The sequence below is a fragment of the Mesorhizobium sp. C395A genome, assembly GCF_030323205.1.
In the GTDB taxonomy this organism is placed as follows: domain Bacteria; phylum Pseudomonadota; class Alphaproteobacteria; order Rhizobiales; family Rhizobiaceae; genus Mesorhizobium.
The window spans coordinates 5379352-5437022 of sequence record NZ_CP100473.1; the positions used below are offsets into that span (position 1 = coordinate 5379352).

Consider the following 57671-nt stretch of genomic DNA (forward strand, 5'->3'; position numbering starts at 1 on the left):
CTGGTGGGCTGATCGAAGGAAACAGGGTAGGCCGCATTCCTTCGCGCCCCCCTCAACCGAACCGGTCAGCGCAATTACGATCAAGCGTTCCCTGTCCTAGAAATGCTGAACTCACTTCAAGCCGCGCCTGCCATTTGGCGAAGGCGCCGACTGCCGGAGCATTCGCCATGGACCTAGTCTTCTCCTCGACCGTCGACCTCGCCGCCACGATTGCGGCGCGAAAAATCTCCGCCGTTGAGGCGCTAGACGCGCAACTGGCGCAGATTGACCTGCATAACGAGGCGGTCAACGCGGTCGTCAATCTCGATCGGGAAGGCGCCCGCGAGCGCGCGAAACAAGCCGACGCGGTGCAGGCGCGCGGCGATGCGCTCGGACCGCTGCATGGCGTGCCTTTCACGTTGAAGGACATGCACCAAACCGCTGATATGAAGACCACGGTTGGTTTCGCACCATTCGCCGACTATGTGGCAAAGGCAGACAGTCCGGTCGTCGCCCGATTGAAAGCCGCAGGCGGCATCCTGATTGGAAAGACCAATGTCGCGACGATGCTGGGCGACTGGCAATCGGACAATCCGCTGTTCGGTCGCACCAGCAATCCGTGGAACCGCTCGCGCACGTCAGGCGGGTCCAGCGGTGGCGCCGCGGCAGCGGTGGCGACCGGCATGACGCCGTTCGATGTGGGAACCGACATGCAGGATTCGATCCGCCTGCCGTCGGCTTTTTGCGGTGTCTACGGGTTGAAACCGACCGAGCATCGCGTGTCGCTGGCCGGCGCCTTCCCCGATCCGAACGGCGCGGCGCGAAGCGTGCGGTTGATGTCCTGCCTCGGCCCGCTGGCGCGCAGCGTGGATGATCTTGCGCTGATCTACAAAATCATCGCCGGCCCGGACGGAGCAGACACCGACCTCGCGCCGGTGCCCGTAGAGGCCATGCCCAGGCTCGACCTCAAGACATTGCGCATCACCGTCGCGCCGTCCTTCCCCGGCTTTCCGGTGGCTGGTAAAATCGCTGCCGCGGTCGAAAGCCTGGCCAAGCGCTTGCAATCAGCAGGGGTGATTGTGGAAGAAGCGAACTTGCCTGAGATCGATCTGCATGACGATCTGGAGCAGGGCGGCGATCTGATCGGCATGATGCTGGAGGCAGCGCAGCCCGAACCGCCGGAGCAGCCAACGCCGATCACCAATTGGTTCGAGGCGCTCGCTCGCCGCGACCGCTCGATCCTGGCCTGGGACAGGTTCTTCGAAACCTGCGATGCCTTGCTGTGCCCGGTCGCCATGACCACGGCCTTCGCGCATTGTGAGCCCGGCACGCCGATCGAAGTCGACGGCAAGGAGCAAAGCTATTGGATGCTACCGGCCTATGGCGCGGTCTTCAATTATTCCGGCCATCCGGCACTCTCGCTGCCCTGCGGGCAAGACCGCGACGGCCTGCCTATCGGCCTGCAACTGGTCGGCAAGCGCTGGTCGGAATCGCGGCTGCTCGGCATCGCCAAGGCGATCGAAGCGCTGACCGGCGGCTTCAAGCGTCCGCCGGGCTACTGAGCAAACCGACCCAACCCATAAGGCGTCAGCAGCGGATCACGCTCGCCGTCGAGAATTTCGCGCGTGGCGAACAGCCCGACCGCCGGCGCCAGCGTGATGCCGGAATGCATGACGGCGACATAGAGGCCGTCGGCGCCCTCGGCGCGGCCGATGATCGGAAAGCCGTCGATCGGCGTCGGCCGGTAGCCAACCGTGTGGAAATCGAATTCCAGTTCGTCGGCGCCGCGCAAGGCCGCCTTCATTGCTGCGAACAAATCGCGCGCCGTGGCGTCGGGGTTCTCACCTGGATCGCCGCCGGCGAAATCCGAGCCGGCAATGATGCGGCCCTCCGCCGTCTGGCGCATATGCAGCTTTTCGGCATGCACCAGCCCGTTGAGCAGCTTCTTGTAGGGCCGCGAGTGGACGATCAGGCCGGGCGGGGTCTCGATAGGTAGCTTGATGCCGGCGGTAGCGGCAATATCGGGCGCCCCGACGCCGGCTGCGATCACCACCTCTTCGGCTGCCATCAGCCCATGCGATGTATCGACACCGGTAATCCTGCCATCGGTCTGGACAAGTGCGGTTACAGAACTGGAGAGAACGCGCGCACCTTGCCGTTCTGCGTCGGCCAGCAGCGCCTTGGCCGCTGCGACCGGTTCGGCCACGCCTTCTTCCGCGACATAGACAGCCAATTCCGGTGGCTCGACGAGACTGGGCTCGATTTGCGCTGCCCGCCCGGCGTCGACGCGTTCGATGCCGTAACCCCAGGAAGCGTGCTCAGCCGCGTAGGCTTCGAGCCTGCCTGCCGGCAGATCCCAGCACAGCCCGCCGCACCAGGCGAGCGGCAGGCCGGGCAGCTCGTTTGCCAGCCGCTTCCATTCGGCCATCGCACGGATGCGCAGCCGGAAATAGATTTCGGGATTGCCCCAGCTGGCGTTGATCCAGGCAAAGGAGTTTGGCGTGGCGACGCCGCCGGCACCACTATCGGAAATCACAGTCACCCGCGCCCCGGCCTTGGTCAGGTGCCAGGCGATGGACGCCCCGATAATGCCGGCGCCGATGACGATGACTTCTTTAGCGCTGCTCATACCGGACCTCTCAAATTGGGCTCCTCTGATGCCACCGCAGCGGGTTAAGCTCAAGGGCGGTCGAGGCCTGCCGGCCCGAAACGGTCGACAGGCTGGCAATGCGCTGCTAGAAGCCCGCGCCACAGACAGGATTCCAGAAATTGGCTGAAGACATCGAACAGGCGGTATCGCGCCGCCGCACTTTCGCGATCATCGCCCACCCAGACGCCGGCAAGACGACGCTCACCGAAAAGCTGCTGCTGTTCGGCGGCGCCATCCAGCTTGCGGGCGAGGTCAAGGCCAAGAAGGACCGCATCCAGACGCGGTCCGACTGGATGAAGATCGAGCGCGAGCGCGGCATTTCGGTCGTCACCTCGGTGATGACCTTCGAATACGAGGACAATGTCTTCAACCTGCTCGACACGCCAGGTCACGAGGATTTCGCCGACGACACCTATCGTACGCTCTCGGCGGTCGACTCGGCCGTCATGGTCATCGACGCCGCCAAGGGCATCGAGCCGCGCACGCTGAAACTGTTCGAAGTCTGCCGGCTGCGCGACATCCCGATCATCACCTTCATCAACAAGATGGACCGCGAAAGCCGCGACCCGTTCGAAATTCTCGACGAGATCGAGCAGAAGTTGGCGCTGGACACCGCCCCCGTCACCTGGCCGATCGGCCGCGGCAAGACTTTTGCCGGCACCTATCACCTGGCGCTGAATGCGGTGCGCAAGGGCGATGCAGAGAAAGACCGCACGCCGGTCAATGGCCCCGATTCCAACCGCGTCGCCGGCCTGTTGCCGGAAAACGAGCGCGAGGCCTTCATCGAGGAGCTGGAGCTCGCGCGCGAAGCTTGCCGCCCGCTCGACATCGACGCCTTCCGCGAAGGTCATCTGACACCGGTCTATTTCGGCTCGGCGCTGCGCAATTACGGCGTGCGCGACCTGATCGAGGCGCTCGGCGCCTTCGGCCCGCCGCCGCGTGCGCAGGACGCAGACACCCGCAAGGTCGAGGCGACGGAGGAGAAGATGACGTCCTTCGTGTTCAAGATCCAGGCCAATATGGACCCCAACCATCGCGACCGCATCGCCTTCGTGCGCGTCTGTTCGGGCAAGCTCGAGCGCGGCATGAAGGCCAAGCTGGTGCGCACCGGCAAGCCGATGAGCCTGTCGGCGCCGCAGTTCTTCTTTGCCCGCACCCGCGTCACCGCCGACGAAGCGTTTGCCGGCGATGTCGTCGGCATTCCCAACCACGGCACGCTGCGTATCGGCGATACGCTGACCGAAGGCGAGGAGATACTGTTCCGCGGCGTACCCAACTTCGCGCCGGAAATCCTGCGCCGTGTGCGCCTCGGCGACGCGATGAAGGCGAAAAAACTCAAGGAAGCGCTGCACCAGATGGCCGAGGAAGGCGTCGTGCAGCTGTTTTCGCCGGAAGACGGCTCGCCGGCCATCGTCGGCGTTGTCGGCGCGCTGCAGCTCGACGTCTTGAAGGAAAGGCTGAATTTCGAATACACGCTGCCGGTCGAATTCGAAATGTCGCGCTTCTCGGTCTGCCGCTGGATTTCGGCCGACGACAAGGCCGAAACGCTTCGCTTCATTGAGGCGCATCGCGGCGACATCGCCCGCGATCTCGACAACGACCCTGTGTTTCTGGCCCAGCACGCCTTCTCGCTGAACTACGAAGCCGAACGCTGGAAGGCGATCCGCTTCGCAACCGTCAAAGACTACCAGGTCCGCGACAAGGCGGCGTAAGGCGCCCCTTTTCCTTCTGCCCGTTTACGCGGAGAGGGTGCCCGAAGGGCGGATGAGGGGCAGCGCCGACGTTGAAGGGTCAATTGGCTCCCACGCGCGCCGGCCCTTCGCATGGCTCAGGGCGTTCGAAGCTCGAAAAGCCAAGCAATTGGCTTTTCGTCCGCTACGCGGACTCCTTCTCACCCCTCCGCAGCTTCCTCGATCTTGGCAATATCGATCTTGCTCATCTGCATCATCGCCGACATCACCCGCCCGGCCTTGGCCCGGTCCGGATCCAGAAGCAGGCGCGGCAGTTGCTCCGGCACGACTTGCCAGGAGACGCCGAACTTGTCCTTCAGCCAGCTGCATTGCGACGGTTCGCCGCCGCCTTCGATGAGCTTGTCCCAGAAATAATCGACCTCTTCCTGGGTCTTGCAGTCGATCGACTGTGACATCGCCTCGTTGAACTTGAATTGCGGTCCGCCGTTGAGCGCCTGGAACTGCACGCCGTCGAGTTCGAACGTGGTTACCAGCGCCTTGCCGGCATCGGTATGGCCTTCGGGCCAACGCAGCACGCTCAGTACCTTCGAGTTCTTGAAGATGGAAACGTAGAAATTCATCGCCTCTTCGGCCTGGCCGTCGAACCACAGGCAGGTGGTGATCTTTTGCATGTCATGCTCCTCGGGTGTTTGGTTGCGATTACAGGTGAAGCGGCTGACTTATAGAAATGGTGCCATTCCCTTGCCGTCGTCCCAAGGACGGATGCCGGGCTAGCGATCCGACACTGGCCGGCAATCTTTTTCGAAACCCTGATTTCAGCGAGACTCTGGCGCATTGCAAAAATGTGGCCAGACCATACTTGCCGGTCTATAAACCCTGCGATCCAAATCCAGCGCCGCCACGCTCCGCGTTGAGCGCAGCCAGCCAGCCAAGGAAAATTCATGCCTGCCTATCGCTCCCGCACTACCACCCACGGCCGCAACATGGCCGGCGCCCGCGGCCTGTGGCGCGCCACCGGCATGAAGGATTCGGATTTCGGCAAGCCGATCATCGCGGTGGTCAATTCCTTCACCCAGTTCGTGCCGGGTCATGTCCATCTGAAAGACCTTGGCCAGCTGGTGGCGCGCGAGATCGAGAAGGCCGGCGGTGTCGCCAAGGAATTCAACACCATCGCCGTCGATGACGGCATCGCCATGGGCCATGACGGCATGCTCTATTCGCTGCCGTCGCGCGAGCTGATCGCGGACTCGGTCGAATACATGGTCAACGCGCATTGCGCCGATGCCATGGTCTGCATCTCCAATTGCGACAAGATCACGCCCGGCATGCTGATGGCCTCCTTGCGCCTCAATATCCCAAGCGTCTTCGTCTCCGGGGGGCCGATGGAAGCCGGCAAGGTGGTGCTCGCCGGCAAGACACAAGCGCTCGACCTGGTCGACGCCATGGTTGCCGCCGCCGACGACAAGATCTCCGACGAGGACGTCAAGGTCATCGAGCGCTCGGCTTGCCCGACCTGCGGCTCGTGCTCGGGCATGTTCACCGCCAATTCGATGAACTGCCTGACCGAAGCACTGGGGCTCTCGCTGCCGGGCAACGGCTCGACGCTGGCAACCCACGCCGACCGCAAGCGGCTGTTCGTCGAGGCGGGTCACCTTATCGTCGATCTCGCCCAGCGCTACTACGAGCAGGATGATGAGACGGCGCTGCCGCGCAGCATCGCCTCGAAGGGCGCCTTCGAGAACGCCATGACGCTCGACATCGCCATGGGCGGCTCGACCAATACGGTGCTGCATATCCTGGCCGCCGCCCACGAGGGCGAAGTCGATTTCACCATGGAAGACATCGACCGGCTGTCACGGCGGGTTCCGGTGCTATGCAAGGTCGCACCGGCCAAGTCCGACGTGCATATGGAAGACGTCCACCGCGCCGGCGGCATCATGGCGATCCTCGGCCAGCTCGACAATGCCGGGCTGCTCAACCGCGACCTGCCCACGGTGCACACGGCGAGCCTCGGCGAAGCGCTCGACCATTGGGACATTTCCCGCACCTCCAGCCAAAGCGTCCGCGATTTCTTCCTCGCCGCTCCGGGTGGCGTGCCGACACAGGTCGCCTTCAGCCAGGACCGCCGCTGGGACGAGCTCGACCTCGACCGCGAGAAGGGCGTCATCCGTTCGGCCGAAACGCCGTTCTCGAAAGACGGCGGCCTTGCCGTGCTGAAAGGCAATCTGGCGCTCGACGGCTGCATCGTGAAGACGGCCGGCGTTGACGAGTCGATCCTGAAGTTCACCGGCCCGGCCCGCGTGTTCGAAAGCCAGGACGCTTCGGTGAAGGCGATCCTGTCCAACGAAATCAAGGCCGGCGATGTCGTCGTCATCCGCTATGAAGGGCCGCGTGGCGGCCCCGGCATGCAGGAAATGCTCTACCCCACCAGCTATCTGAAGTCGAAAGGCCTCGGCAAAGCCTGCGCGCTGGTCACCGACGGCCGCTTCTCCGGCGGCACATCAGGCCTGTCGATCGGCCATGCCTCGCCCGAAGCAGCGGAAGGCGGCACGATCGGACTGGTGCAGGAAGGCGATACGATCGAGATCGACATCCCCAACCGCACGATCCGGCTTGCTGTCAGCGACGCTGAACTCGACGCGCGCCGCGCGGCCATGGAGGCGAAGGGCGCCATGGCCTGGAAGCCCGAGGAAAAGCGCAAGCGCAAGGTGACGACCGCGCTGCGCGCTTACGCCGCCTTCGCCACCAGCGCCGACAAGGGCGCGGTGCGGCACGTGCCGGAGTGATCCAGCCCGGCTAGTGGTACTGGCCGTACCAAGGCGATTTCGGATCGGGAAGATAGGGCCAATCCGTGCGGGTTGGCAGCGATCGCTTTGCGTCTTCCGCCTGTGATGGTGTCAAGAAGATGCCGAACAGGTCGTTTCCACCGTTGAGCGCGTAGTATCGCACGCCCGAATGGGTGAGCTGGTCATTGATGATTTTGAAGAAGACATAAGTGGCCGTGCCCCAGCTTTTGTCTTCGCTGCCCACACTATCCGGGGCGTATATCACGAACTCCTGGCCAGCCGAGCGCACGGCATATCGTGAAGCGTACATGTCTACGCTTTCCTCGATTGCGATTGGGTCTTTCACATATTGCCGAAGCTCGGGCAAAACTTCTTGGTAGGTCTTTGCGATTCCTTGTTCGGCGAGGTTCTCCGCGTCGAGGTGATGCGCCTTGTCGTAGTCGAGAGCCATGGCAGGAGATTGCGCGGCAAAGGTGCCCAACAAGACGGATCGTAGAAAGGACATGAACCGAGCAGCGCGCATACTCGCACTCCGTTATGGCATCAGCTGATATTCGTAAAGCTTCTGATACAGCCCGCCCTGGTTGAGCAGCGTGCGATGCGCGCCGCTTTCCACCACCTTGCCGGCCTCCAGCACCACGATCGTGTCGGCCTGGTGCACGGTCGACAGGCGGTGGGCAATGACGATGGTGGTGCGCCCGACCGTCAGCTGCTGCAGCGCGTCGCGGAAAAGCGCCTCGGATTCGGCGTCGAGCGCGCTGGTCGCCTCGTCCAGCAGCAGGATTTCGGCATTGCGCAGCATGGCGCGCGCGATCGAGATGCGCTGGCGCTGGCCGCCTGACAGCAGCGCGCCATTCTCGCCGACATCCGTGTCGTACCCTTTCGCCTGGGCGCTGATGAAGTCATGTGCATTGGCGGCCCTTGCGGCGGCCATTACTTCCTCGTCCGTGGCGCCCTCGCGCCCGAGCCTGATGTTGTGCATGATCGTGCCGGCAAACAGGAACGTGTCCTGGCTGACATAGGCGATCTTTTCCCTGACCGAGGTGAGCGTGGCACAAGAAATGTCCTGCCCGTCGAACATCACCCTGCCGACCTGCGGGTCGTACATGCGCATGATCAGGTTGAGGATGGTCGACTTGCCGCTGCCCGAGGGTCCGACCAGCGCCGTCATCTTGCCTGCGGCAAGCGTCAGGTCCAGTCCCTCGAACACCGGCGCGCTTTCGGGGTAGGCGAAGCTGACATTGTCGAAATGGATCTCGCCCGGCCCGGCCCGCAGCGGCTTTGCATCCGGCTTTTCGGCCAGCGTCAGCGGCCGGTCGGCGAGCTGGAACATCATGCGCACGCCGACAATGCCGGTTTCAAGCGAGATGCGTACGCGGGCCAGGCGCTTGGCCGGCTCATAGGCCAACAGCAGCGCCGCGATGAACGCCATGATGTTGCCCGGCATCTGACCGCCGCCGCCCAGAACCAGGAAGCCGCTGACAAAAACGGCGCCAGCGATGGCCAGCCCCGCAAGTGTTTCCATCACCGGGCTGGTGGCGGCCTCCAGCGTGGCGATGTTGTTGGCGCGGCTCTCCACGTCCGACACGGCCTTGTACATGCGCTTGCGCATGGCGCCTTCGAGGCCGAAGGATTTGACGACGCGCACGCCGATCGCCGTTTCCTGCATCACCTGCACGATCTGGCCGAGCGAACGGAATTCTTGCGAGGCAATTTTTCGGACGCGCTTCAGGATACGATTGACGCCGTAAATGGCGATCGGCCCGATCACCAGACAGATCAGGGACAGCGCCGGCTGCTGCCAGACCATCACACCCACCAGCGCAGCCAGCGTCACCAGGTCGCGAACATAGGACGTGACGATTTGGTCGAGCACGCTGCGCGCGGCCTGGGCATTGTTCGTCATGCGCGAAATCAGTTCGGACGAAGAGGTCGAATGATAGAATTCGATGCCTTGCGCAAGAATGCTGTCATAGATCTTGCGCTGCCGGTCGGCGATGATGGCATTGCCGACCCTGCTCATGAAGTAGGCCTGGATGAAGTTTGCGAAGCCCTTGAGAATGAAAATCGCTCCGGTCGCCGCCGCGATCAGATTGACCTGCCCAATCCGCTTGTAAACCACGAATTCATTGGTGATTTCGCGCAGCATATAGGCGCTGGCTGCTGTCGTTGCCGCCACCACCAGCATCGACAGAATGGCCGCAGCGTAGCCAAATCTATGCGCGTGAAAGGATTCCCGCAAAAGCCTTGCGATAAGGCGCTGGTTTTCCGTCGAACGGAAGAAGCGAAACAAATGGCCGATCCCATGCCTGACTGACGAATTTCGGATTCGCCACCAGGGCGAAAGGCGGCTTATAGAGCGAGTTGTGGCCGGATGGAACCTTTCGCTGTCGCGGAGACAATCGGCTGCGGCACGGTGTCTTTTGCGCCACGATTGCGGCGATTGATCTGCGGGGAGATGACGACAGATGGATTTCGACCTTGTTGTGCGCGGCGGAACGCTGCCCGACGGCACCGTCGCCGACCTCGGCATCATCGGCGAGACGATCGTCGCCATCGAGCCCGAACTGCATGTCAGCGCCGGCACGTCGATCGACGCCCGTGGCAATCTGATCTCGCCGCCCTTCGTCGATCCGCATTTCCATATGGATGCCACGCTGTCCTACGGCATTCCACGCATCAACGCTTCGGGTACGCTGCTGGAGGGCATTTCGCTATGGGGCGAGCTGAAGCCGCTCCTGACGCATGACGCGGTTCGCGAGCGGGCGCTCGCCTATTGCGACTGGGCGGTCTCGATGGGCCTGCTCGCCATCCGTACCCATGTCGATGTCTGCGATGACAGGTTGCTCGCGGTCGAGGCGCTGCTCGACGTCAAGAAGATTGTCGCGCCCTATATCGACCTGCAATTGGTCGCCTTCCCGCAGGACGGGTTTTATCGCTCGCCGACGGCGCGCCACAACACCATCCGCGCGCTCGACATGGGCGTCGACATCGTCGGCGGCATCCCGCATTTCGAACGCACCATGGCCGACGGCACGCGCTCGGTGACCGAATTGTGCGAAATCGCGTCGAAGCGCGGGCTGATGGTCGACCTGCATTGCGACGAGACCGACGATCCGCTGTCGCGCCACATCGAGCAGCTTGCCTATGAGACCCACCGCCTTGGCCTTCAGGGCAAGGTGGCCGGCTCGCACCTGACTTCCATGCACTCGATGGACAATTATTACGTCTCCAAGCTCCTGCCGCTGATTGCCGAGGCCGGTGTGTCGGCGATCCCCAATCCGTTGATCAACATCATGCTGCAGGGCCGCCATGACACGTTTCCCAAACGCCGCGGCATGACCCGGGTGAAGGAGATGCAGGCGCTCGGCATCCGCGTCGGCTGGGGCCAGGATTGCGTTCTCGACCCCTGGTATTCGCTCGGCACCGCCGACATGCTCGACGTCGCCTTCATGGGCCTCCACGTCGCTCAGATGTCGAGCCCTGCCGACATGGCGCGCTGCTTCGACATGGTCACCAATGTCAACGCCGCCATCATGGGCCTCGATCATCTCGGCCTTGCCGTGGGCAAGCGCGCCAGCTTCGTTATCCTCGATGCCGGCAACCCGATCGAGGCCTTGAGGTTACGTGCCGAACGGCTGTGCGTCGTCGCCAGGGGCAAGGTGGTGGCCGAGCGCACGAAGCAGGAGACACGGCTGTCGATCGCCGGCCGTCCCGGACAGGTGAACCGGCGGCACAAAACTGCGTAGAAACAGCCGATTTCCGCCGCTGGTCTTACCGATTTGCCTCGTCAAAGCGGCCGCTTGCAGCTAGGGAGCCGCATGGCCCAGTCGCTCGTCCGCACCTTTACCATCAGGAACGTGCTTTTGGCCGGCATCCTTTTGATGCTGGCCGGCGACTTCATGTTCGCGCTGAACGACGCGATGGGCAAATGGCTGGTCGCCAGCTTCTCGGTGGGGCAGGTGGTGCTGATCCGATCGATCGGGGCCTTCATCGTGCTCGGCCCGATGATCGCCAACCAGGGCGCCGGCAGACTGTTCCAGATGGAGCGGCCGGTCCTCCAGATTCTGCGCGTGCTGGCGACCACGGTGGATACAGCCTTGTTTTACGCGGCCGTCGTCTATCTGCCGCTGGCCGATGTGATGAGCTTCTACATGGCCGGGCCGATCTATGTGGCGGCGCTGTCGCATTTCCTGCTCGGTGAAAAGGTCGGCTGGCGCCGCTGGGCCGCCATCCTGGTCGGCTTCTGCGGCGTGCTGATCATCTTGAAGCCGTCTTCGGCGGCGTTCTCGCAGTCCTCGCTGTTCGCACTGGTCGGCAGCATTGCCTTCGCCTTCGCCATCATCCTCAGCCGCCGCCTGCGCGGCACCAGCGACACAACGCTGGTCACCTGGCAGACTATCGGCACGCTGCTGGTCGGCGGCGTGATGACCATCGGCGCCTGGCAGACGCCCTCGGCACTCGATTTCGGCGCCATGCTCCTGCTCGGCATCGTCTCCTGCAGCGCGCATCTGATGATTACCAGGGCGCTGAAACTGGCCCCTGCCTCGACGCTGGCGCCGCTGCACTACAGCCTGCTTCTATGGGCGGTGATCTTCGGCCTGGCCTTCTTCGGCGACGTGCCGGGACCGCGCATCCTGATCGGCGCGGCCATCGTCGTGCTCGCCGGCCTGTTCATCTTCCACCGCCAGAAGGTGGTCGAAATAGTCGTGCCGCCGGAGAACGTGCCGAAAGGCGTGAATTGACCTAACCTTGGCGCACCGCCGCCAGATGCCGTGAAAACTCAGGCGTTTCCATCAGCGCCTTGCAACGGGCGAAGCGGCCGTCGGCATAGGCGCGGAAATCCTCGACCGGGTTGTTGTTGGCAAGCTGGATAAGGCCCCAGAGCGTCCACAACAGGTCGCACATCGCCTTGTAGGTGACGACGCGGCCGCGCTCGGCCGGTTTTGCCTCGCCGCCGAAATAGGCGCGCATCATCTCTTCCTCCTGCGCGGTGTCGAACCGGCCTTCGACCGAGAGGTCGCCGAGGTCCCAGAGCGGGTCGTTCATCCCCGAATATTCCCAGTCGACGATCCACATCCGCTCGCCCGTATCGAGAAAATTCTCGCACAGTGGATCGCAATGGCAGGCGGCAATCGGCAGTCTATGCGCGGCAAGGGACGCACGCACGGTGTCGGATTCGCGCACCACGTCGTGGTAGCCCGGCGGCAAGGCGACTTCCTTGGTCGATAAGACCTTGAGATAGTCGTCGATCATCGCAAACAGCTCGAAGCGGAACGGAAATACCGCACCGGACGTGTGCAGCTTGCGGAAGGCTTCGCCGGCGCGGGCCGGGCTGCCGGCGCGCAGCTTGAACTTTTCCGGCGACATCGTCACGGCGCCGGCAACGAAGCGGCTCGCCAGCACGCCTGTCGCGGGGTCGACATGCAGCACTTCGGGGCTGACGCCCGCTTTGGCCGCCTCACGCGCCGCCACCGCTTCATTGGCGCGGTTGATATACTCCTCGGTGCCTTTGCCGGGGATACGCAGGCAGATATCGCCGGCCCGAAAGACGAGATTGGTCATCCCGCCCAGCCGCTCAAGCGGTCCGTCATAGCCCGCCAATGCCGGAATTGCCGCAAGTGTTGCGCGTGCCTCGTCCGTCCCCATGCCTGTTGCCCTTGGCCGTGTATTTCTTGCGACAACGGTTCCACAGTTTTCGCCGTTTGGCTATCATCCGATCGAGGGTGAGCAGCGAGCTGGCGGAGAAACAGCCATGGCGGGCAACAAGGATCATGGCGGGCTTGGCGCCGCCTATGCGGCGCAACGGCCCGAGGACGTCGCCGCGATCTATGACAGTTGGTCGGAAACCTACGATGCCGATATGTCGGCCGCCGGCTACCGCCATCCGACGATCTGCCTGGCCCTGCTGGCCCGCCATCTGCCGCGCGGCGCCGCACCGCTTCTCGACGCCGGCGCCGGCACCGGGCTGATCGGCGAGTGGCTGGCCATCACCGGCTATCCCCAGGTCGAAGCGCTCGATATTTCGCAAGGCATGCTGTCTAAAGCCGCGGCAAAGGGCGTCTATTCGGCGCTGCATTGCCTGGCGCTCGGCGGGCCACTGCCCTTTGCCGACAATGCCTATGCAGGCATCGTCTCGGCCGGCGTTTTCACCTCCGGCCATGTCGGCGCCGAGGGGCTGGACGAACTGATCCGCGTCTGCCGTCCCGGTGGCGTCATCGTGCTGACCATCAAGAACACGCTGTGGAACGCCGGCTTTGCCGATCGCATCGCTGCGCTCGAGGCTGAGGTCAGGGTCGTTCGTGCCGAGGAGACTGCGCCTTATGTTTCGATGCCGGGCGAGGCTGACACCGTGCCCAGCCGCGGCCTTGTGCTCCGTGTGAGCTAATCCAGGTTTCGTCTACGCCTTGATCCTGCTCATCGAAGCATCGTACATCGGTTCGAGATGGATCTTGGCCGGCGTCCGCTCCATGGCGACCACCAGCTCATAGTCGCCCGAGCCGAGGAAATCGTCGCCGACGCCATCGGCATTGCGGACATAACCGTAACCGATGTTCTTGGCCAGCGTGTAGCCATAGCCGCCGCTGGTGAGATAGCCGACCGGTTCGCCATTGCGCAAAATCGTCTCGCGCCCGACCAGCACGATATCGGGATCGTCGACCGTGAAGCCGGCAAAGCGTTTCTTCAGGTCGGCGCCGCTGATCTTTTCGAGCGCCCGCCGGCCGACGAAATCGGTGTTCTTCCTCAGCTTCACCGCCCAGCCGAGGCCGGCCTCCTGAGGCGTGTCGTTGGGGGTGATGTCGGAGCCCCAGGCGCGGTAGCCTTTCTCCAGCCGAAGTGATTCCAGCGCCCGATAGCCTATCGGCCGGATGCCGTGCGGCTTGCCGGCGGCCATCAATGCGTCGAAGATTTCGCCGGTGGCGGCGATCGGCACATGCAATTCCCAGCCGAGCTCGCCGACATAGGTGACGCGCAGCGCCCGAACCGTATGACCGGCAATGGCGATCTCGCTGACATGGCCGAACGGGAAGGCGGCATTCGAGACATCCGCGTCGGTGACGGCCGAAAGCACATCGCGGGCGCGCGGCCCCATCAGCGACAGCGTGCCGAAATCCTCGGTGACATCTTTCAACGTCACGTCGAGGCCCTTACCGACATGGTCGCCGATCCAGGAGAGATCATGCGTGCGGAAGCCGGTGCCGGTCACGATGTAGAATTTCTCCTCGGCGAGCCTGCCCACAGTCAGGTCGGCCTCGATGCCGCCGCGCGTGTTGAGCAACTGCGTGTACGTCAGCCGTCCCACCGGCTTGGCGACATCGTTGGCGCAGATCCAGTCCAGCGCCTTGGCTGCATCCGCACCTGTCATTTCGTATTTGGCGAAGGAGGACTGGTCGAAGATGCCGACTTTCTCGCGCACATGCCGGTGCTCCTCGCCGACCTGGCCAAACCAGTTCTGCCGGCCCATGGAATAAATGTCTTCGGATGTGGCGCCCTGCGGCGCGAACCAGTTCGGCCGCTCCCAGCCGAGCTTGGAGCCGAACACCGCGCGGTGCGCTTTCAGCCGCTCGTAGAGCGGCGAGACGATGCGCGGCCGGCCCGAGACGTACTCCTCATGCGGAAAGCCGATCGTGTAATGCTTGCCATAGGCTTCCAGCGTGCGATCGCTGACCCATTGCCGGTCGCGGTGCAAATTGGAAAAGCGCCTGATGTCGACCACCCAAAGGTCGAGCGGCGCTTCACCATCGACAACCCATTGCGCCAGCACCCAGCCGGCGCCGCCGCCCGAAGCGATGCCGAAGGCGTTGAAGCCAGCGCCGACGAACATGTTGGCGCATTCGGGCGCGACACCGAGGATGAAATTGCCGTCCGGCGTAAAACTCTCCGGCCCGTTGATCATCTGCTTGACGCCGACCGTCTCCAGCGCCGGCACGCGCGCGATCGCCTGGCTCATATGCTGTTCGAAATGATCGTAGTCGTCGTCGAACAGGCGGAACTCCCAGTCATCGGGGACATCGCCGCCGGGCAGGCCGGTCGCCCAGGCCTGCGGGTTCGGCTCATAGCCGCCCATCACCAGCCCGCCGACCTCTTCCTTGAAATAGGTGCGGCGGTCGGGATCGCGGATTGTCGGCGCGTCGGTCGCCAGCCCGTCGATCTTCTCGGTGATGATGTACTGGTGCTTGACCGGTTGCAGCGGCACGCAAATGCCGGCCATCGCGCCGACCTGGCGTGACCATTGCCCGGCGCAGTTCACCACCTTGTCGCAAGCAATGTCGCCCTTGTTGGTCTTCACCGCGGTGATGTGCCCGTCCGTCATGTCAAAGCCGGTAACGCGGACGTCCTCGAACAGCTTGGCGCCATGCATGCGCGCGCCCTTGGCCAGCGACTGCGTGATGTCGGAGGGGCTGGCCTGCCCATCGGTCGGCAGCCAGGAGGCGCCGACGAGGTCGCCGGTCTCCAGCAGCGGCCACATCTTTTTGACCTCCCCCGGCGACAGCAACTGCATGTCCATGCCGAAGCTCCTGGCCGTCGTCGCCAGACGTTTATATTCGGTCCAGCGGTCGGCATTGGTCGCAAGCCTGAGGCACCCGGTCATCTTCCAGCCGGTAGCGAGCCCGGTTTCGGCTTCCAGCCCCTTGTAGAGCTCGACCGAATATTTGAGCACGCGGGTGATCGAGGCGGACGAGCGCAGCTGGCCGACCAGCCCGGCCGCGTGCCAGGTCGAACCCGAGGTCAGCTTCCCCTGTTCCAGCAGCACGACATCGGCCTTGTGGTCGCGCGCCAGGTGATAGGCCGTCGAACAGCCGATAATGCCGCCGCCGATGACGACGATGCCGGCACGTGTAGGCAATGTCATGACTGTGTCCCGTACTTCGTGCGGTAATTGTCCAGCGCCGCGTCGAGCCGCGTCAGGTTCTCCGCGGTGTAGGCGACGTAGTCGATGCCGGGCGCGTCGAGGTAAAGTTCGGAAACCATGCTCCACATCGCCTCGCGCAGCAGCGAGGCGCATTGCATGGCCGCGTGCGAGCGGCGGATCGCCTCATCCGGCTCGCGCATGAAATACGCCGTGAGGAAAGTGAAGGACTCCGCGTCGCTCATCTCGGCGTTGGAGGCAACGCCGGCAAGATCGAACATCGCGGTGTTGAAACCGGCATATTCGAAATCGATGAGCCACAACCTGTCGCCATCGTCGAGGATATTTGCCGGCAGAAGATCGTTGTGGCCGAATACGATCGGCAGCAGCTTCTGCGCCCGCTCCAACTCGTCGGCCAGAGCCAGCAGCCTGGGCAGTTCGTCGCGCTTGCGGCTGCCGCCTTCGCTCAGCGTTCGCGCATAGTCGCGGATGACATGGAAGACCCAGAACATGAAGCCGGCGCCGGAGATGTGATTGGGCATCTCGCGATGGAACCCGCGCATAAGCGCTGCGACGCGGCCGATATTGGCGCGCACATCCTCGGCGACATAGGTTTTCGCGCCGAGGAATTCCGTGACCATGATGCCGGGTTCGGAATGGCGGACCGCCGGCGCGAAGCCTGCGGCGTGCGCCGCCCGGGCCGTCATCACCTCGCGGTCGCGAAAGACGTGGTGAAATGGATAGTCCTGGCCGAAGCGCACGACATGCCGCCCGGCTGCGTCCTTGACCAGATAATTGGCGTTGCTGAGGCCGCCCGGCAGCGGCGCAATGTCGATGTTGCCGTTCCAGCAGGGCAAGGCCCGGATGCGGTCTTCAGCAGTCACGGGACCATCCCTGACTTTTGCGGAGCTTTCCCAGGCGCCATGGGCCGCGCAACGAGCGTTGGGAAACGCAAAAAATCTCGTCGGTGCGGGACGCAGGAACTCCTATCCCGCGCCGCACCGACGAGCCCCTCTGGCCAGGTTTTGATACCCGGTCTCCGCCCCCGCGGATTTGAGAAACTTTTGTGCCAGTTCAAACCCAGACGGTCTGGCCAGACGGTCCGGTCCGTGAATTGCGGCTCTGCCATCACCCTCCCGTGGCAGTTCCGAAGCTGTCACGCCGTCAATGTCACGCCAGTGCTGCCTAACTGTCAATGAAATGTTGCGACTTTTTTTGGGTGTTTTGCCCGAAACCACGAGCAATTCCTTTAAAAACGGCGGCATTGCCCTAAAACCGGGCAGGCCGCAAATTGAGGAAGCCAGATGATCCATTCGAAACGGCATGGCGAAATCCTCCGCCTCCTCAAGGAAGAGGGCACCGTCACCATTGCCAGCCTCGCCGACCGGCTGGGGGTTTCGCTTGAAACGGTGCGCCGGGATGTCAAGCCACTGACCGGCAATGGCTCGGTGCTCAAGATGCATGGCGCCATCGGCCTGCCGTCGATGGCCGGCGAAGCGCCCTTCGAGCGGCGCATGCGCGACAATGCCGAGGCCAAGCGGCTGATCGCCCGCATGGTCGCTGCCACCATTCGCGACGGTGAATCGGTCATGCTGGACACCGGCACCACGACCTCGTTCCTGGCCCGCGAACTGCTCGGCCACCGGCGGCTGACGGTCGTCACCAACTCGTCCGATATCGCCCGCACGCTGGCCACCGTCAACGGCAACAAGGTCTATATGGCCGGGGGCGAATTGCGCAGCGATTCCGGGGCCGCCTTCGGCGCCTCGGCGATCGATTTCGTCAGCCGCTTCTCGGTCAGCCACGCGGTGATTTCGATCGGCGCCGTCGATGCCGCCGCAGGCCTTGCCGACTACGATCTGGAAGAGGCGGAGTTCGCCCGCATGGTGCTGTCGCGCGGCCAGCGCTCGCTGGTCATCACCGACCACACCAAGTTCGGTTGCCAGGGTCTGGTCCAGGTCTGCGGCTTCGACGGTTTTTCCGAACTCGCCACCGACCAGCCGCCGCCGCGCGACATTGCCTCGGCACTTGCCGAGGCTGGAGCGCGCCTCAGCATCGCTGCGGCCTAGCCAAACACCAGCGACTGGCGCGCCGCGATCCCGGCCCATGCCGCCACCCGATACCACGAAGGCGATGTTGTGCATCATGCGCGCCGCGTCGCCGGCCGCATAAGATGTCGTTCTGGTGAAAAATTGTTTTTCAATCATCCCGCTCTTCGCAATGTCCATGCAACTTGGCAGCCGCAAACAGCGCCTCGTCGAAATGCGGGCCGGGCGAATCGCCCGCATCAGCAATGAGGCCACCATGCTGCAAACGATGCCTTGTCTTTCCTGGACGCTTGCGCGCTCCGACCTGGAAGCGGACCCGGCTTGGCCGGACATTCCGCAACTTTCCGCCGGCGACGGTGTATGACGGTGTATAAGGTGTCCAGGATCAAGAACCTCAAAACCTATGACTGGCGCTTCGCATGACTGATCCACTGTCGGCGATCCTGGGCTTCGGCCTGCTTGGTGTCGGCTGTCTCGCCTTCACTGAAAAGATCCTGCCGCTGCCGCCCTCGCATGTGCTGCTGCTGTTCCTCGGCATGACGGCAGCCTCCGATCTCCTGGCGCTGGCGATCCTGCTTATGGTGACGACGCTGTCCGCCATCACAGGCTGCCTTGTCTGGTATAGTGTGGGCCGTAGGATTGGATTGGATCGTGCCGACAGGCTGGTCGAGCGTTTCGGCAAATATGTCTGCTTGCGCTATGCGACCTACAGCAAGCTTGGTCAGGCCTACCGCCGCCATCATGTCCGGGTCTCCTTGCTGGCGCAGTTCATCCCGACGGTTCGCAACTATCTGCCGATCGCGGCCGGCGCGCTCCGTCTTCCACTCTTGCCCTTCGCGGCGGCGACGCTGCTCGGCGCCACGCTATGGAACACCGGCTTCCTCGTCACCGGCTACCTTATGCGCGGCAGCGGCCGGGATTCCTATGCCATCGGCTTTCGCATCATCGTCATCGTCCTGGCGCTGGAGACGGCGTTCATGCTCGCGCTTCGCTACGGTCCTGCCTGCCGGCGGCGCCTCGGGTTCGGCTGACCAGGAGGCGCCTCAAGCCGTATGGGTATAAGCTCCGCCTTCGGCTTTCCTTCCCCGGCGCGCCGGTGTTTAGTCCGGCCATGGCTTTCACCATCCGCCAGCTGCAGTTCTTCATTGCCGTCGCCGAGCAAGGCACGGTGTCGGGCGCCGCACAAAACCTCTCCATCTCGCAATCCTCGGTCACCGAGGCGATCAAGGAGCTGGAGAGCGATCTCGGCGTCGAATTGTTCGAGCGCCATCCGCGTGGCCTCAACATTACCCACAAAGGCCACCAGTTCCTGCGCCATGCGACCAAGATCCTGGCCGACGTCTCCGACGCGCGCCGCGCTTTTTCCGACGACCAGGTGGTGGCCGGCGGGCGGCTGCAGCTCGGCGTCACCTCGCTGGTCGCGGGCTATGTGCTGTCCGATCTGCTGGCGCGCTACCGCCGCGCCTATCCCGGCGTCGATGTCTCGGCCATCGAGGACAATGGCGACTATCTCGAACATCTGCTGATCGGCGGCAAGCTCGACATTGCCGTCATGGTCACCTCCAATTTGCGCGACCGCACCGCTCTGCAGTCGGAAATCCTCGAAGTCTCGGCCTACCGGCTGTGGGTCCCGCTCGGCCACAAGCTGGCCAGCGCCGACATTATCGGCATAGGCGACATTGCCGGCGAGCCGCTGATCATGCTGACCGTCGACGAGATCGAGGAGAACACCGGCAAGCTTCTGGCGGCGATCGGCGCCAGGCCGCATGTCGCCTTTCGCACCCGCTCGGTCGAAGCCGTTCGCAGCCTCGTCGCCACAGGTGCGGGCGTGGCGTTGCTGCCCGACCTAGTCTACCGGCCGTGGTCGCTGGAAGGCGACCGCATCGAATCGCGCGACATTTCGGGTTCCCTGCCGGTCGTCCAGGTCGGCATGGTCTGGCGCCGCGGCTCCGGTCTGCCGCAGGCGTCGCGCGACTTCATCGGCCTTGCCCAGTCGCAGCGTATGGTACGCCAGCAGCGTTGATAGGGTGCGTGGTTATCTATCGGAAAAACCGATATCGCGTTTCTGATAAATGAATTTGCGAAACCGGAATTTTCCGAGCACTTTTCATGTCAGGGACGAAAGCCGCCATCAGAGCGGCAACGTGCCATCGGATGAACTGACGCTTTTCAGCCTGCGGCTGACCGCGGCGGCGACTCGCTTCGCAGTCAGGCGCCAAAATGGGAGATTGACGATGAATTCATTCCTGAAGACGTGCACCGCCTTGACGGTCGCGCTGACCTTTTCCGGTCAGGCCGTCGCCCAGGTCAAGGAACTTGGCAAGGGCGAAGGGGAGGTCAGCATCGTTGCCTGGCCGGGGTACATCGAGCGCGGCGAAACCGACAAGGGCTATGACTGGGTGACCTCCTTCGAGAAGGAGAGCGGCTGCAAGGTCAACGTCAAGACCGCGAACACCTCCGACGAGATGGTCTCGCTGATGAATGAGGGTGGGTTCGATCTAGTCACCGCTTCGGGTGACGCATCGCTGCGCCTCGTTGCCGGCAAGCGCGTGCAGCCGATCAACACCGATCTCATCCCGAGCTGGAAGGCGGTAGACGACCGTCTGAAGGATGCGCCCTGGTTCACCGTCGACAAGGTGCATTACGGCGTTCCCTATCAGTGGGGCCCGAACATCCTGATGTACAACACCGATGTCTTCAAGGAAGCGCCCAAGAGCTGGAACGTCGTCTTCGAGGAAATGAACCTGCCGGACGGCAAGTCCAACAAGGGCCGCGTCCAGGCCTATGACGGCCCGATCCACATCGCCGACGCCGCCAACTATTTGATGTTCCACAAGCCGGAACTCGGCATTAAGGACCCGTACGAATTGAACGAAGACCAGTACAAGGCAGCGCTCGAGCTGCTGCGTGTTCAGCGGACGCTGGTCGGCCGCTACTGGCATGACGCCGCCATCCAGGTCGACGATTTCCAGAACGAAGGCGTCGTCGCTTCCGGTTCGTGGCCTTACCAGGTCAACACGCTGGTTGCCGCCAAGAAGCCGGTCGCCTCGACCGTGCCGGAAGAAGGCGTCACCGGCTGGGCCGACACCACCATGATGGAGGCCGACGCCGCGCATCCCAACTGCGCCTATATGTGGCTTGAGCATTCGCTGTCGCCCAAGGTCCAGGGCGATGTCTCGGCCTGGTTCGGCTCGCTCCCCGTGGTGCCCGCTGCCTGCAAGGGCAACGAGCTGCTCGGCGAGGAAGGCTGCAAGACCAACGGCTACGAGAACTTCGACAAGATCAAGTTCTGGAAGACCCCGGTCTCCAAGTGCGCAACCCAGAACGACCAGTGCGTGCCTTACTACCGCTGGGTGTCCGACTATATCGGCGTCATCGGCGGGCGTTGAGCTCCCTTTAACCCACCCCCTTGTGGGGAGGGTCGACGCGCAGCGTCGGGGTGGGGGCAGCGCTGACGTCCGGTGCTAGTCACCCCCACCCGCGGCTTCGCCGCGACCTCCCCATCGAGGGGGAGGTGAAGTGCCGTGCCCGCTGGCCTGATTGGTGGCGGCAAGAGCTATTTCGACGAACCACAAACCGGCAACAGATCAGGACAGCCCATGACCTCGGCCGTTTCCTTCCAGAAAGTCTCTCGCCATTTCGGCAGCGTGCGCGCCGTCGATGCGGTCGATCTCGACATCGTGCCGGGCGAGTTCTTCGCCATGCTTGGTCCGTCGGGGTCCGGCAAGACTACCTGCCTGCGCCTCATCGCCGGCTTCGAGCAGCCGACATCGGGCTCGATCTCGATCTTCGGCGACCGCGCCGAGGGCGTGCCGCCCTATCGCCGCAACGTCAACACGGTGTTCCAGGACTACGCGCTGTTCCCGCATTTGAACGTGCTGGACAATGTCGCCTACGGGCTGATGGTCAAGGGCATCGCCAAGCCGCAGCGGCAGAAGGCGGCGGAAGAGGCATTGTCACTGGTGCGGCTTCCCGGCTATGGCGCCCGCCGTCCCGGCCAGCTCTCCGGCGGCCAACGCCAGCGCGTCGCGCTGGCCCGTGCGCTGGTCAACCAGCCCAAGGTGCTTTTGCTCGACGAGCCGCTCGGCGCGCTCGACCTCAAGCTGCGCGAGAACATGCAGGAAGAGCTGAAGTCGCTGCAGAAGGCGCTCGGCATCACCTTCGTCTTCGTCACCCATGATCAGGGCGAAGCGCTGTCGATGGCCGACCGCGTTGCCGTCTTCAATGACGGCAAGATCATGCAGATCGGCACGCCGGAAGACATCTACCAGCGGCCCAGGACACGCTTCGTCGCCGATTTCGTCGGCTCCTCCAATGTGTTGCCGCCGGATTTCGTCCAGCGTTATTCCGGCCAGGACCGCTGGGGCAGCCTGCGCCCCGAATCGATCCGCATCGGCAGCATTGCGAAAGGCGAAGGGGTTGCCGCGCGCCTGGTCGGAACCAACTATCTCGGCGCCACGACCAGGCTGGCGCTCGACGCCGACGGCTTGAGGCTGCACGCCATCGTGCCGGCCGGGACAAAGCTGCCGGCGGAAGGCGAAGCGGTGGTGCTGACGTTCAACCGCGAGCATTTGCATTTGATGGACGAGCCGGCATGATTGAGGTTTGCGCCAAGCACCCCCCTCTGTCCTGCCGGACATCTCCCCCTCAAGCGGGGAGATTGGCTATTCCTCCCGGTTTCGCCAATCTTCAACGTTGGGGATTTGGCGAGGCAGCGAAACTGCTGATCTCCCCCCTTGAGGGGGAGATGTCCGGCAGGACAGAGGGGGGTGTGAAGGAACCCGGCTTCTCAGGGTTCCTTCAGCACGCGGTCTCCCCATGACCATCGCCGCGCTCAACTCAACCTCCGCCCCCGCCATCCTGCCCGGCAGCGGCGGCGTGCGCGGTGCGCTGTCCGACCTGTTCTGGCGCAAGCCGCAACTGCTGCTGTTCCTCATGTTGGCGCCGCCGGTGCTGTGGCTCGGCGTCGTCTATATCGGTTCGCTGTTCGCGCTCTTGGCACAGAGTTTCTTCTCGATCGACGAATTTTCCGGCCTCATCAACCATGAGTTCACGCTGAAGACCTATGGCGACCTGTTCCAGCCCGCCAATCTCGACATCATCCTGCGCACGGTGACGATGGCGGTGCTGGTCACGCTGGCCTCCGCCGCCATGGCCTTCCCGATCGCCTATTATGCGGCGCGCTATGCCCGGGGCCGCTGGAAGGCGCTGTTTTATCTCGGAATCATGCTGCCGCTGTGGTCGAGTTATCTGGTGAAAATCTACGCCTGGAAGTTGATCCTCGCCAAGGAAGGCATTCTGACCTGGCTGCTGGCCAAATTGCATCTGCTCTGGGTGCTCGACGGCTGGCTGTCGCTGCCGGTCGTCGGCGGCAACTCGCTGTCGGTCTCCGCCACCGGCACCTTCATCGCCTTCGTCTATGTCTGGCTGCCGTTCATGATCCTGCCGGTGCAGGCGGCATTGGAGCGCGTGCCCGGCAATCTGGTCGAGGCGTCCTCCGATCTCGGCGCATCGCCGGGCCAGACCTTCCGCAACGTGCTGTTCCCGCTGGCGCTGCCCGGCATCGTCGCCGGCTCGATCTTCACCTTCTCGCTGACGCTGGGCGACTACATCATCCCGCAGATCATCGGCACGTCGCGGCTGTTTATCGGCCAGGCCGTCTATTCGCAGCAGGGCACCGCCGGCAACATCCCGCTCGCCGCCGCCTTCACCGTCGTGCCCATCGTCATCATGGGTTTCTATCTCTGGGGCGCCAAGCGCATGGGGGCCTTCGATGCGCTCTGACGGTTCGCAATCCGCCCCGCTCGGCCTCAAGATCGCAGCCGCTTGCGGCCTGCTCTTCCTGCACCTGCCGATCCTGCTGATCTTCGTCTATGCCTTCACCACGGAAGAGAAGAGCTTCGTCTGGCCGCCGCCGGGGCTGACCACACAATGGTTCGCCGTCACCTGGAACCGGCCGGATGTCTGGCAGGCGCTGTCGCTTTCGGTCCGCGTCGCCGCAATCTCGACCGCGATTGCCTTGATACTGGGCACGCTGTGCGCCGCCGCCGTGTCACGGACGAAATTCTTCGGCCGCGAGACGATCTCGCTGCTCGTCATCCTGCCGATCGCGCTGCCCGGCATCATCACCGGCATCGCGTTGCGCTCGGCCTTCTCGCTAGCCGACATCCCGTTCTCGTTCTGGACGATCGTGCTCGGCCACGCCACCTTCTGCGTTGTCGTCGTCTACAACAATGCGGTCGCCCGTTTCCGCCGCACTTCCGGCTCAATGATCGAGGCCTCGATGGATCTCGGCGCCGACGGCTTCCAGACCTTCCGGCACGTCGTGCTGCCCAACATCGCCACCGCTCTGCTTGCCGGGGGGATGCTCGCCTTCGCGCTGTCCTTCGACGAGGTCATCGTCACCACCTTCACCGCCGGCCAGCAGCAGACCGTGCCGATCTGGATGCTGGAAGAGCTGATCCGCCCACGCCAGCGTCCGGTCACCAATGTCGTCGCCATGGTCGTGGTGCTGGTGACGCTGCTGCCCATCCTTGCCGCCTATTACCTGACCCGCGACGGCGACCAGATCGCCGGTTCGGGCAAATGAAGAACAGCGAATAGGGAGTAGCGAATAGCGAATAGGGGAGATTGCACGACCAGCCCTATTCGCTACTCGCTATTCGCTACTCGCTCCTGACCGAGGAGAACCTGCATGGACACCCAGATGCTGATCGGCTCGAGCTTCGAGAACGGCACCGAGACCGAGGAGCCGATTCTGAATCCAAAGACCGGGGCGACCATTCTCAACCTGCCTGAAGCCAGCCAGGCGCAGATCGAGGCGGCTGTTACTGCCGCCGAGCGAGCGTTCGTCTTGTGGTCACGCACAACGCCGGCGCAGCGCTCCGGCTATCTCCTCAAGATCGCCGACCGCATCGAGGCCAACGCGCGGGAGTTCGCGGCGCTCGAGGCGCTGAATTGCGGCAAGCCGATCAACGCCGTGCTCAATGACGAAATCCCGGCGATCGTCGACTGCTATCGCTTCTTTGCCGGCGCGGTACGTTCGATGCCGGGCGTGGTCGCCGGCGAATATCTGCCCGGCCACACCTCGATGGTGCGGCGCGACCCGATCGGCATCGTCGCTTCCATCGCGCCGTGGAACTATCCACTGATGATGATGGCCTGGAAGCTGGCGCCGGCCATTGCCGGCGGCAACACCGTCGTCTTCAAGCCGTCGGAGCAGACGCCGCTGACGGCGCTGAAGCTGGCCAGGATCCTGGCCGAGGTGCTGCCCGAGGGCGTCGTCAATGTCGTGCTCGGCCGCGGCGACAGCGTCGGCAACACGCTGATCAATCACGCCAAGGTCAACATGATTTCGATCACCGGCGACGTCGCCACGGGCAAGAAGGTGCTGCAGGCCGCCGCCAAGTCGGTCAAGCGCACGCATCTGGAGCTCGGCGGCAAGGCGCCGGTCATCGTTTTCGACGATGCCGACCTCGGCGCCGTGGTCAACGGCCTGCGCGCTTTCGGCTACTACAATGCCGGGCAGGATTGTACAGCCGCTTGCCGCATCTATGCCGGCAAGAAGATCTACGACAAGCTCGTCGCCGATCTCTCTTCTGCCGTCTCGACCATCAAATACAACCAGCCCGACGACACCGAAAATGAGATCGGGCCGCTGATCTCGCGCCGCCAGCGCGATCGCGTCTCGAGCTTCGTCGAGCGCGCTTCGGAACTGAAGCACATCGAGATCACCACCGGCGGCAAGCCGGGCGAAGGCTCCGGCTTCTATTACCAGCCGACGGTGGTTGCCGGCGCGCTGCAGGAAGACGAGATCGTGCGCCGCGAAGTGTTCGGTCCGGTCGTCTCCATCACCCGCTTCTCCGAAGTCGATGAAGCCGTGAACTGGGCCAATGACAGCGACTACGGCCTGGCATCCTCGGTGTGGACCAAGAACGTCTCGCGCGCCATGGCGACGGCCGCCCGTCTGCAATATGGCTGCACCTGGATCAACACCCATTTCATGCTGACCAACGAGATGCCGCATGGCGGGCTGAAGCAGTCTGGCTACGGCAAGGACATGTCTCTCTATGCGCTGGAGGATTATACCGCCGTTCGTCATGTGATGGTGGCGCATGGGTAGAGGCCGCCACTATCTCTAAAATATTCGCCAACCCGTTTTCTGTACATTAAGCGAGAGTTACTTTTGCGGTACGGCGGGAGTTCACGATTTACTGAATATTCAACCTGAACGAGCAGCCTCTTGCCGGGAAACCGCGCGGCGAGGGGTTTGCGCATGAACACGACCAAGATCAAGCTGGTACTCATTGGCGGCTTCTGTCTGCTGATCGCTGTGTTCGGCGGCAAGGACATGATCAAGAAGAGCGGCTGGCCCGAGGCGCCTGCTGAAATCCTCGCGGTCAATGTCGAATGCGACATGGAATCGACCGCCCACAAGATTGTCTACAAGACCGTCAGCACCGCCACGATCCCGTGCGAACTGGTGGATGCGTTCAAGACGGTTCATGCTGACAAAGAGTGGAAGGTGACCCAGAAATTCACCGGCACCTTGCGCGTCGGCACCGGCGCCGACGCCGTCGAGGCCACGATGGAGCTGAACAAGAACGGTGCCCGCGAACCGCAGGTCGGCGACAAGCTCACCGTCGTCCAGAACCCCGCCAACCCCACCCAGATCGAACGCACCGGCATGACCGGCACGCGTTTGACGATCGTCATTGGCGCTGGACTGCTCGGCGCGTTGCTTCTCTATCTTGCTTTCAAACCCCGCCGGCGGATGTCGACCTCCGCCGTGGCGGGCAACCCTGCCGGAGATGCCGGCGCGGACCAGCGCGCGCGCCAGGCCGACGCCTTGATAGCGGCGGCCCTGGCCAAGCAGGCCACATTGCCCAATCAGCCGGCACGTGTCGCGGCTGCCGGATCGGCCAGGGAAGGGCGGTTTTCCGGGCAGCGGACGAGTTTCGGCCGCCGCAACTGATGGCCGAAAACTGCTGCACCTGCACGGCTACTCCACGATGCGGTAGATGTTCCAAAGGCTGGTGCCTGAAACGACGTAGGGCTCCATCTCCTTGCCCCATTTGGCGTGCGCGTCGATCTTGCCGATCCTGGCGAAGAATCCCTCCAGCTGGGCAAGGCTTTCGACCTGATGATGCGATTCGACCGTCGCTTCCCGAGCTCCGACCGAACCGGTCATGATCTGGAACTCGAGATCGGCAATGCCGACCTGAGAGCCGATCTCGCGTTCCCATTTCTTCAACAGGTCGAGCACGGTCTGCTTGTGCCCGAACTTGGCGTCGATCTGCCATCTGGCGCTGAACATTTTTGTCTCCTCCAGTTTTGCGGCCCAAACCGCGGTTGATCTTTCCGCGGTGGAACTACTCGTCCCAGGCCTGCACGACGGTCTGTCGTGCGATCCGCCCATTCTTCAGCTCCAGCATCGCCGCGCAGAACACTTTCGTTCCGTCCGGATAGGCGCAGGCCTGGGTGAAGGCGAGATTGTCGCCATCGGCGATGGTGGTGTCGACCTTGTGGGTCATCGCCCGGCTGCAGATGTCGTCCCAGAAGGTGCTGATCGCCGCCCGGCCGCGGATCTCGCGCGGCTTGCTCGGCGGATTGTTGCGGTCGATCACCCGCACCAGTGCGTCGTCGGCATAGAAGCTAGCGAGCATCCTGCCGTCCCGTCCTTCGATCGCTTTCTTGATCGCCGCGCCGTCCACGCTCTGCGTCTTGGTCAGCATCTTCTCCTCCATGGCCCGTTGATCGGGCGGTTGAATGATCACAAGCAATGCCCGGCGCACCGCCCGGCAGTTTCTTTCACTGCGACTTGGCTTTGACGGCTGCGAACACGCCGTCGGTCTGTTGTTTGAAGGTCGCGAAATCGACCTGGCTGCCGTTGAGCATCGTCGACCAGTGGCGCACGATGGCCGCCATCGCGATCGCCTCCTTGATCTCCTCATCGGTCGCGCCATTGAGCTTGGCGGCCTCGGTGTGGAAATAGATGCAGTACTGGCAGGGGATCTGCGAGGCGACGGCCAGCCCCAGCAGTTCCTTGGTCTTGCCGTCGAGCGCGGTCTTGGGGTTGAGCTGCACACCCTTGATCTCGGCCCAGGCGCCGGCAACCGCGACATCGGGCAGCGTCTTGAACATGTCCGGCACTGAGCCGAGCGTCGCCTCGATGTCCTTGTAGGCGGCGGCCGCCGAGGCATCCTCGGCTCTGGCGGGAGCGATCGTGAACAACGCGCCAACGCCTGCCGCTATCACCAGCGATTTGATCGACCTGTTTGACTTCAGCATTGCATCCTCCATCCGCAGTGCCTTTCCCGGCGACATCCGCCTGGCCTGCATGGAGAGAATTGGTACGCCTCGACCCCACCTGGCCGCTTCGCCCGAAAGCGCCATGGTCCCTATGGCCCGTCCGGGCCAGCCTGCCTGGCGGAAAATGCCGCTGCCGCCGCCCGTGACGGCAAATCGAGCTTCAGCAATATGTTGGCGACATGACGCTTGACCGTATGCTCGCTGAGCCTCAGCTCGGCGGCGATCGCGGCATTGCTCTTGCCGTCGGCGATCAGGATCACCACCTCGCTTTCGCGCGCCGTCAGTTGAGCCGGCTCGGCGGGTTTCGCCTTGGGGCGGCAGGCCGGCTCCAGGTGCTGTTCCGACGTTGCCTGGACCAGCGCCAGCGGCTCGTCCAGCTCATCCACCGTGACACGCCCGGCATCGATGAAATGCAGGCCGGACCCCGCCGCCAGATCGGCGGCCAGCCGCGACGCCAGAATATCGCCGCGCCCGGCATGGGCGGCGATCTGCATCGTCACCCGTGCCATCAGCCCCACCGGCGGCCCGCGCATTTCGACCTCACCGACATGGGCGCCCTGGGCGCTTGCAATGCCCATATGTTGCGCCGCATCGCGCAGTGCCGCCGCGCAGCGTATGGCCCGCGCCGGCCCGTCGAAGCGCGAGATCATCAATTCGCCATGGATGCCGGCGACGCGTCCGCCATGACGGCCGACCAGCTGCTGCCAGCTCTCCTGGAAGCGCTCGCTACGTTCGCTCCACATGCGGTCGCCAACCCGCGCCGTGTCGTAGATGCGTGTCGCCAGAAGAGCGGCAAGCACGCGCTCCGCTTCGGCCACGGCACGCTCGCCGGTCAGGAATTCCTCGATCAGGTCGGCCACCCGGTCGACATCGCCGGTCCAGATCGGGTGGTCGCGCCCGGGGACCTCGACCAATCGCGCATTGGCGATCTCTTTCGCCAGGAAGCGGCTGGCGTCCGGGTCGACCCGCGCGTCGTTGCGGCGATGAATGAGCAGTGTCGGTGCGCCGATCGCCGAAAGCACGCCGCGCACATCGATTCCGGCATTCATCCGGGCAAGGGCTGCCGCTGCCGTCGGACTGGCCGACAGCCGCTCGAAGCGGGCCCACCACTGGGTGAAATGCGCATCATCTACCCGGCCGGGAGCGAAGTTGGGCAGTGTGGCGCCCGTGCCCCATTCCGTGCCGGCCGTCGCGATGAAGGCCTCGAGGCGCTCCGGCGACATCACCCATTTGTGGAAATGCGCATAACCGCCATAGAGCGCCAGCGCTCGTGTCCGTTCCGGATAGGTGGCGGCAAACAACATTGCCATCGGCGCGCCTTCCGAAGCGCCGAGCAAGGCCGCGCGGCCGCTGCCGGTGGCATCCATCACCGCGCGCACATCGTCCATGCGGGTTTCGAGGCTGGGCAGGTGGCGTGGGTCGACGCGGTCGGACAGGCCGGTGCCGCGCTTGTCGAACAGGATCAGCCGCGAGAACGCCGAGAGCCGTTTCAAGAGCCTGGCGTAGCCCTCGTCTTCCCAATGCAGGTCGAGATTGGAGATGAAGCCGGGCACGAAAACCAGGTCGAACGATCCCTGGCCGACCACCTGATAGGCGATCCGCACGTCGCCGCTAAGGGCATATCGCGTCTCGATCGGCCTCACGTTGCTATCCCGCCCGGCCAGACGATTTCTGATCGCCGACCATAGCAGACGCCCGGCGGATGCGGCAGCCAAACTTTAGAAGACAGGAATATAGCCCGCGGCGAGCCGTGTTCGCCCGCCATTTCTGGGGGAGGCTATTTCTGGGGAGCGGCGCTCTCTGCACCCGTGGGTTGGACGTAGCCGATGCTCACATCGGCCTGCTCCTCGGTCTTCGGCCGCTTGATCCTGGCCGAGGCCACGACGACGAGTTCGTCAAAACCTTCGCCGCCGCTGTCCAGCATCTCGAAGAACTGCCGGCGCATCCTGGGCTCCCAGAACTTGTTGATGTGCTCGGCCACGCCCGCCACACCTTCCTCGCGGGGCCTTGAATGGAAGAAGGCGGCGATCTGGTTGGCCATGCGCACCAGCTTTTCCCCGGTGCTCGTGATGTGTTCTTCGTTATGCGACATGCTGGGCAACTCCCAAGACCACCCGTTCCGGGTGGGTGAAAACATCGAAATCATCGCCGCGCACCAGCGCTACCAGTGTCATGCCGGCCTCATCAGCGGTGCGGATGGCGAGCGCTGTCGGCGCCGACACGGCGATGATGAAGGCGGAGCCGATCGCCGCCGTTTTCTGCACCATCTCCACCGAGACGCGTGATGTCACCACCACCGCGCCCGATGCACCGTCAATGCCGGCCTTGGCCAGCGCGCCGGCCAGTTTGTCCAGCGCATTGTGCCGGCCGACATCCTCGCGCGCCATGACGATGCCTTTGCCGGGAATGTAGAAGCCCGCTGCATGCACGGCGCCGGTTTCTGAATGCAGAGGCTGCACCTTGGACAAAAGCTTTACCGAACGGGTGATATCGTCGGCTTCAAGCGTAAGCTTGGACGCACCAACCTTGTCGACCGAGCGCATCGCTTCCTCGATCGATTCGATGCCGCATAGCCCACAGCCGACCGGACCGGCCAATCGCCTGCGTCGCGCCTCGAAGCGCGTATTGGCCTGGTCCTTCAACCGGATCTGGATATCGATCCCGGCGCCATGGTCCTCGACCTCGATCGCCTCTATCTCGTCAGGCAACGCGATGATGCCTTCGGTCAGCGAGAAGCCGAGCGCGAAATCCTCGAAATCGGCCGGGCTCGCCATCATCACCGCATGGGTGGTACCGGCAAAGGAGAACGCCACCGGCGTCTCCTCCGGCACCATGCGGTTGGCCGATGTCGTGCCGCTGGCGCGGTGGGCAAGGCGAGAGATTTGGGTGGTGGCTTGGCGTTTGCGGGTCACGAGGCGCGCCCCTCTGCCCTGTTCGTCCTTAGCAGTAGCTGTGGAGGCTCGCGCCTTTCCTCTCCCCCGTCGACCGGGGGAGAGGTGTCAAGCGAAGCTTGACGGAGTGGGGGTCGACTGCTCGCCAGATAGGCCGGTTTGCCTGCTCTTTGGGTTGTGCGCGACTTTCGACGGCTGCGTGTTGCGGGGCCAGCTTCCCCCACTCCGTCGCCGCTTCGCGGCGCCACCTCTCCCCCCTCCGGAGGGAGAAGAAAGGCGCCAGGCGGCATAAGCTCGCGTCCTTCCTGACGGAGTAGGGGTCGACCAACCGTCAAGATTGAAGCTCTTATTGTCGAACGCCGTGGCAAGACTACTCCGCCGCTTCCAGCTTTGCGATGCGGCGGCTCTGCTCGGCCTGCTCGTTATAATCGCGCTGCCAGTCCGAAGGCCCGTTGGAGGCGCCGACCTGCACCGCGGTCACCTTGTACTCCGGGCAGTTGGTCGCCCAGTCCGAGAAGTCGGTGGTGATGACGTTGGCCTGCGTGTCGGGATGGTGGAACGTTGTGTAGACCACACCTGGCGACACCCGGTCGGTGATCAGCGCACGCAGCGTCGTCTCACCCGAACGGCTGGTCAGCCGCACCCAGTCGCCATCGCGCAGGCCGCGGTTCTCGGCATCGTGCGGATGGATCTCCAGCCGGTCCTCCGAGTGCCACATGACGTTTTCGGTGCGCCTTGTCTGTGCACCGACATTGTACTGGCTGAGGATGCGACCGGTGGTCAGCAGCAACGGGAAACGCGGCCCGGTCCGCTCGTCGGTCGCCACATATTCTGTGCGGATGAACTTGCCCTTGCCGCGCACGAAGCCGTCGATATGCATGATCGGCGTGCCGAGCGGCGCCTTCTCGTTGCAGGGCCATTGCACCGATCCGACACGGTCGAGCAGATCGAAAGAGACGCCGGCGAAGCTTGGCGTCGTTTTGGCGATCTCGTCCATGATTTCGGAGGGATGCTGGTAGTTCCAATCCAGCCCGATCGCGCGGGCAAGCTCCTGTGTCGCTTCCCAGTCGGCATAGCGCGCCTTCGGCTCCAGCACCTTGCGCACCATGTTGATGCGGCGCTCGGCATTGGTGAAGGTGCCGTCCTTTTCCAGGAAGGTCGAGCCCGGCAGGAAGACATGCGCGTAGTTAGCTGTCTCGTTGAGGAACAGGTCGTGCACGACGACGCATTCCATCGCCGCCAGGCCGGCCGCGACATGCTTGGTATCAGGGTCGGATTGCAGGATGTCCTCGCCCTGGATGTAGATGCCCTTGAAGGATCCGTCGACGGCGGCATCCAGCATGTTGGGGATGCGCAGGCCCGGTTCGTCGTCGAGCTTCACCCCCCACAACGTCTCATAGATGTCGCGCACCGCCTCGCCGGAGATGTGGCGGTAGCCCGGCAGTTCATGCGGGAACGAGCCCATGTCGCAGGAACCCTGCACGTTGTTCTGGCCGCGCAGCGGATTCACCCCGACGCCCGGGCGGCCGATATTGCCGGTCGCCATGGCAAGGTTGGCGATCGCCATAACCGTGGTCGAACCCTGGCTGTGTTCGGTCACGCCGAGGCCGTAATAAATCGCGCCATTGCCGCCCTTGGCATAGAGCCGTGCAGCACCTCGGATCAGTTCGGGATCGACGCCGGACAGCTTGCCCACGATTTCGGGGCTGTTTTCCGGCAAGGCGACGAAAGAAGCCCAATCCTGGAACTCCGCCCAGTCGCAGCGATCGCGGATGAAGGCTTCGTCGAAAAGCCCTTCGGTAACGATGACATGCGCCAGCGCCGTCAGCACCGCCACGTTGGTGCCGGGCTTCAGCGGCAGGTGATAGTCGGCCTCGATATGCGCCGACTTGACCATTTCGGTGCGGCGCGGATCGAGCACGATCAGCTTGGCGCCCTGGCGCAGCCGCTTTTTCAGCCGCGAGGCGAACACCGGGTGCGCGGAAGCCGGATTGGCGCCGATGATGACGGCGACATCGGTGAAATCGACGGAATCGAAATCCTGCGTGCCGGCCGAGGTGCCATAGGTCTGGCCGAGGCCGTAGCCGGTCGGCGAGTGGCAGACGCGCGCGCAAGTGTCGACATTGTTGTTGCGGAAGCCTTGGCGCACCAGCTTCTGGACGAGATAGGTCTCTTCATTCGTGCAGCGCGAGGACGTGATACCGCCGATCGAGGTGCGGCCGTATTGATACTGGATACGGCGGAATTCCTTGGCCGTATGGGCGATGGCCTCTTCCCAACTCACCTCGCGCCAGGGATCGCTGACCTTTTCCCGGATCATAGGCGACAGGATGCGGTCCTTGTGGGTGGCATAGCCATAGGCGAAACGGCCCTTCACGCAGGAGTGGCCGTGGTTCGCCTTGCCGTCCTTGTAGGGCATCATGCGAATGACTTCGTCGTCCTTCACTTCGGCCTTGAACGAGCAGCCGACGCCGCAATAGGCGCAGGTGGTGACAGCGGAACGCTCGGGCATGCCTTTCTCAAGCACGGTCTTTTCACGCAGCGCATCGGTCGGACAGGCCTGCACGCAGGCGCCGCAGGACACGCATTCGGAGGCGATGAAATCCTCGTGCATGCCGGCGACCATGCGCGATTCGAAACCGCGGCCCTCGATCGTCAGCGCGAAGGTGCCCTGCACCTCCTCGCAGGCCCGCACGCAGCGCGAGCAGACGATACATTGCGCCGGATCATAGGTGAAATAGGGGTTGGACTCGTCGCGGGCGATGTAGTCGACCGCCAGCGAGCCATGGCCGGGCGCGACGCCGTTTTCCTGCTTGACGTGGTTGCGGCCCTCAATGCCGAAGCGGTTCTCGGTCAGGCCGACCGATTTCGCCACAACGTCGAACTCGCTGGCGCCGGTGCCGGCCTTCTCGTTCCAGCCGGTCGGGTGGTCGGAGACGTAAAGCTCCATGACACCGCGGCGGATGGCGTCGAGCCGCTCGGATTGCGTGCGCACCACCATGCCTTCGCCGACGGGGGTCGTGCAGGATGCCGGCGTGCCGCCGCGCCCGTCGATCTCGACCAGGCAGACGCGGCAGGAGCCGAACGAGTCCAGCATGTCCGTGGCGCAGAGTTTTGGGATCTCGACCCCGCCTTCCATCGCCGCGCGCATGATCGACGTACCCTCCGGCACGCTGATGCTGCGGCCGTCGACGATCAGCGTAACCTGCTTTTGCGCCTTCGATTCCGGGGTTCCGTAATCGAGTTCTTCGATGAGTGTCGGGAAGTCGGCCTTGATATTCATCTGCCAGCTCCTATTCAGCAGCCACGCGCGCCGGCGCGGGCTTGAAATCTTCGGGGAAATGGGTGATCGAGCTCATCACCGGATAGGGCGTGAAGCCGCCCAGCGCGCAGAGCGATCCGAACTTCATCGTGTTGCAGAGATCGGTGACCAGTGCCAGGTTCTTCTCCGGCTCGATGCCGGCGGCAAGCCGGTCGATGGTCTCCACCCCGCGTATCGAGCCGATGCGGCAGGGCGTGCACTTGCCGCAGCTTTCGATGGCGCAGAACTCCATGGCAAAGCGCGCCTGCTTCAGCATGTCGGCCGTGTCGTCGAACACGGTGATGCCGGCATGGCCGATCAGCCCGTCGCGCTTCGCGAACTCTTCGTAGTCGAACGGCGTGTCGAACAGGCCGCGCGGGAAATAGGCGCCGAGCGGGCCGCCGACCTGCACCGCCTTCACCGGGCGACCTGTGGCCGTACCGCCGCCGATATCGTCGACGATCTCGCCCAGCGTCATGCCGAACGCCGCCTCGAACAGGCCGCCGAACTTGACGTTGCCGGCGATCTGTATCGGGATCGTGCCGCGCGAGCGGCCCATGCCGAAATCCTTGTAGAAGGCAGCACCCTTGTCCATGATGATGGGCACGGAGGCTAGGCTGATGACGTTGTTGATCACCGTCGGCTTGCCGAACAGACCCTGGATTGCCGGCAGCGGTGGCTTGGCGCGCACCACGCCGCGCTTGCCTTCAAGGCTGTTCAGCAGCGACGTTTCCTCGCCGCAGACATAGGCGCCGGCGCCGACGCGGATTTCCATGTCGAAGGCGTTGGGCGAACCCAGCACGCTGACGCCGAGCACGCCTGCCTTGCGGGCGACCTCGACAGCCTTGTTCATGACAGCCACCGCATGCGGATATTCCGAGCGGATATAGACGAACCCCTTGGTCGCGCCGGTGGCGATGCCGGCAATCGTCATGCCTTCGATGAGCACGAAGGGGTCGCCCTCCATAATCATGCGGTCGGCAAAGGTGGCGCTGTCGCCCTCGTCGGCATTGCAGACGATGTATTTGCGGTCAGATGTCGTATCGAGCACCGTCTTCCACTTGATGCCGGTCGGGAAGCCGGCGCCGCCTCGGCCGCGCAAGCCCGATTCCGTGACCTGTTTGACGATGTCGAGCGGCGCCATGGCCACCGCGTTCTGCAGGCCCTTGAGCCCGCCCAGTGACTTGTAGGCATCGAGCGATAGCGGGTCGTTGATGCCGCAACGCGCAAAGGTCAGGCGCGTCTGCTTGGCCAGGAACGGGATTTTGTCGGGCGCGCCCAGCCAGCGCTTGTGATGCCCGCCGGTGAGAAAGCCGCTGTCGAACAGGCTCTTGACGTCCGATGGCTTGACCGGCCCGTAAGCGACGCGGCCCTTTTCGGTCGCGACCTCGACCATCGGTTCGAGGAAATAGGCGCCGCGCGAGCCGTTGCGGACGATCTTGGCCTCGACGCCCCGTTCAGCCAGTTCCGCACGAACAGCCTTGGCGACCTTTTCGGCGCCGAGCGCCAGCGCGCCGGAGTCACCTGGAATGTAGATGCGCGGGATCATGAGCGTACCTCCCCGACGATCTCTTCGATCTTCTCGTCATCGAGCCGCCCGATCACCTCACCATCCAGCATCGCCGACGGTGAACAGGCGCACAGCCCGAGGCAATAGACAGGCTCAAGTGTAACCGATCCGTCGCGGGTGGTCTCATGGAAATCGATGCCCAACAACTGCTTGACCTTTGCGGCGATCGCATCCGAACCCATCGACTGGCAGGCTTCCGCCTGGCAGAGCTTGAGCACATGCCGGCCGGCCGGCCGGGCACGGAAATCATGATAGAAGGTCACAACGCCATGCACTTCGGCCCTCGACAGGTTCAGCCCATCGGCGATGACGGGCACGGCGTCCTGCGGCACGTGGCCAAATTCGTCCTGGATCTCGTGCAGGATCGGCAGCAGCGGGCCTTCGAGGCCCTTCAACTCCTGGATGATCGCCGCCGTGCGCGACTGTATCTCGGTACTTGCTGGCTGCATCGTCACGCAGCGCCCTCCCTATCCTAGCGATCGATGCATATATCGTCCAAAAGCATGACGCGGTTTTGGAACAACGACATGCCTACGCCGCTTAATCGCTAAGTGCTTAAGAAATCAGAGAAAACCCCTGAAATCAATAAAGCGGTTTCGTTGCACGATAGAAAATTTCTATCGCGCCGATTGATCAGTTATGACTAGCTCAGCGATTGGCGCGGAAATCGTCTGCCAGCGCCATCGCCTCGTCCAGCAGCGCCTGCACCAGCGGCGTGTGCGGTTCGCGCGGCGCGGCGACCAGCCCGACCGTGTGGCTGGCATCCGGTTCGACGATCGGAATGGCCCGGATCGGCTCGGAAAAACCGAATGTTTCCGCCAGGTTGAGCGGCATGATCGACGACCATTTGCCTGTCCGTATGTGGGAGAACAGCACGATCATCGAGTTGGATTCCAGTGTCGGCCGCACCTGCACGCCGGCCTCGGCCAGATGCTGGTCGATGATGCGGCGGTTCTGCATGTCCGGCGTCAACAAGCAGAGCGGCAGCTGGCTGATTTCGGCCCATGTCACTTTGTCGCGATCCGAATAGGGATTTCCGACCGCCGTGATCAGCTGGTAGCGCTCGTCATAGAGCGGCACGCTGGTCACCCGTCCGAGAGGCTCGTTGTCGAGATAGGTGATGCCGGCATCGACGTCGAAATTGCCGAGCAGCGACAACACCTCGATCGAGGTGCGCGACAGGATAGAGAAGGTGACGCCCGGATGCTTCTCGCGAAATGGCGTCGTCAGCCGCGCCACCATGGCGAGGGCGGTTGGGATGGCGGCAATACGGATACGCCCGGACAGGCCATGTCGCGCCGCCCGCATCTCTTCGCGCATGGTCCTGGAATCGCCGACGATGCGACGCGCCCACACCAGCACCTGCTTGCCTTCCGGCGTCAGCCCCTGAAAGCGCGAACCGCGATTGACCAGCATGACGCCGAGCTGGCCCTCCAGCTGCTTGATCCCGGCCGACAAGGTCGGCTGCGTGACGCCGCACGCTTCCGCCGCCCGGCCGAAATGCTCCTCCTTGGCCAGCGCGATGAAGAATTCGAGCTTGTCGATCATCCCATCCGTCCGTTCGTTGCGCGCAAGGTCGGGGAAATTGCCTTTCGCCGCAAGCTCTACCCGCAATTGGCCATGCATCCACATCTTTGGGCCGGCTGGCTGTTTCCCCCAGCCGAACACGGCGCTATGTGGTTGGATGGAATACGAGGAGATCGGACATGCTGGGCTGGTTCCGCAAGCTTTTGCCGCGCGAAGATCGCTTCTTCGACCTCTTTGAACGGCATTCCCGCACCGTGGTCGGCGGCGCCGAGGCGCTGGAGCAGCTTCTGCAGGGCAAGGACATCGATCGCTGGTGCCAGAAGATCATCGATCTCGAGGACGAGGCCGATCATATCACGGCCGAAGTCCTGCTGGCGGTGCGGCGTTCCTTCATCACGCCTTTCGATCGCGGCGACATCAAGGACCTGATCCAGTCAATGGATGACGCCATCGACATGATGCACAAGACCGTCAAGACGGTGAAGCTGTTCGAAAAGAAGGAATTCGACCCGCTGATGCAGGAGATGGGCGGCGTCATCGTTGCCGCCTCCAGGCTGGTTGCCGAAGCGATCCCGCTGCTCAGCAAGGTCGGCACGCACACGGTACGCCTCAACGCCATCGCCGAAGAGGTCATGCGCGTCGAAAGCCGCGCCGACGATCTGCATGAGCAGGGATTGAAGGACCTGTTCAAGCGGCATGGCCGCAGCGATCCGATGGCCTACCTGATCGGCTCGGAGATCTACGGCCAGCTGGAGAAGGTGGTCGACCGCTTTGAGGACGTCGCCAACGAGATCAGCGGCATCGTCATCGAGAACGTTTAGGCAATGGAAGCCACCATCGCCTTTCCCGTGCTGATCGGCCTTGTCGCCGTCGCGCTGTTTTTCGATTTTCTCAACGGCCTGCACGATGCGGCGAACTCCATCGCCACCATCGTCTCCACCCGCGTGCTGAGACCACAATATGCGGTCCTGTGGGCGGCTTTCTTCAATTTCATCGCCTTCATGTTCTTCGGCCTTCACGTGGCTGAAACCGTGGGAAAAGGTATCGTCGACGTCAGCATCGTCACGCCGGCGGTGATCTTCTCGGCGCTCGTCGGCGCCATCGTCTGGAACATCGTCACCTGGATTGCCGGCATCCCGTCCAGCAGTTCGCATGCCCTGATCGGCGGGCTCGTCGGCGCCGGCGTTGCAAAGGCTGGGCCCGGCGCCATCGTCTGGACCGGGCTTGGCAAGACGGTCGCCGCAATCGTCGTGTCGCCGGCGACAGGGTTTGTTCTGGCGCTGGTCCTGATCCTGGCCGTTTCCTGGCTGTTCGTGCGCCAGACACCGTTCGCCGTCGACAGCACTTTCCGCGTCATGCAGTTCTTTTCGGCCTCGCTTTATTCGCTAGGGCACGGCGGCAACGACGCCCAGAAAACCATGGGCATCATCGCCGTGCTGCTCTATTCGCAAGGTATGCTCGGCGGGACGTTCTACGTGCCGCTGTGGGTCGTCCTCACCTGTCAGACAGCACTGGCGCTCGGCACTTTGTTCGGCGGCTGGCGCATTGTCCACACGATGGGCTCGAAGATCACCCGGTTGAACCCGATGCAGGGCTTCTGCGCCGAGACCGGCGGCGCCATCACCCTGTTTGCCGCCACCTGGCTTGGCGTTCCCGTGTCGACCACCCATACGATCACCGGGGCCATCATCGGTGTCGGCGCTGCCCGTCGCGTCTCGGCCGTGCGCTGGGGCATTGCCGGCAACATCGTCATCGCCTGGATCGTCACCTTGCCGGCCACGGCTGCAATTTCGGCGCTCACCTACCTTGCGGTTGGCCTGGCAAGGTGAGGCGGACACTGTGGTGCTTGGAGTCGCTGCCAATCTGCACTATCTGAGCCGCAGCCAAACGCCTTAGGGAACAATGCATGTCCGTCACCAAGGAAATCGTCACCGAGCGTCTGAAGACGGTCAACGGGCCGGACTTCACCGGCAACATCGTCGACCTCGGCATGGTTTCGGAGATTTTCATCGCCGATTCGAAAGTGTTTTTCTCGATCACCGTTCCCGCCGCCCGTGCACAGGAGATGGAGCCGCTGCGCGCCGCAGCCGAGCGTGTCGTCAAGGCGATCCCTGGTGTCGCCGGCGCCGTCGTCGCGCTGACGGCGGAGAAGAAGGGCGGCGGCATGGAGGCTCCGGTTGCGTCGCGTCCCGCGCCCAGGCCGGCACCCCCGGCTGCGCCAGCCGCGCCGCGCCCAGCTCCACACTCTCCAGCCCCGCACGCCCCGGCCTCGGAAAGGTCGGGCAAGCGCGGCGTGCCCGGCATCGAGGCGATCATCGCGGTGGCGTCCGGCAAGGGCGGCGTCGGCAAGTCGACCACCGCCGTCAACATCGCGCTTGGCCTCGCCGCCAACGGTTTGCGTGTCGGCGTGCTCGATGCCGATATTTATGGCCCGTCCATGCCCAGGCTGCTCAACATCCATGGCCGGCCGCAGACCGTCGACGGCAAGATCCTGAAACCGATGGAGAATTACGGCCTTAAGGTGATGTCGATGGGCTTCCTCGTCGACGAGGAGACGCCGATGATCTGGCGCGGTCCGATGGTGATGTCGGCGCTGACGCAGATGCTGCGCGAGGTCGAATGGGGCCGCCTCGACGTGCTCGTCGTCGACATGCCGCCCGGCACCGGCGACGCCCAGCTGACCATGGCCCAGCAGGTGCCGCTGGCCGGCGCCGTCATCGTCTCGACGCCGCAGGATCTGGCGCTGATCGACGCCCGCAAAGGATTGAATATGTTCAAGAAGGTCGACGTGCCGCTGCTCGGCATCGTGGAGAACATGAGCTATTTCATAGCCCCCGATACCGGCAAGCGCTACGACATCTTTGGCCATGGCGGGGCGCGGCGCGAGGCCGAGCGACTCGGCGTGACCTTCCTCGGCGAAGTGCCGCTGGAAATGGGCATTCGCGAAAGTTCTGATGAAGGTGCTCCGGTGGTGGCGTCGAAGCCAGACAGCGCCGAGGCGAAGATCTATCGCGGCATTGCTTCGAAGGTCTGGGACCGGGTCAACGAAGAACGCGGCGCGGCCGAAGCGGCGGTGCCGAACATCGTGTTCGAGTAGCTCGGATGGTCCCTCCCCCTTGAGGGGAGGGTGGCCCGAAGGGCCGGGTGGGGTCCGCGGTGACACGCTCGACGCTATTTCTTTACAAGTCGAGGCAGCTCAACTCACGTTGAGGCAGTTGAGGCGACCCCACCCGCCTCGCTTCACGAGGCACCCTCCCCTCAAGGGGGAGGGGAACCCACCTTCTCGCCAAAGCTTGAAAAGAACTGCCCGGCCAGCTTCTTCGAAGTCGATTCGATCAGCCGGCTGCCGAGTTGGGCGATCTTGCCGCCGACTTCGGCCTTGGCCGCGTATTTGAGGACCGTCGCATCCGGCCCGTCCGCCGTCAGCGTCACGTCGGCGCCACCCTTCGCGAAGCCGGCAATACCGCCCTTGCCCTCGCCCTGGATGGTGTAGGAGTGCGGCGGCTTCAGGTTCTTCAACGTCACCTCGCCGTTGAATGTCGCCTTGATCGGTCCGATCTTCAACACCACCGTCGCCGCCATTTCGGTCGGCGATTTCATCTCCAGGTGCTGGCAGCCGGGAATGGTCGCCTGCAAAACCTTCGGATCGTTCAGCGCGTCCCACACTTTCTGCAGGGGGGCGGCAATGCGTTCCTCGCCTTCGATCACCAAAGCCATCGACACCTCCCGGACAGACTTCGAAGGCCTAACGCACGGTCTGGTCTGTGTCTATCGCACCAAAGTCCGGTTGCGACGGTGCGCCCTCTTGCCTGCTTCCGCGCGTTGCCATATCGATTTGTCTTACAAATACGGAGACCATGATGGCAGGCGCCCCCACCGGAAAGAAGAAATTTCGCTCGCAGGAGTGGTTCGACAATCCCGACAATCCAGGCATGACCGCGCTCTACCTCGAGCGCTACCTGAACTACGGCCTGACGCGGGCCGAGTTGATGTCGGGCAAGCCGCTGATCGGCATCGCCCAGACCGGCTCGGATCTGTCGCCGTGCAACCGCCACCATATCGAACTGGCCAAGCGCGTGCGCGAAGGCATCGTCTCGATGGGCGGCATCCCCTTCGAATTCCCGTGCCATCCGATCCAGGAGACCGGCAAGCGCCCGACCGCGGCACTCGACCGCAACCTTGCCTATCTCGGTCTGGTCGAAGTGCTCTACGGCTATCCGCTCGACGGCGTCGTGCTGACCATCGGCTGCGACAAAACCACGCCGGCGCTGCTGATGGCGGCGGCCACCGTCAATATTCCGGCCATAGCACTTTCGGTCGGACCGATGCTCAATGGCTGGCACAAAGGCAAGCGCACGGGATCCGGCACCATCGTCTGGGAATCGCGCCAGCGGCTCTCCGCCGGCGAGATCGACTATGACGAGTTCATGGACATCGTCGCCTCATCGGCGCCGTCGACCGGCTATTGCAACACCATGGGCACCGCCACCACGATGAACTCGCTGGCAGAGGCGCTCGGCATGCAATTGCCGGGCTCGGCTGCCATTCCGGCACCCTACCGCGAGCGCGGCCAGATCTCCTATGAGACGGGCAAGCGCATCGTCGAGATGGTGCATGAGGATCTGAAGCCATCCGACATCATGACGCGCAAGGCGTTCGAGAACGCCATTGTCGTCAATTCGGCGATTGGCGGCTCGACCAATGCGCCGATCCACCTCAACGCGATTGCCCGCCATCTCGGCGTGCCGCTCACCAATGACGACTGGCAGACGGTCGGCCTCCATGTGCCGCTCATCGTCAATCTGCAGCCATCTGGCGAATATCTCGGCGAGGACTATCATCATGCCGGCGGTGTGCCGGCTGTGGTTGCCGAACTGATGAAGGCCAAGCTGCTGCCCTATCCCGAAGCCATGACCGTCAACGGGAAATCGATCGGCGACAATTGCAAGGGGGTCGCCAACGAGAATACCGATGTCATCCGCACTGTTGCCGAGCCGCTGAAGGCCAATGCCGGCTTCATCAATCTCAGCGGCAATCTGTTCGATTCCGCCATCATGAAGATGAGCGGCATCTCGCCGGAATTCCGCGAACGCTATCTCTCCAACCCGAACGACCCGGAAGCCTTCGAAGGCAACGCCATGGTCTTTGACGGGCCGGAGGACTACCACGCCCGCATCGACGATCCGGCGCAAGGCATCGACGAGCACACCATCCTGTTCATGCGCGGCGCCGGCCCAATCGGCTATCCCGGCGGCGCCGAGGTCGTCAACATGCAGCCGCCGGCCTATCTCATCAAGAAGGGCATTCACGCGCTGGCCTGCATCGGCGATGGCCGCCAGTCGGGCACATCCGGCTCGCCGTCTATCCTCAACGCTTCGCCGGAGGCCGCCATTGGCGGCGGCCTGGCGCTGCTCAAGACCGGCGACCGTGTGCGCATCGACTTACGCAAAGGCACTGCCAACATCCTCGTCTCCGACGAGGAAATCACGCGGCGCCGTGCCGAACTGCAGGACGATGGCGGCTACCACTATCCCAAGCACCAGACGCCATGGCAGGAAATCCAGCGCTCCATGGTCGACCAGTTCTCGGAGGGCATGGTGCTGAAGCCGGCGGTGAAATATCAGGACGTCGCGCACACCAGCGGCGTGCCAAGGGACAACCACTAGGCGTTGCAAGTTTGGTGAAATCGAAGGCGGCTTGCCATCGGGTTTGGTGAAATCGAAGGCGGCTTGCCATCGGGCAGGCCGCCTTTTCTCATGGCAGCGCTCTTGTATCGATTGGGCCAAGTCTACAGATACGTCTTCTCGATAGGTCCTGCACGAGGGATAACACCCATCAATAACGAAGCGGCTTCCCTCGGTTTCCTCGGCATGTTCGGCCGCTCGGGTGACTTGCGGGAACTGGACAACGCGCTGCGCGGCGCCGATCTTCATCCGGCGCTTGTTCCCGAGGGGGTAAAGCTCACCATCGTCAATTTGATGAAGGATCATTGGCCGGACGAGCCGCCGCCCGACGCCTACCAGTCCGTGGCGCAGCTGTTCGGCTTTTGCATCGCGGGCCCACAAACCTTCGAGCAGGCCAATGGGCCGGAGCGGCGGCTGGAGGCTGAGCGCCGCATCGAGGCTGCGCTTGAAACCGGCGACAGCCTGGATGCCCAGATCGTGTTGATGGCGCTGCATGGCAAGCTGATCAGCGCCGAAGTCGTCGAGCGCTTTGGGCTAAGTGCGGACTGACCTTCGTAAGGTGAAGCTTACCCGCCCATGCCGCTGCGTGGCAGCTTGATCATCTCGCCGAAGCGGGCGCGCAATTTGTCGTCTAGCAGCTTCGGCACATGGCGCGGGAAGCGCTCGGCAAGCACGCGCTTCTTTTCGATGATCGCCCGCTGCAAGATGTCGGGCCGGCCCTTCTCGTTCCATTCCTTGGGCGAAAAGCGGTCGCCGACGGCCGGATAAAAATACTCGGTCTGCATCAGGCGCAGCGTCTGCTCATTGCCGAGATAGTGGCCTGGGCCATTCATGCAGACTTCGGTGATGGTGTCGATCGACAGCGCTTCGTCGGTCACTTCGATGCCCCGCACGCAGCGCAGGCAGTGGCCCAGCATGTCATTGTCTATGATCAGGCTCTCCAGGCAAAAGCCGAGCAGCGAGGCGTGCATGCCCGCCGATTCATAGACCAGATTGAGGCCGGCAAGGCCGGCCATCACATCGGTGATCCCCTTTTCATAGCCGGACTGGATGTCGGGCAGTTTCGAATCCGTCATGCCGGCGGCCGAACCGCCCGGCAGATCGTAGAACTGCGCCATCTGCGCACAGGCCGAAGTCAGTACTGCCTGCTCGGCCGAGCCGCCCGACATCGCACCGGTCCTGAGGTCGGAGACGAACGGCCATGTGCCGAAGATCGCCGGATGCCCCGGCTTGATGGCGTTTACATAGATGAGGCCGACCAGCACTTCCGCCACCGCTTGCACCACAGCGCCGGCAATCGCCGCCGGAGCGGTGGCGCCGGCCTGGCCGGCCGATAAAAGCAGGATCGGAATGCCGCCTTCGACACAGGCTTCGAGCACGCCGCAGGCGTCCTCGGCAAACTTCATCGGCGGTACGACGAAGCAGTTGGAGTTCGACACGAACGGCCGGGCGCGGAAATTCTCCTCGCCGCCGGCGATCGCATAAAGCATTTCCAGCGCCGGCTGCACGTTCTCGCGCACCGTGAACGAGGTGCCGACATGCTTCGACGTCCCCATCACGCAGGCGTAGAGCGTGTTGAAGTCCATTTCGAGCGGATCGGGAATGTCGCGCGGCACCATGGGCCGCTGGAAGAAATGGATGTTGTCGAGCCCTTCGACGAGGCGGGCGGCGTCGTAAATGTCCTGCACCAGCGACTCTCGGTATTCGCGCTTTTCGACATCGACCAGATGCACCGCCGCACCCGCCGTGCCGTAATGCACGCGCTTGCCCTGGATCAGCATGTCATGCCTGGGGTCCTGGCCGTGCAGCGTAAAATTTCGCGCGGCTCGTCTGATCGTGTCCATCACAAGCCCACGTGGGAAACGGACGCGGCCGTCATCGCCATAGACGGCGCCGACCCCGGTCAGAGCCTCGATGCAGGAGGGAATGGCATTGGCGAAGCCGACGGTCTCCAGTAGCGTCAGCACCGCTTCATGGATGCGTTCCTGGTCGTTCTGGTTGAGCGGCCCGTAGCTGCCGCCTTCGAGGCCGGCGCGCACCGGCCGGATATCGTCGGCCAAAGGTGCTGCCCGCATGGCGCGGCGCGCTTCGCGCCCGCCGGAACGTCGCGAACGCTGGTCGGCTGATGTATCTTTAGGAGCCGCATCCTGCTTCTCAACAGCCACTGACATGGGGGGCACTCCACCTTTAGCTTGCGAAACACGACGCGATGATTGGTCCACCGTCGGCTTGCTTCGTCCCTCTGTCAGCCGACTATGCCGCTGCCATTGGCCCAGCCTATGAGCCAGTCAACGCAGCCGAGTATGCCAAGAGGCTAATGCAGAATGTTGGTGATCATGCCAAGCGCCGGGGCTGTTCAAAGCCCCGGCACAGGCAAATCAGGCTGCAGCGGGCCTGCGTCCGGCTGCGGTCGCGAGCTCGCGAATACCCGGCTCGATGTGCTGCAGTGCGATCGAGGAAATGCCCAAGCGCATGAAACGCGACGGCTTTTCGGTGCGATCGAAGAAGCGGTCGCCCGGCTCGATGATGACGCTGCGCGAGGCCGCGGCCTCGGCCAGTCCACGTGAATCGGTGCCGCGCGGGCCTTCCAGCCAGAGCGATGTGCCGCCGGCCGAATCGGTCGAGCGCCATTCCGGCAGGAATGCGGAAATCGCATGGACCAGACGCTTGCGCCGCTCGTCGAAGGCCGACGACAGCCGCCGCACCAGGGCTTCGTGATGGCCGAGCGACAGGAACAGCGCAACCGCGCGCTGGTTGTTGGCCGGCGGGTGCCTGAGCATGAAGCGGCGCAGCGCCCTGAGCTCGGAGATTAGTCCAGCCGAAGCGACGATGTAGCCAAGCCGTAGGCCCGGAGCCAGCGTCTTCGACATCGAGCCGACATAGACGACGCGACCCGAGCGATCGAGGCTCTTCAGCGCCTGCTGCGGCGCCTCGTCGAGAAGCTGGCTGTCATAGCCGTCCTCGATGATGATCTGGTTGTGGCGGTTGGCACGCGCCAGAAGGTCCTGTCGCCGCTCCGCCGACAGCGGCACCATGGTCGGGCAGTGGTGGCTGGGGGTGACGAAGACAAAGCCGGAATCGTTGGGAATGGACGAGGTGACGATGCCGGACTGATCGACCGGAACCGGCTGGATTTCGGCGCCTGCCAAGCGGAAGATCGAGCGCGCGTCGGGGTATCCCGGGTCTTCCATCGCGACCTTGGAGCCCTTTGTCATCAGCAGTGTCGCCAGCATATAGAGCGCGTTCTGGGCGCCGAGCGTGACGATGATCTCGTCCGGATTGGCGAAGATGCCGCGCCGCGGCAACAGCCGCGCCTGGATCTGCTCGATCAAGAGCGGATCGTCGCGATCGACCATGTCGGAGGCCCAGTTGCGGATTTCGAGCACGGCCAGCGCCATGCGGTTGCACTCACGCCATTCGGCGGTCGGGAACAGCGCCGGGTCGAACTGGCCGTAGACGAAGGGGTAGGACGACTTGATCCAGTTGTCGTGCTTGGCCGGCGGCGGCATGTCGCTGGCGGCGATCTGCCGGCGTGCCTTCCAGTCGATCTCGTTCTGCTGGTCGGGCGCCTTCTGGTGCGGCTTGGCGGGGGTGGCCAGCACATCCGGATTGACGAAATGGCCGCGCCGTTCGCGCGCCACCAGGAAACCTTGGTCGACCAATTGCTGGAACGCCAGCACCACAGTGCCGCGCGCGACGCCGAGTTTTTCAGCCAGGATGCGGCAGGACGGAAGCGGCATCGAAGCGGCGATCTGCCGGTCGAGAATGGCGGCGACGATCGCCTGACGGATCTGCGCCTGCAGGGTCTGGCCCGATTCCGCCGAAATCCGGAACAGGCCGGACCATATGGCCGTGTCGTTACGCTGTGGCATGGTAGGTGTTCCTCGATGGCCAGTCTTTTTTGCTTGGCTGGACCAGCGGAAGGTAACCGTGGCACAAGGGGTTGCGCCAATCAATTTTTCTGATCGCTGGGATTTATGCCAGTGATCTATGCGCGACGCGCAGCGTCGTCGCATCCCCGGGTGACGCTTGCGTCATCCCGCAGCGCGGACGCCCGCGCGATGCGAAGCGTCGTCGCGCCTCATTATCCCCAGCGCGACGCGTAGCGTCGTCGCTACTCCCATCACATCATCCAGCGCGACGCGCAGCGTCGTAGCTCCATCAGATCGCACTATGCTGCACTGCGTCATCCCCACGCATTGAAACATGGGGAATTCGGCTCGATAACATCACCCCGACGACACGCGCCGGAAACATCCGGTCTGATAAGATGTCGTGAAAAACGATCAGGAGCCGGCATTGGATCATTCCTCCTTCGACAAACAGCTTGTCGCCTTGCGTGCTGCGCGCGCGGCAGCATCGGGCACGATGCGCGAGGCTTTTGCCGCTGACCCCAAGCGCTTCGAGACGTTTTCGGCCAGCGACGGCGACCTTTTGCTCGACTGGTCGAAATGCGCGGTCGACCAGCGCACGATGGAACTGCTCGAGAAGCTCGCCGCCGCCGCCGATCTCGAAGGTCGCCGGGCCGCAATGTTTTCCGGCAAGAAGATCAACATCACAGAGGACCGCGCCGTGCTGCACACGGCGCTTCGCAACCTCTCGGGCAAGGGCGTCACGGTCGATGGCCAGGACGTCAAGGCGGATGTGCTGTCCGTGCTCGACGCCATGGGCGCTTTTGCCGATGCCATTCGTTCCGGCAAGGCCGCCGGCGCCACCGGCAAGAAGATTACCGACATCGTCAATATCGGCATTGGCGGCTCCGATCTCGGCCCGGCCATGGCGACGCTGGCGCTGGCGCCCTATCACGACGGCCCGCGCGCGCACTACGTCTCCAACATTGACGGCGCCCATATCCACGACACGCTGAAGGGCCTGTCGGCCGAAACCACTCTGTTCATCATCGCCTCGAAGACCTTCACCACGGTCGAGACGATGACCAATGCCGAGACGGCGCGCGAATGGGTGCAGAAGGCGCTCGGCAAGGAAGCTGTCGGCAAGCATTTCGCCGCCGTCTCGACCGCGCTCGACCTGGTTTCCAAGTTCGGCATCGAAGCGGATCGCGTGTTCGGCTTCTGGGACTGGGTCGGCGGCCGCTATTCGCTGTGGGGCGCCATCGGCCTGCCGGTGATGATCGCCATCGGCCCGCGCAATTTCCGCGCCTTCCTGGGCGGCGCGCATGAGATGGACGAGCACTTCCGCACCGCACCCCTGCAGAAGAACCTGCCTGCGCTGCTTGGGCTGGTCGGCTGGTGGCATCGCGTGATCTGCGGCTATCCGGCGCGTGCCGTCATCCCCTATGACCAGCGACTGTCCAGGTTGCCGGCCTATCTGCAGCAGCTCGACATGGAATCGAACGGCAAGGGCGTCACCCTCGACGGCACGCCGGTGATTACGCCGACCGGACCGCTGGTCTGGGGCGAGCCCGGCACCAATGGCCAGCACGCCTTCTTCCAGCTGCTGCACCAGGGCACCGATTTCATCCCGGTCGAGTTCCTTGCCGCTGCCGTCGGCCATGAGCCTGATCTCAAGCACCAGCACGATCTACTGCTTGCCAATTGCCTGGCCCAATCGGAAGCGTTGATGAAGGGCCGCACGCTGGACGAGGCTCGCGCGCAGATGCTGGCCAAGGGCATGAAGCCGGCCGATGTCGACAGAATAGCCCCGCACCGCGTCTTCTCCGGCAACCGCCCCTCGGTGACGATCCTCTACCGCAAGCTCGACCCGCGCACCTTCGGCCGGCTGATCGCGCTTTACGAGCACCGCGTCTTCGTCGAAGGCACTCTGTTCAACATCAATTCCTTCGACCAATGGGGCGTCGAGCTCGGCAAGGAGCTGGCGACCGGCCTGTTGCCAGTCGTGGAAGGCAAGGAGAGCGCCGCCAAGCGCGACGCATCGACCGCCGGGCTGGTGGCGCGCATCCAGCAACTGCGGGGGGCTCAATGAAAAATCCGGCCGACATCAAGGGCATCTTGTTCGACAAGGACGGCACGCTTGTCGATTTCAACGCGACCTGGCTCAGCATTGCCGATTTCATGGCCATGGACGCCGCCGAGGGCGATCGCTGGAAAGCCGACAGGCTGCTTTCAGCGGCGGGCTTCGATTTTGTCGCCAAGCGCTTCAAGCCGGATTCCATCTTCGCCTCGGGCACCAATATGGATGTCGTCGAACTGTGGTTCCCGCGCCTGTCCGACGAGGACCAGATGCTGGCCGTCGCCCGCTTCAACGAGATCACCTCGGTGCAAGGCTCATCGATGGCGGTGGCCTTGCCCGGCATCGTCGTGGCGCTGACGGCTTTGCACAAGCGATCCTACCGGCTCGGCGTCGCCACCAACGATTCGACTGCCGGTGCGGAAAAGACCATGGTCACGCTTGGCGTCGCGCAGCTGTTCACCGCCGCCTATGGCTATGACGCGGTCGCCAATCCGAAACCGGCGCCGGACACGATCGTCGCCTTTTGCGACCTGACCGGGTTGAAGGCGTCCGAGATCGCCATGGTCGGCGACAACCGCCACGACCTGGAGATGGCGCGTGCCGGCGGCTGCGGCCTGGCGGTCGGCGTGCTCTCCGGCACCGGCACGCGTGAATCGCTGTCGGCGATCGCCGACGTCGTTCTCGATTCTGTTGCCGACCTGCCGGACTTTCTGTCGGCGCGGGTCAAGGAGACGGTTTGACGGGGAGTGCCTGGGGTGAAGCGCGAAGTACCGAACGTCCGTTCTTAGGCCGCAGGCCGACTGCAGCTTTAAGGCCTGAATCCTCAAAAGCGGACGTTCAGCGTGCGCGGATTCCGTTGGCCAGGATCACGCCTGCTATGACTTCATCTCGACGCGGATACCGTGCAGGGTCTTGCTCGAAGCGTTGAGCACGCGACCCGCTGGTTGGGGGGCCATATGCACCACAAGACACCCTTGACCGTCCCATGCCTGAACCGCTTGGACGACATCTCGATTGGGCGGCATCATGGTTCCATCCGGCGCGAAGTCGTGGATAGGGCCTTCCACCTCATCGAACACGAATACTGAAGGCCAGCGGTGGTGATGTGTCGGCTCTTCCTCGTCGGGCTTGAGGATTACCTCAAGCACACGTAGCCGGTCATTCTCAAACAACACCTTATGGTTTCCGGGAGCCGCGATAACGGCGTCAAGCTTTGGATCCCACTGTGTAGGGTCGGTCTGGTCGATCACCTTGGTGGTCATGGCGTAATTCTCCTCTCAGATAGACAGGCGGCCCTCACGCCGTCGTCACTGGTTGAATTGTGCCTTGCGCGCAGAACTGCTGCCCGTCCGCCAGTCGCGCATAGTTATGAACGATCTGGTTCTCGTGATCTTGAACCTGCACGACGAAGTTGCCGCCTTGCTCGGTCCAACTCATGATGACAAGTCCGGGTCGAACGCCGGTCAGACTGCTCTGAACCACCTCGTCGATCTTTGTAGCGCCGATCGTCGCCTGCACCCGCAATTCGGTCGGCGACAGGACCGTCAACCTCGGTACAAATTGTCCGAACAAGCAATCAAAAGTCTTTCCGACGAGTGAGGTCGGAGCACCATTGGTCGTAGCCATCCTAGTCCTCCTTAATGATTTGCGAAATCAGGCACGCTTGGCCGATGTCCGGCACAGAGACCGGAAATCTGCAATTTTTTAGTTTTTGGAGCGCTCCAAGTGCAAATTCCATCATTTGACGCTTGGCGTCAAGAAAAAACTTGGAGCGTTCCAAAAAATTGTCTAACTGAGGGAAATGAACGCTTCTAAAATGCCTACGCTCGCCGATGTCGGCCGGGTCGCGGGAGTCTCCCGCGGTACTGTCTCCAACGTTTTCAACCATCCGGACCTGGTGCGGTCCGATCTGCGCCGGCGCGTCGAGGCCGCGGCTCGCCAGCTCGGTTATGATGGCCCCGATCCGAGAGGACGCGTGCTGCGCGACGGGAGGTTTAACGCCCTTGGCCTTATCCCTCCAGGTGCATATGCCATTGCCGACATGATCAGGAGCCCATATCTGCGTGAGCTGGTGCTTGGCGTTTCGCTTGCTTGTGACGAGGCTGGAGCGACATTGAGTTTGGTCAATGGTACGGACGAAACACGCACCTCCACCATTCGAGAGGCCTTGGTTGACGGCTTCATTCTGGGCCACAGCGCGGACATCGAGTTGATCGCGTCTTTACGTCGCCGGCGGCTGCCCTTCGTCATCCTCGAGAGCGATGCCGGTCCGGACGTCAATTCTATCCGGATAGACGGCAGGAGCGGGGCGCTGGCGGCCATCAGGCATCTGGCTGCTCTTGGACATCGGCGTTTTGCAATCCTGTCCATTCGGCGCACATCGGGGTCACCCATCGTCCATTTGCCTGGCAATTCCCCGCGCGCTATCTCTGCCGGTTTTCAACTCGATCAGGAGAGACTTTTCGGCTTCGCCCAAGGGTTGGCTGAGTTCGGTCTGTCAATCGACAATGTCCCGATCATCGAGACGACTCCAGGTGATCCTTCGGCCGGAGAGGTCGTATTCGACCAGGTTCCGCAGGCAACGGCGATCCTGACTATGTCGGACTGGCAGGCGATCACCGTCCTGGACGAAGCGCGTCGGCGCAATATCAATGTACCCGAGCACGTGTCGGTCGTCGGCTTCGATGGTACCGCAGAGTCTTCGCGCACCACGCCTCCACTCACGACAGTGGCTCAAGACATTGTCGGGAAGGGGAGACTTGCCGCCACGACGGTGTTTGCAAACGGCGCCCCGAGCCAAGTGATCATACCGGTCGAACTGTTGGTCCGCGGCTCGACCGCCCGACCACGCGGTTAGGCCGGGCCACCCTTACCGGGTATTCAACGGTGGGCGTTGCCGCTTCAGCGCTCATCGGCTTCAAACGAAAACACTCCGCTCGGCCTGGTCGAAGCACCCTTCGCGTCGCCAAAATCCGGCACCTGATATTCGGCGAGCAATCGTAGCCGCGACAGCGGCAGATCGGCGCGGCGGGGATCGCCGACCAGCACCTCGATGCCGGCTGCCAGGCAGCGGTCGAGGAACGGGATCATCCGCAGAGCAACCTCGCGGCCGTAGAACACGTCGCCGGCAAGCACGAGGTCGACCGCTGGCGGCGGGCCCGTCGTGATATCCTGGTCGACAATGGTGATCTCGACGCCGTTGGCCAACGCGTTGAGGCCGATCGCGGCGACGCCGTTGCGATCGATCTCCGCCGCGATCACCGCGCTGGCGCCGGCCTTGGCGGCGGCGATGCCGACGAGGCCCGAGCCGGCGCCGAGGTCGAGCACGCGGCTACCGGCCACGCTTTGCGGATGGTCGAGTATATAGCGCGCAAGCACGGCGCCGCCGGCCCAGGCATAGGCCCAGTAGGGCGGCTGCGGCTCAGCTTCGTGCTGCTCGGTTTGGCTGCCGTCTTCCGGTCCATAAGCTCGCCACTCGACAAGCCGCCTCAGGCCGCTGCCGGGATGAGCCGTATAGAGCTGGATTTCACGAAGGGCGGGAACGGGCGCAAGCCGCAGGTTCGCCTTGATGAACACTACTGCATCGGGACGCCGACTATCGTCCGCCATCCCGCCGTCGCTTGGCTCGCCGTTCAAACTATTCCCGCAGCGCCCGGCGCAAAATCTTGCCCACCGGCGTCTTCGGCAGTTCGGTCCTGAACTCGATGTATTTCGGCCGCTTGTAGCCGGTCAGGTTTTCGCGACAATACGCAGTGATTGCCTCAACGGTCAGCGCCGGATCCTTCTTGACGATGAACAGCTTCGGCACTTCGCCCGAATGCTCGTCCGGCACGCCGACCGCCGTCACTTCGAGCACGCCCGGATGCTGGGCGACGACTTCCTCGAGTTCGTTGGGATAGACGTTGAAGCCGGAGACCAGGATCATGTCCTTCTTGCGGTCGACGATCTTGGTGTAGCCGCGCTCGTCCATGAAGCCCATGTCGCCGGATTTGAAGAAGCCGTCCTTGGTCATCACCTTGGCGGTCTCGTCCGGCCGGTTCCAGTAACCGGCCATGACTTGTGGCCCGCGGATGCAGATCTCGCCGACTTCGCCCAGCGGCAGGTTGTTGCCGTCATCGTCGCGGATGACGATCTCGGTCGACGGCAGCGGTAGGCCGATCGTGCCGGTGAAATTGCTGTCGCTGAACTTGTTGGCGGTGGCCACCGGCGAGGTCTCCGACAGCCCGTAGCCCTCGGTGATCGAATTGCCGGTCAGCGCCTTCCAGCGCTCGGCCACCCCCTTCTGCACCGCCATGCCGCCACCCAGCGTCATGATCAGCGGCTTGAAGTCGAGCTTGCGGAAATCCTCGTTGTTGAGCAGCGCGTTGAACAGCGTGTTGAGGCCGGGGAAAATGTGCATCGGGTATTTCTGCAGCTCCTTGACGAAGCCGGGAATGTCGCGCGGGTTGGGAACGAGCACGTTCTGGGCGCCCTGCTGCATGCCCATCAGCGCGTTCACCGTCAGCGCGAAGATATGGTAGAGCGGCAGTGCGCAAATGAAGTTGAGATGCGCCGGTTTCGGCTTGATCGCATAGGCGTCCTGCAGCCACAGCGTGTTCTGCGCGACATTGGACAGCACATTGGAGTGCAGCAGCACAGCACCTTTGGAAATCCCCGTGGTGCCGCCTGTATATTGCAGGAAGGCGACGTCGCTGGCTTCCATCTTGGCCGGCTTGAAGGCGATGCCGGCGCCGGCCTTCACCGCCGCATTGAACTTGACATGGCCGGGCAGCGACCAGGCCGGCACCATCTTTTTCACCCGGCGCACGACCAGGTTGACGATCGTGCCCTTGAGGCCGCCGAGCATGTCGCCCATCGCCGCGACCACCACATGCTTCACCGCCGTCCTGGCAATCACCGCGTCCAGGGTGCTGGCGAAATTCTCCAGAATGACGATCGCCTGCGCGCCGGAATCCTTGAGCTGATGTTCGAGCTCGCGCGGCGTGTAGAGCGGATTGATGTTCACCACGACATAGCCGGCGCGAAGCACGGCCATCATCGCCACCGGATATTGCAGCACATTCGGCATCATCAGCGCCACGCGTGCGCCTTTCTGCAGGCCCTTCGATTGCAGATAAGCGCCGAAGGCGGCCGATTGCCGCTCGAGTTCGGCATAGGAGATCGACTTGCCCATGCAGACGTATGCCGGCTGGCCGGAAAACTGCTTGCAGGCGCCGACGAGGAAGTCGCCGATCGAACTGTAGGGCAGGGCGCCGATCTCCGCCGGCACGACTTTCGAATAGCTTTTTAGCCATGGCTTTTCCGGCAAGCCCGCGGCAAGCGCCGTCAGCGTATTCGGCAGTTTTTTGGCCGCGCCCGGCGACGGCTTCGAGGCGGGCTTCGCCGCGGCTGTCTTCGCGGCTGGCGGCTGGGCGGGCTTTGCAGCGGGTGTTGTCTTCGCCGCGCGCTTGACCGCAGGTTTCGCTGCCGGGTTGGCGCTTGCCTTCGCCGGCGTCGAGGTTGCCGTTGGCTTGACGGCGGGAGTGGCTTTGGCCGGTGGCGCTTTCGACTTGGCGGCAGCGGCGGCCGGTTTTGAAGCTTTCGCCGCTTTTGCTTTCGCCGGGGCCGTTGTCTTTGTTGCTTTCGCCACCTCTAGCCTCCCTCGGTCGTTCTGTTGCCTGCTCCTGCTGCGCCGCCTCGATGTGGTGAGGCGTCCTCCGCTGCAGCGATGTCGCGGATTCCCGGAAAATCCAGCGTGTCATCTATCTATTGCGACTATCGGCGGCCGTGCAAGTCTTGCCCCAGCGGCAGGACGGCAAAGATTTGCCGTCGAAATCCTTCCCGCGATGCCAGCTCAGGCAATGCCGTCCGGTCATCTCGGTGGCGAAACCCAGGCTTGTGGATTTTTGGCTTACGATTGCTGCGATCAATGAAAAAATGCGGTCGTTAACAATCCCGTGATTAGCAGATTTTGCTATTTGTTTCTGCAGTTCGTCAAAGACCGAGAAATATTTTCTGCTTACGGTGGGGTAGGCAAACAGGGTGTTCCAAAGCCGGAAAAACGGTGCTTATATGCGCGCTTCGCGAGCCTATAGAGGGGCTTGGAAGAACATCAGGGAGTGCTCAATGAAAAAGAAACTGACTTTTGCAGCCGCGTTGCTGGCTGCAAGCGTCCTCGGCGGTGTGGCCAATGCCAAGACGCTGGTCTATTGCTCGGAGGCCTCGCCGGCCAACTTCGACCCGGGTACCACGACGGGCGGCAACGACTTCGACGCCTCGTCGCGCACCGTCTATTCGCGCCTGGTCGAGTTCAAGCATGGCGGCACCGAAGTTGTGCCCGGTCTCGCCGACAAATGGGAGATTTCGGACGACGGCCTGGTCTATACTTTCCACCTGCATCCGGGCGTGAAGTTCCAGACGACGGATTTCTTCAAGCCGACGCGTGATTTCAATGCCGACGACGTCGTCTTTACGTTCGATCGCCAGTTCAACAAGGAAAACCCCTGGAACGGCGAGAAGTACCTGCCGAACCTGACCTGGGACTACTACACCGGCATGGACATGCCGAAATACGTCGCCAAGTGGGAAAAGGTCGATGACCTGACCGTGAAGCTGACGCTGACCGAGCCGAACGCGCCGATGCTGGCCAATCTCGGCATGGACTTCGCCTCGATCGTGTCGAAGGAATATGCCGACCAGCTGGAAAAAGACGGCAAGATGGCCGACTTCTCGACCAAGCCGGTCGGTACAGGTCCGTTCCAGTTCGTCGACTACCAGCTGGATTCGGTCATCCGCTATGCGGCCAACCCGGACTACTTCAAGGGCAAGGAAAAGATCGACGATCTCGTCTTCGCGATCACGCCTGACGCCACCGCCCGCATCCAGAAGGTGCTCGCCGGCGAATGCGATATCGCGCCCTATCCGAATCCTGCCGACATCGGCACGATCAAGGCCAACGCCGACGTGACCCTGATGGATCAGGCTGGCCTCAACATCGGCTATATGAGCTACAACACCACCATCCCGCCGCTCGACAAGCCTGAAGTGCGCCATGCGCTCAACCAGGCGATCGATCGGGAATCGCTCATCAAGTCGCTGTTCCAGGACGCCGGCGCCACGCCGGCCGTAAACCTGATCCCGCCGACCATGTGGTCGTGGAACAAGGACGTGAAGTCCGACGCCTATGATCCGGAAGCCGCCAAGAAGGTGCTGGCCGATGCCGGATTGAAGGAGATCCAGCTTTGGGCCTCCGACCGCGTCCGTCCCTACAACCCGAACTTCCAGCGCGCCGCCGAACTGATCCAGGCTGACTGGGCCAAGGTCGGCGTCAAGGCGGAGATCGTCAGCTACGAGTGGACGAAGTACCGCGAAGAAGGCAAGAAGAAGGAGCGTCCGGGCGCCTTCCAGATCGGCTGGACCGGTGACAATGGCGATCCGGACAATTTCTTCGCCACGCTGTTCGCCTGCTCGGCCATCGGCGTGTCGAACTACTCCAGCTGGTGCGACAAGGACTTCGAGGATCTGATCCAGAAGGCCAAGAAGACCAGCGACCAGGCCGAACGCACCAAGCTCTATGAAGAGGCGCAGGTTGTCTTCCAGAAGCAGGCTCCGGCCTTCCTCATGGCACACAGCCAGGTCTACGCAGTCGTGCGCAAGAATGTCAGCGGCTTCATGATGGACCCGCTCGGCATTCATCGCTTCGACGGCGTCGACAAGGCCGAATAGAACTGTTAGGCGGGCGGCGCGCAATCAGGCGCCGCCCGCTTTTCAAGATGCTCCGATATCTCCTAAACAAAATCGTCTTGGTGCTGCCGACGCTGATCGGCATCACCATCTGCGCCTTCGCTTTCGTCAGGCTGCTGCCCGGCGATCCCATTCTTGCCATGGCCGGCGAGCATGGCGTGTCGCCCGAGCGTTACGCGGAACTGAAGGAACAGTTCGGCTACAATTTGCCGATCTGGCAGCAATACGCGCATTATGTCCGCGATGCCGCGACCGGCAATTTCGGCGTGTCGATTTCGTCCAAGCGGCCGGTCATCGAAGATTTCATGACGCTCTTCCCGGCAACCATCGAGCTCTCAGTCTTCGCCATGATCTTCGCCATGGTGCTGGCCATCCCGGCCGGCATCATTGCTGCGGTCAAACGCGGCTCCTGGTTCGACCAGGGGCTGATGGGCACCGCCCTTGTCGGCTATTCCATGCCGATTTTCTGGTGGGGTCTGCTGCTGATCATCTTTTTCTCCGGCTATCTCGGCTGGACCCCGGTTTCAGGACGCATCGGCCTTCAGTTCTTTATCAAGCCGATCACCGGCTTCCTGACCCTCGACAGCCTGCTCTACGGCAAATGGGATGCTTTCCGCTCGGCATTGAGCCACCTGGTGCTGCCGACAATTGTGCTCGGCACCATCCCGCTGGCGGTGATCGCGCGCCAGACGCGCTCGGCCATGCTCGAAGTGCTGGGCGAAGACTATG

General features: G+C 63.2%; 51 protein-coding genes (2 of these 51 only partly in view). 27 read left to right on the forward strand and 24 right to left on the reverse strand.

What is annotated here, in order from left to right; translation table 11 throughout:
• Window positions 1-12, forward strand: the final stretch of a protein-coding gene (locus NLY37_RS26195) for a class II glutamine amidotransferase (protein ID WP_023743203.1). The gene continues 783 nt to the left of window position 1, outside the view; the window shows 12 of its 795 coding nt (coding positions 784-795); the start codon falls outside the window, past its left edge; it ends in the stop codon at window positions 10-12.
• Between the two features lie 155 nt (window positions 13-167).
• Window positions 168-1541, forward strand: a complete 1374-nt coding sequence (locus NLY37_RS26200) for an amidase (RefSeq protein WP_023743204.1) — start codon at window positions 168-170, stop codon at window positions 1539-1541.
• Here NLY37_RS26200 and NLY37_RS26205 read toward each other — a convergent pair.
• Window positions 1535-2608, reverse strand: coding sequence for an NAD(P)/FAD-dependent oxidoreductase (locus NLY37_RS26205; protein WP_023743205.1), 1074 nt, complete (start codon window positions 2606-2608; stop codon window positions 1535-1537). The genes NLY37_RS26200 and NLY37_RS26205 overlap by 7 nt on opposite strands.
• 140 nt (window positions 2609-2748) lie before the next feature.
• On the opposite strand from NLY37_RS26205, the gene NLY37_RS26210 reads away from it, so the two are divergent.
• Entirely contained in the window at window positions 2749-4341 is a 1593-nt protein-coding gene (locus tag NLY37_RS26210; RefSeq protein ID WP_023743206.1) for a peptide chain release factor 3, read from the forward strand.
• Between the two features lie 179 nt (window positions 4342-4520).
• On the opposite strand, the gene NLY37_RS26215 is transcribed toward NLY37_RS26210, so the two are convergent.
• The gene (locus NLY37_RS26215) at window positions 4521-4991 is read right to left on the reverse strand and encodes a VOC family protein (protein ID WP_023743207.1); all 471 of its coding nucleotides are present in this window, start codon (window positions 4989-4991) and stop codon (window positions 4521-4523) included.
• A gap of 270 nt (window positions 4992-5261) precedes the next feature.
• Here NLY37_RS26215 and ilvD point away from each other — a divergent pair, with 270 nt between their 5' ends.
• Entirely contained in the window at window positions 5262-7106 is a 1845-nt protein-coding gene (gene ilvD, locus NLY37_RS26220; protein ID WP_031246581.1) for a dihydroxy-acid dehydratase, read from the forward strand.
• 10 nt (window positions 7107-7116) lie between these two features.
• On the opposite strand, the gene NLY37_RS26225 is transcribed toward ilvD, so the two are convergent.
• Together NLY37_RS26225 and NLY37_RS26230 are read right to left on the reverse strand one after the other, a co-directional pair.
• Complete coding sequence (locus tag NLY37_RS26225) at window positions 7117-7587, reverse strand: hypothetical protein (RefSeq protein WP_156033682.1); 471 nt, start codon at window positions 7585-7587, stop codon at window positions 7117-7119.
• A 54-nt stretch (window positions 7588-7641) separates the two neighbouring features.
• Window positions 7642-9399: an ABC transporter ATP-binding protein gene (locus tag NLY37_RS26230; RefSeq protein WP_023698913.1), complete on the reverse strand. Its 1758-nt coding sequence runs from the start codon at window positions 9397-9399 to the stop codon at window positions 7642-7644.
• Window positions 9400-9574: 175 nt separating this feature from the next.
• Between NLY37_RS26230 and NLY37_RS26235 the strand changes: the two genes are divergently transcribed.
• Together NLY37_RS26235 and NLY37_RS26240 are read left to right on the forward strand one after the other, a co-directional pair.
• Entirely contained in the window at window positions 9575-10855 is a 1281-nt protein-coding gene (locus NLY37_RS26235; protein WP_023698914.1) for an amidohydrolase family protein, read from the forward strand.
• Between the two features lie 72 nt (window positions 10856-10927).
• Complete coding sequence (locus tag NLY37_RS26240) at window positions 10928-11851, forward strand: DMT family transporter (protein WP_023743209.1); 924 nt, start codon at window positions 10928-10930, stop codon at window positions 11849-11851.
• Window position 11852: 1 nt separating this feature from the next.
• Here the strand turns inward: NLY37_RS26240 and NLY37_RS26245 are convergent, their stop codons facing one another.
• Window positions 11853-12755 carry a phosphotransferase family protein gene (locus NLY37_RS26245; RefSeq protein WP_023715584.1) on the reverse strand — a complete coding sequence of 301 codons (903 nt, stop codon included), beginning with the start codon at window positions 12753-12755 and terminating at the stop codon, window positions 11853-11855.
• Between the two features lie 106 nt (window positions 12756-12861).
• Between NLY37_RS26245 and NLY37_RS26250 the strand changes: the two genes are divergently transcribed.
• Window positions 12862-13494 carry a class I SAM-dependent DNA methyltransferase gene (locus tag NLY37_RS26250; RefSeq protein ID WP_023692639.1) on the forward strand — a complete coding sequence of 211 codons (633 nt, stop codon included), beginning with the start codon at window positions 12862-12864 and terminating at the stop codon, window positions 13492-13494.
• Between the two features lie 12 nt (window positions 13495-13506).
• Here NLY37_RS26250 and NLY37_RS26255 read toward each other — a convergent pair whose 3' ends face one another.
• Both NLY37_RS26255 and NLY37_RS26260 read right to left on the reverse strand, forming a co-directional pair.
• The gene (locus NLY37_RS26255; protein WP_023743212.1) at window positions 13507-15960 is read right to left on the reverse strand and encodes a GcvT family protein; all 2454 of its coding nucleotides are present in this window, start codon (window positions 15958-15960) and stop codon (window positions 13507-13509) included.
• On the reverse strand, window positions 15957-16841 hold the full coding sequence (locus NLY37_RS26260; RefSeq protein WP_031246582.1) for a phosphotransferase family protein: 885 nt from the start codon (window positions 16839-16841) through the stop codon (window positions 15957-15959). Before NLY37_RS26260 ends, NLY37_RS26255 begins: the two co-directional genes overlap by 4 nt.
• 420 nt (window positions 16842-17261) lie before the next feature.
• On the opposite strand from NLY37_RS26260, the gene NLY37_RS26265 reads away from it, so the two are divergent.
• The 10 genes from NLY37_RS26265 to NLY37_RS26310 all read left to right on the forward strand — a co-directional run bounded on the left by NLY37_RS26265 (window position 17262) and on the right by NLY37_RS26310 (window position 26979).
• On the forward strand, window positions 17262-18026 hold the full coding sequence (locus NLY37_RS26265) for a DeoR/GlpR family DNA-binding transcription regulator (protein WP_023743214.1): 765 nt from the start codon (window positions 17262-17264) through the stop codon (window positions 18024-18026).
• A gap of 157 nt (window positions 18027-18183) precedes the next feature.
• The gene (locus tag NLY37_RS26270; RefSeq protein ID WP_156933986.1) at window positions 18184-18369 is read left to right on the forward strand and encodes a hypothetical protein; all 186 of its coding nucleotides are present in this window, start codon (window positions 18184-18186) and stop codon (window positions 18367-18369) included.
• Between the two features lie 55 nt (window positions 18370-18424).
• Window positions 18425-19036, forward strand: coding sequence for a DedA family protein (locus NLY37_RS26275; protein ID WP_023743215.1), 612 nt, complete (start codon window positions 18425-18427; stop codon window positions 19034-19036).
• A gap of 80 nt (window positions 19037-19116) precedes the next feature.
• Window positions 19117-20028 carry a LysR family transcriptional regulator gene (locus NLY37_RS26280; RefSeq protein WP_023673412.1) on the forward strand — a complete coding sequence of 304 codons (912 nt, stop codon included), beginning with the start codon at window positions 19117-19119 and terminating at the stop codon, window positions 20026-20028.
• A 211-nt stretch (window positions 20029-20239) separates the two neighbouring features.
• On the forward strand, window positions 20240-21394 hold the full coding sequence (locus NLY37_RS26285) for an ABC transporter substrate-binding protein (protein ID WP_023692632.1): 1155 nt from the start codon (window positions 20240-20242) through the stop codon (window positions 21392-21394).
• 210 nt (window positions 21395-21604) lie between these two features.
• Window positions 21605-22603, forward strand: coding sequence for an ABC transporter ATP-binding protein (locus tag NLY37_RS26290; RefSeq protein WP_023692631.1), 999 nt, complete (start codon window positions 21605-21607; stop codon window positions 22601-22603).
• Between the two features lie 220 nt (window positions 22604-22823).
• Window positions 22824-23789, forward strand: coding sequence for an ABC transporter permease (locus NLY37_RS26295; RefSeq protein ID WP_023743216.1), 966 nt, complete (start codon window positions 22824-22826; stop codon window positions 23787-23789).
• A complete protein-coding gene (locus NLY37_RS26300; RefSeq protein ID WP_023673416.1) occupies window positions 23779-24594 on the forward strand; it encodes an ABC transporter permease in 816 nt (271 codons plus the stop codon). Before NLY37_RS26295 ends, NLY37_RS26300 begins: the two co-directional genes overlap by 11 nt.
• A 105-nt stretch (window positions 24595-24699) precedes the next feature.
• Window positions 24700-26127, forward strand: a complete 1428-nt coding sequence (locus NLY37_RS26305) for a gamma-aminobutyraldehyde dehydrogenase (protein WP_023692629.1) — start codon at window positions 24700-24702, stop codon at window positions 26125-26127.
• Window positions 26128-26355: 228 nt separating this feature from the next.
• Window positions 26356-26979, forward strand: a complete 624-nt coding sequence (locus NLY37_RS26310; protein ID WP_245262668.1) for a hypothetical protein — start codon at window positions 26356-26358, stop codon at window positions 26977-26979.
• Window positions 26980-27006: 27 nt separating this feature from the next.
• On the opposite strand, the gene NLY37_RS26315 is transcribed toward NLY37_RS26310, so the two are convergent.
• The 10 genes from NLY37_RS26315 to NLY37_RS26360 all read right to left on the reverse strand — a co-directional run bounded on the left by NLY37_RS26315 (window position 27007) and on the right by NLY37_RS26360 (window position 37626).
• The gene (locus NLY37_RS26315; protein WP_023738143.1) at window positions 27007-27321 is read right to left on the reverse strand and encodes a hypothetical protein; all 315 of its coding nucleotides are present in this window, start codon (window positions 27319-27321) and stop codon (window positions 27007-27009) included.
• A gap of 55 nt (window positions 27322-27376) precedes the next feature.
• Complete coding sequence (locus NLY37_RS26320; protein WP_023688799.1) at window positions 27377-27739, reverse strand: nuclear transport factor 2 family protein; 363 nt, start codon at window positions 27737-27739, stop codon at window positions 27377-27379.
• A gap of 76 nt (window positions 27740-27815) precedes the next feature.
• The gene (locus NLY37_RS26325; RefSeq protein ID WP_023688798.1) at window positions 27816-28295 is read right to left on the reverse strand and encodes a carboxymuconolactone decarboxylase family protein; all 480 of its coding nucleotides are present in this window, start codon (window positions 28293-28295) and stop codon (window positions 27816-27818) included.
• A gap of 110 nt (window positions 28296-28405) precedes the next feature.
• Window positions 28406-29959, reverse strand: a complete 1554-nt coding sequence (locus tag NLY37_RS26330) for an alpha/beta fold hydrolase (protein ID WP_023673422.1) — start codon at window positions 29957-29959, stop codon at window positions 28406-28408.
• A gap of 134 nt (window positions 29960-30093) precedes the next feature.
• Window positions 30094-30408, reverse strand: a complete 315-nt coding sequence (locus NLY37_RS26335) for a formate dehydrogenase subunit delta (RefSeq protein ID WP_023673423.1) — start codon at window positions 30406-30408, stop codon at window positions 30094-30096.
• On the reverse strand, window positions 30398-31228 hold the full coding sequence (fdhD, locus tag NLY37_RS26340) for a formate dehydrogenase accessory sulfurtransferase FdhD (protein WP_023731373.1): 831 nt from the start codon (window positions 31226-31228) through the stop codon (window positions 30398-30400). Before fdhD ends, NLY37_RS26335 begins: the two co-directional genes overlap by 11 nt.
• A 349-nt stretch (window positions 31229-31577) precedes the next feature.
• Window positions 31578-34490 carry a formate dehydrogenase subunit alpha gene (fdhF, locus tag NLY37_RS26345; protein ID WP_023673425.1) on the reverse strand — a complete coding sequence of 971 codons (2913 nt, stop codon included), beginning with the start codon at window positions 34488-34490 and terminating at the stop codon, window positions 31578-31580.
• Window positions 34491-34500: 10 nt separating this feature from the next.
• Complete coding sequence (locus NLY37_RS26350) at window positions 34501-36057, reverse strand: formate dehydrogenase beta subunit (protein ID WP_023673426.1); 1557 nt, start codon at window positions 36055-36057, stop codon at window positions 34501-34503.
• Window positions 36054-36533, reverse strand: coding sequence for a formate dehydrogenase subunit gamma (locus tag NLY37_RS26355; protein ID WP_023736169.1), 480 nt, complete (start codon window positions 36531-36533; stop codon window positions 36054-36056). The genes NLY37_RS26350 and NLY37_RS26355 overlap by 4 nt, the downstream gene beginning before the upstream one ends.
• A 193-nt stretch (window positions 36534-36726) precedes the next feature.
• Window positions 36727-37626 carry a LysR family transcriptional regulator gene (locus NLY37_RS26360; protein WP_023688790.1) on the reverse strand — a complete coding sequence of 300 codons (900 nt, stop codon included), beginning with the start codon at window positions 37624-37626 and terminating at the stop codon, window positions 36727-36729.
• Between the two features lie 158 nt (window positions 37627-37784).
• Here NLY37_RS26360 and NLY37_RS26365 point away from each other — a divergent pair, with 158 nt between their 5' ends.
• The 3 genes from NLY37_RS26365 (at window position 37785) to NLY37_RS26375 (ending at window position 40702) form a co-directional block, all read left to right on the forward strand.
• The gene (locus NLY37_RS26365) at window positions 37785-38426 is read left to right on the forward strand and encodes a DUF47 domain-containing protein (RefSeq protein WP_023673429.1); all 642 of its coding nucleotides are present in this window, start codon (window positions 37785-37787) and stop codon (window positions 38424-38426) included.
• Window positions 38427-38429: 3 nt separating this feature from the next.
• Window positions 38430-39434 carry an inorganic phosphate transporter gene (locus tag NLY37_RS26370; RefSeq protein ID WP_023688789.1) on the forward strand — a complete coding sequence of 335 codons (1005 nt, stop codon included), beginning with the start codon at window positions 38430-38432 and terminating at the stop codon, window positions 39432-39434.
• A 77-nt stretch (window positions 39435-39511) separates the two neighbouring features.
• Entirely contained in the window at window positions 39512-40702 is a 1191-nt protein-coding gene (locus NLY37_RS26375; protein ID WP_286440766.1) for an Mrp/NBP35 family ATP-binding protein, read from the forward strand.
• Window positions 40703-40863: 161 nt separating this feature from the next.
• Here the strand turns inward: NLY37_RS26375 and NLY37_RS26380 are convergent, their stop codons facing one another.
• Window positions 40864-41322 (reverse strand): SRPBCC family protein, encoded by a 459-nt coding sequence (locus NLY37_RS26380; protein ID WP_023696771.1) that lies wholly within the window; start codon window positions 41320-41322, stop codon window positions 40864-40866.
• 143 nt (window positions 41323-41465) lie between these two features.
• Here NLY37_RS26380 and NLY37_RS26385 point away from each other — a divergent pair, with 143 nt between their 5' ends.
• Window positions 41466-43271, forward strand: coding sequence for an IlvD/Edd family dehydratase (locus NLY37_RS26385; RefSeq protein WP_023669481.1), 1806 nt, complete (start codon window positions 41466-41468; stop codon window positions 43269-43271).
• A gap of 204 nt (window positions 43272-43475) precedes the next feature.
• Window positions 43476-43838, forward strand: a complete 363-nt coding sequence (locus NLY37_RS26390; RefSeq protein ID WP_023740791.1) for a hypothetical protein — start codon at window positions 43476-43478, stop codon at window positions 43836-43838.
• A gap of 17 nt (window positions 43839-43855) precedes the next feature.
• On the opposite strand, the gene NLY37_RS26395 is transcribed toward NLY37_RS26390, so the two are convergent.
• Together NLY37_RS26395 and pdxR are read right to left on the reverse strand one after the other, a co-directional pair.
• A complete protein-coding gene (locus tag NLY37_RS26395; protein WP_023740790.1) occupies window positions 43856-45460 on the reverse strand; it encodes a trimethylamine methyltransferase family protein in 1605 nt (534 codons plus the stop codon).
• Window positions 45461-45667: 207 nt separating this feature from the next.
• Window positions 45668-47161 (reverse strand): MocR-like pyridoxine biosynthesis transcription factor PdxR, encoded by a 1494-nt coding sequence (pdxR, locus tag NLY37_RS26400; RefSeq protein ID WP_023669484.1) that lies wholly within the window; start codon window positions 47159-47161, stop codon window positions 45668-45670.
• A gap of 427 nt (window positions 47162-47588) precedes the next feature.
• Between pdxR and pgi the strand changes: the two genes are divergently transcribed.
• Both pgi and NLY37_RS26410 read left to right on the forward strand, forming a co-directional pair.
• Window positions 47589-49232, forward strand: coding sequence for a glucose-6-phosphate isomerase (gene pgi / locus NLY37_RS26405; RefSeq protein WP_023740789.1), 1644 nt, complete (start codon window positions 47589-47591; stop codon window positions 49230-49232).
• Window positions 49229-49960, forward strand: a complete 732-nt coding sequence (locus tag NLY37_RS26410) for an HAD family hydrolase (protein ID WP_023682057.1) — start codon at window positions 49229-49231, stop codon at window positions 49958-49960. Before pgi ends, NLY37_RS26410 begins: the two co-directional genes overlap by 4 nt.
• Before the next feature lie 135 nt (window positions 49961-50095).
• Here NLY37_RS26410 and NLY37_RS26415 read toward each other — a convergent pair whose 3' ends face one another.
• Window positions 50096-50482 (reverse strand): hypothetical protein, encoded by a 387-nt coding sequence (locus tag NLY37_RS26415; RefSeq protein ID WP_023740788.1) that lies wholly within the window; start codon window positions 50480-50482, stop codon window positions 50096-50098.
• 34 nt (window positions 50483-50516) lie between these two features.
• Window positions 50517-50846: a MoaF-related domain-containing protein gene (locus NLY37_RS26420; RefSeq protein WP_023682056.1), complete on the reverse strand. Its 330-nt coding sequence runs from the start codon at window positions 50844-50846 to the stop codon at window positions 50517-50519.
• Window positions 50847-51036: 190 nt separating this feature from the next.
• Between NLY37_RS26420 and NLY37_RS26425 the strand changes: the two genes are divergently transcribed.
• Window positions 51037-52077, forward strand: coding sequence for a LacI family DNA-binding transcriptional regulator (locus NLY37_RS26425; RefSeq protein WP_198024921.1), 1041 nt, complete (start codon window positions 51037-51039; stop codon window positions 52075-52077).
• 44 nt (window positions 52078-52121) lie between these two features.
• Here NLY37_RS26425 and NLY37_RS26430 read toward each other — a convergent pair whose 3' ends face one another.
• The gene (locus NLY37_RS26430) at window positions 52122-52829 is read right to left on the reverse strand and encodes a class I SAM-dependent methyltransferase (RefSeq protein WP_031203730.1); all 708 of its coding nucleotides are present in this window, start codon (window positions 52827-52829) and stop codon (window positions 52122-52124) included.
• Window positions 52830-52857: 28 nt separating this feature from the next.
• Window positions 52858-54849, reverse strand: a complete 1992-nt coding sequence (locus tag NLY37_RS26435; protein ID WP_023740786.1) for a long-chain fatty acid--CoA ligase — start codon at window positions 54847-54849, stop codon at window positions 52858-52860.
• A gap of 476 nt (window positions 54850-55325) precedes the next feature.
• Here NLY37_RS26435 and NLY37_RS26440 point away from each other — a divergent pair, with 476 nt between their 5' ends.
• Both NLY37_RS26440 and NLY37_RS26445 read left to right on the forward strand, forming a co-directional pair.
• Window positions 55326-56924, forward strand: coding sequence for an ABC transporter substrate-binding protein (locus NLY37_RS26440; protein ID WP_023740785.1), 1599 nt, complete (start codon window positions 55326-55328; stop codon window positions 56922-56924).
• 47 nt (window positions 56925-56971) lie between these two features.
• Window positions 56972-57671: the 5' portion of an ABC transporter permease subunit gene (locus tag NLY37_RS26445; RefSeq protein WP_023669492.1), read on the forward strand. The gene runs 308 nt beyond the window's last position; only the first 700 of its 1008 coding nucleotides appear in the window; the start codon lies at window positions 56972-56974; its stop codon lies off the right edge, out of view.

Excerpts from the sequence above, each read along its gene's own strand:
- NLY37_RS26200 (WP_023743204.1), top strand. The coding sequence starts at position 168 with ATGGACCTAGTCTTCTCCTCGACCGTCGACCTCGCCGCCACGATTGCG.
- NLY37_RS26205 (WP_023743205.1), bottom strand. The coding sequence starts at position 2,608 with ATGAGCAGCGCTAAAGAAGTCATCGTCATCGGCGCCGGCATTATCGGG.
- NLY37_RS26215 (WP_023743207.1), bottom strand. The coding sequence starts at position 4,991 with ATGCAAAAGATCACCACCTGCCTGTGGTTCGACGGCCAGGCCGAAGAG.
- ilvD (WP_031246581.1), top strand. The coding sequence starts at position 5,262 with ATGCCTGCCTATCGCTCCCGCACTACCACCCACGGCCGCAACATGGCC.
- NLY37_RS26235 (WP_023698914.1), top strand. The coding sequence starts at position 9,575 with ATGGATTTCGACCTTGTTGTGCGCGGCGGAACGCTGCCCGACGGCACC.
- NLY37_RS26240 (WP_023743209.1), top strand. The coding sequence starts at position 10,928 with ATGGCCCAGTCGCTCGTCCGCACCTTTACCATCAGGAACGTGCTTTTG.
- NLY37_RS26245 (WP_023715584.1), bottom strand. The coding sequence starts at position 12,755 with ATGGGGACGGACGAGGCACGCGCAACACTTGCGGCAATTCCGGCATTG.
- NLY37_RS26250 (WP_023692639.1), top strand. The coding sequence starts at position 12,862 with ATGGCGGGCAACAAGGATCATGGCGGGCTTGGCGCCGCCTATGCGGCG.
- NLY37_RS26255 (WP_023743212.1), bottom strand. The coding sequence starts at position 15,960 with ATGACATTGCCTACACGTGCCGGCATCGTCGTCATCGGCGGCGGCATT.
- NLY37_RS26265 (WP_023743214.1), top strand. The coding sequence starts at position 17,262 with ATGATCCATTCGAAACGGCATGGCGAAATCCTCCGCCTCCTCAAGGAA.
- NLY37_RS26270 (WP_156933986.1), top strand. The coding sequence starts at position 18,184 with ATGCAACTTGGCAGCCGCAAACAGCGCCTCGTCGAAATGCGGGCCGGG.
- NLY37_RS26275 (WP_023743215.1), top strand. The coding sequence starts at position 18,425 with ATGACTGATCCACTGTCGGCGATCCTGGGCTTCGGCCTGCTTGGTGTC.
- NLY37_RS26280 (WP_023673412.1), top strand. The coding sequence starts at position 19,117 with ATGGCTTTCACCATCCGCCAGCTGCAGTTCTTCATTGCCGTCGCCGAG.
- NLY37_RS26285 (WP_023692632.1), top strand. The coding sequence starts at position 20,240 with ATGAATTCATTCCTGAAGACGTGCACCGCCTTGACGGTCGCGCTGACC.
- NLY37_RS26290 (WP_023692631.1), top strand. The coding sequence starts at position 21,605 with ATGACCTCGGCCGTTTCCTTCCAGAAAGTCTCTCGCCATTTCGGCAGC.
- NLY37_RS26295 (WP_023743216.1), top strand. The coding sequence starts at position 22,824 with ATGACCATCGCCGCGCTCAACTCAACCTCCGCCCCCGCCATCCTGCCC.
- NLY37_RS26300 (WP_023673416.1), top strand. The coding sequence starts at position 23,779 with ATGCGCTCTGACGGTTCGCAATCCGCCCCGCTCGGCCTCAAGATCGCA.
- NLY37_RS26305 (WP_023692629.1), top strand. The coding sequence starts at position 24,700 with ATGGACACCCAGATGCTGATCGGCTCGAGCTTCGAGAACGGCACCGAG.
- NLY37_RS26310 (WP_245262668.1), top strand. The coding sequence starts at position 26,356 with ATGATCAAGAAGAGCGGCTGGCCCGAGGCGCCTGCTGAAATCCTCGCG.
- NLY37_RS26315 (WP_023738143.1), bottom strand. The coding sequence starts at position 27,321 with ATGTTCAGCGCCAGATGGCAGATCGACGCCAAGTTCGGGCACAAGCAG.
- NLY37_RS26320 (WP_023688799.1), bottom strand. The coding sequence starts at position 27,739 with ATGCTGACCAAGACGCAGAGCGTGGACGGCGCGGCGATCAAGAAAGCG.
- NLY37_RS26325 (WP_023688798.1), bottom strand. The coding sequence starts at position 28,295 with ATGCTGAAGTCAAACAGGTCGATCAAATCGCTGGTGATAGCGGCAGGC.
- NLY37_RS26335 (WP_023673423.1), bottom strand. The coding sequence starts at position 30,408 with ATGTCGCATAACGAAGAACACATCACGAGCACCGGGGAAAAGCTGGTG.
- fdhF (WP_023673425.1), bottom strand. The coding sequence starts at position 34,490 with ATGAATATCAAGGCCGACTTCCCGACACTCATCGAAGAACTCGATTAC.
- NLY37_RS26350 (WP_023673426.1), bottom strand. The coding sequence starts at position 36,057 with ATGATCCCGCGCATCTACATTCCAGGTGACTCCGGCGCGCTGGCGCTC.
- NLY37_RS26360 (WP_023688790.1), bottom strand. The coding sequence starts at position 37,626 with ATGATCGACAAGCTCGAATTCTTCATCGCGCTGGCCAAGGAGGAGCAT.
- NLY37_RS26365 (WP_023673429.1), top strand. The coding sequence starts at position 37,785 with ATGCTGGGCTGGTTCCGCAAGCTTTTGCCGCGCGAAGATCGCTTCTTC.
- NLY37_RS26370 (WP_023688789.1), top strand. The coding sequence starts at position 38,430 with ATGGAAGCCACCATCGCCTTTCCCGTGCTGATCGGCCTTGTCGCCGTC.
- NLY37_RS26375 (WP_286440766.1), top strand. The coding sequence starts at position 39,512 with ATGTCCGTCACCAAGGAAATCGTCACCGAGCGTCTGAAGACGGTCAAC.
- NLY37_RS26380 (WP_023696771.1), bottom strand. The coding sequence starts at position 41,322 with ATGGCTTTGGTGATCGAAGGCGAGGAACGCATTGCCGCCCCCCTGCAG.
- NLY37_RS26385 (WP_023669481.1), top strand. The coding sequence starts at position 41,466 with ATGGCAGGCGCCCCCACCGGAAAGAAGAAATTTCGCTCGCAGGAGTGG.
- NLY37_RS26390 (WP_023740791.1), top strand. The coding sequence starts at position 43,476 with ATGTTCGGCCGCTCGGGTGACTTGCGGGAACTGGACAACGCGCTGCGC.
- NLY37_RS26395 (WP_023740790.1), bottom strand. The coding sequence starts at position 45,460 with ATGTCAGTGGCTGTTGAGAAGCAGGATGCGGCTCCTAAAGATACATCA.
- pdxR (WP_023669484.1), bottom strand. The coding sequence starts at position 47,161 with ATGCCACAGCGTAACGACACGGCCATATGGTCCGGCCTGTTCCGGATT.
- NLY37_RS26410 (WP_023682057.1), top strand. The coding sequence starts at position 49,229 with ATGAAAAATCCGGCCGACATCAAGGGCATCTTGTTCGACAAGGACGGC.
- NLY37_RS26415 (WP_023740788.1), bottom strand. The coding sequence starts at position 50,482 with ATGACCACCAAGGTGATCGACCAGACCGACCCTACACAGTGGGATCCA.
- NLY37_RS26420 (WP_023682056.1), bottom strand. The coding sequence starts at position 50,846 with ATGGCTACGACCAATGGTGCTCCGACCTCACTCGTCGGAAAGACTTTT.
- NLY37_RS26425 (WP_198024921.1), top strand. The coding sequence starts at position 51,037 with ATGCCTACGCTCGCCGATGTCGGCCGGGTCGCGGGAGTCTCCCGCGGT.
- NLY37_RS26430 (WP_031203730.1), bottom strand. The coding sequence starts at position 52,829 with ATGGCGGACGATAGTCGGCGTCCCGATGCAGTAGTGTTCATCAAGGCG.
- NLY37_RS26440 (WP_023740785.1), top strand. The coding sequence starts at position 55,326 with ATGAAAAAGAAACTGACTTTTGCAGCCGCGTTGCTGGCTGCAAGCGTC.